The following is a 57,671-nucleotide window of genomic DNA, read 5'->3' as shown; positions in this document are numbered from 1 at the left end:
AACAGCTGGGATAATATAACAGATGAATTTTACTTCAGATTTACAGATTATTGCTTCGATGACCTGAATCACTATGATAATACAGTGGGAAAAACAGTCAGACAGATCAGGGCTTGGCTTGGTTGGTGTAAGGAGAAAGGTATAATATCAGCAGTACCATACAACAGGAAATGGAAGGTCTGGGAGGAAAAGGAAGTTGACAGCCTTGTTTTGTGGCCGGATGAACTAAAGGTGATAGGAAGGCTTCCTGAAGAGAAATTTAATGTAATTAAAAACGGTATAAGAACCCGTGATCTGTTCCTGCTGGGGTGTCTTACGTGTGTGAGGGTATCAGACCTTTTTAAATTAAAGGAAGGGGCCGGTTATGTAGAAAAAAGGGGTACCACTTACTACTTCGGTTATGATCAGGATAAAACAGATGGGAATGCAGGGGTTGAAATTGCACCTATAGGATCGGCTATTATTGAAAAATATAATAACACTGAAGAAGGCTTCCCGATCATACACGATGTTACCTTTAATAAAGATTTAAAGGAGTTTGGCCGGTTTATGAAACGGTATTTCATTAAGAATAAGGCAGAGTTAGAAAAGGAAGGCTTGGTTCTCCAAAACTGGGAAAAACCCTTCAGCAAGCGGAGGAGGAAAAGAGGCGAAGTTGTCACAATTGAAGAAGTAGATCGGGACAAGTTCACCAGTCATTTGATGCGCAGAACTGGTATAACTTCACTTGCTATCGCTGGACTTACTAAAGATGAAATTAAAAAAGTATCAGGTCACAGCACTGATAGTGAACTTGATAAATATATTAAAGTAGCTGATAGATTCAGAAACAAGAATATTTCAAACGCTTGGGCTTCCATTTTAGGTTAAAAGATGAATAGTATAGAACAAAGGATTGCGGAGATTTACCCACATTATAAACTGGCTGATAATGTGACAATCCTGTATGGTAATAGTAAGCCAAGTGAAGAACAACTGGTCCGGATTATTGCCCGGACCTTTTTAGAAATCGGTTCCTTTGATGTGTTTAATAAAATTGGACCAGTGAAGGTTGATTATGATATGCTGATTGACAGGGTTGAACGCTATATTGATTATGTAGTGCTTTGTGAAGCAGTGGAGTACAATTTAGCTGATCCTATCAACCTTTATTCTGTGCAAGCGTTGCTGATAAGGATCAGTCAGTTATTTCAGGAATTAGACGGTTACAGCCGTTTTATTAAGCAGGATGGGTACAAGGGTTATGTGAGGGAAGAAAGGCTTTCAGAGGGTGGCGTAAGAGATTATAACAACCTTTCAGCTGTGCTTATTGATAGCCTTATCAAAGGAATCCAGATCCTGAAGGGGTATGAAGTTAATACTTATTATCAACCAGCCTTTCATATTCCTGAAAAAGGTTGTATTGGTGTAGCTGACCGATTCTTAAAAGTGCTGAAAGATGCTCAGAAGAAGAAGGAAGAAGCGGTCATTAAATCTGAAGTTTATATTGGCTTCGACCAGATAAGGAATGAGCTGAACATTAAAAAGAATGAAACATTTAAACAGTATTTTGATCAGCTGGGGATCCAGATCTATGGTAGTAAAAACAAACCTACTATCACTGAATCTGATTATTTAAAACTGCACGAATTTTGGAAGAACAAGAATAAATAAACTACTATTTAAAAGGTAAAGTAAAGAAAGGGAAGATAGTGGTATACAATCTATGCAATAGAAATAAAAGGAAGTAGTTTAATGTAAATTGTTTTGAGATGAAAAAAATAGATTCTAAATCCTGTTTAAATTTCTTGGACTTATTTCCTGATAGCTGGATTCGGTTAAATAAATATTTTTGCCACTAGAAGCTCTTCGACTGGATGGGATGGGTATTTCCATTTGTGAGGTTACCATTTTTTGTGTCAATCGAACATTTACTGGAATTCAAAGTTTTAGCATTATAAAAGTTAATTACGAGTTTTTAAGAGGATTAATTACTGCGGTAACGAAAGAAAATAATTTCAGTAATCCCGTTCCTGTAATCTTAACTTTCAGTTGGAAGACCTAGTTAATTTATATTTTTATGGAGGAGGAATTAATCTGGTACGGCAAGTCTTCACAGTGGGTCAATTTCGGAATATTCTGTGGGGCAGTTCTATTGATGCCATTATTTGGATTAGGGTTAGTTCTGGCCTTATGGGGGTATCTAGATACCTTCAATCATACTTATGATGTTACAAACCAAAGGATAATTGAAAAAAGAGGTATATTATCCAGAACTACCGATGAATTGGAGCTTTATCGGGTTAAAGATATAAAGCTGGAGCAACCTTTTCTTTTTCGTTTTTTAGGTCTTTCTAATATCATACTGGTAACTACAGACCGTACCCATAGAGTTGTGGCAATAAAAGGAATTCCCAATGGTGGGAAGCTGCGAGAAAAGCTTAGGATTGCAATTGAGGCTCGAAGAGATAAAAAGAGGGTGCGGGAAATAGATATCGAGTAGCTTTTGTGTGTATAGGAGGAAAATTGAATCTTCTTCAGTAAGTTTTCATACCTCATAATTAGAAGTCTATACATTTTTTCTGCAATTGATTATCTCTTCCAGAAGTCGTGAATATTTCTCTTGGTTGTTACCGTAATATTTCACCCTCAAATTATAACCTTTCCGTTTTTAAAAACATTGTCCATCCAATTGATCTGTGGATATGGCTCCTACAATCATTTCCTAGTTATGTTAAGGGAAGGATGTTTTTCTCAATTTCTATTAAGAAGTTGTTACAAAACTTATAGGGTGAACGTATACTACCGTACAAATGAGGGGCCGGCCCACATTTTTAAATAATTATTAATTTTAAATAATTTTAAAAATGACCAAGATTAACTCCTCCGAGCAAAGAATAGGATTAAAGGTGATGCATGTTTTTGTCTACAATCCTTCCCCAGAGATGAATGATTTCAAAAAAGAATTGACTTTGGTTCAAAAAAGAACAGATGTAGAATCACTCATACACAAATACTTCAGGGAAGGCAGTGAGGGATACAAACTTTACAGTTGCAGGATTTCTACCGAGGAAGCAGAGGAATTGAATCAGCAAATCCAATATCAACCTCATCATGTGTTTGATAAGCTGTTAGAAAAAGTATCTGTGACAGTAATCTTTCCAAAGGATAATCTCATTTAAAGTATGGTTTTTTTAATGAGGATAGAGAACCTCTGAGGTTTCAGAGGTTTTTTTTATCCGTGACCCAATGGCCTTTCTAGGTTTTTCATTTACCCGGATATTGTATTAACCGGTACCTGATGATGGTTCTGCTCAATGACATATATAAACGATAATTTTGGTGGGTGTAGTAGGTAGTAGTGGTAGGACTTATTGTAGATTCGCAAGGTGGAAACCTCAATTGCAACTGCTGAAGGAAGTTACTGCAGATACGTTCTAAAAAGTAGGAACAATAGGGAGTAATTTGCTCTGTTCATAAACAGATACTTTAGCTTACACTAAATACTATCTGAAGCTAATTAATAATGAATATTTATAGTAAGTATGTCATTCCTGATAAGGGATGGCATGCGGACACTAGAGTTTATAATCTCCATATAAGTACTGTAGGTAAATGCATTATCTTCTCAAATTTTAAATTAATACAGGAATTCTAATGCTATTATTAATGTTGTGTTAAGCTTAAATTTATTTTATAATTAACTACTAACTATTTATAAATGTGTGATAATTCTTGTGGAATCTATATATCACATCTTTCCATTTAAAAATATCGGAGTAATTACCCGGTATTGGGATCAGGGGTCTTTATAGTTCTTCCCTTGATCCCATTTTAAAGAACTTTAACCAGAACTATGGCAATAATCGAGAATCAGACTATAATCCTTTATTATCAACCTCAGGTAATAGAAGATATTGTTAACCTTTTGGGTTCGGATGCCAGATTTAAGAATTTGCTTAAATCTATTCATCTCAATAAAATAAAGCATTTTCTGTCTTACCTATATCTTAAGCCAATTATTGATAGAAGGTATGAAGACCGATCTGAATACGTCCATGTATCTGCTTCTTTTATGGATACAATGTATACGTGGAAGACATACAACCTTATCCTGAAGGGGCTTCAGAAATATAATATTATTGAGAAATCTCCCAAGAATTATAAGGTTGGAGAGCGTACCAATGCATATCGCATTAATCCTAAATATGCCGGTTATAAGTTTGCCACTATTGAGTGTGATCCTAAATTGGCTAAAAAGCAATTGGATTACCGAAAACTAAAGGCAAGTGAGCAAAATCATCATCCTCAGCAGGTATTAGAAAAGTTAGAAGATATATTCAGAAGTATCACAATTGATTTCAAGGCTGCCCAGCAGCACATATATAATGATCTGATATTTGCCTTAAATCATCCGGAGGTTATAGAAATAAAGAAACATCAATATGTGAAAAAGAACAAATTTAGACCAAAGAAGGAATATACCACTCCAGAATATGAATTTGAAGTAAAGCGGCTACTCAAGGAAGTACGGAGTGTTTGTGGTGAGAATGTTGTTATATCGCATAAAGGAATTTTGCTAGAACACCTGCAAAAGGTCATGTATCAATACCACTTTGACATGATTTCTATAATGCGTATCCACTACGGGGAGTTTACATTCCGTCTTGACTCAACATCTGGTAGAATACATACTAACCTTACCAACCTCAGGTCGGAATTACGTGACTACATAAGGCTGGACGGGCAACCCATTATAGGCCGGGACTTAGTGTCTTCACAACTAGTGTTCCTGTCATGTTTATTAGTTGAAAGGTATTTGGACGAGGTGATGCCAGATGATGTACAGGAGTTTATCCAACTATGTCTGGATGGTGGTATGAAGGGCAAACCAGACATTTATAACTTTATTAAGCAACAGAATAACTTAACAGAAACCCGCAAGGAAGTTAAAATCATATTTTACGAGAAGGTATTATTTAGTAGTACACCTACCCGTAATTACCCCAAAGTTACTAAGGCTTTTATAAAATCATTCCCATCGGTGTGGGCCTTTATCGTGGAGCTAAAGGGTGATGATCATGCAAGATGTGCCGTGGCATTGCAAACCTTGGAAAGCCGTTTGTTTATTGGGGCGGCTGATGAAGTGTTGGAGCATGGGATAAAAGTTCTGACCTTGCACGATGCACTTTACATTCAGGCATCTGCAGAAAATAAGAAGATCGTCGACCGGATTATCCTCAGCAGATTCTGGAGTCAATATAAGATAAAACCAACCATCTCAGAATAAAAAGGAATCCATATGATAGCCAATCAAGTAATCAACAAAAATGGGGTGCAGATAACCACCATAAACATGATAGAGGAAGTATTCTATTTATTAAGTTACAACGCCGGAGGAGGTGTTATATTAAAAATGGAGGTTGCAGAAATTTTAGTTGATTTTGATGCGATTACCATGGAGGATTTTATGGAGGGGCCTGAAAGAGTTTAATTCCAGCATTCAAATTTTGGCCTTTAATATACAGTCTCTCATTCTGGAAACTTAATCCGGGCGAATTTCTGGAGATGGTGTTGTAAGTGCTACATGACCTACCATGCAGATGCTGCAACTGAGAGTGCAATTGGGTATTATGTATAACCTTCGGCCTTTGTACCGACTTAATTAGTGCTTATCAAGCTACATAATCTTCCAGTATATTTTGACAAAATAAAACTCACTTTCTGTTTATTTTTATTTTGTCATATTCAATGTTAAAGTAGCTGTGAATGCTGGTAATGGAATATAAGGTTAAAAGAAAAAAGTCAAACATAAAGTAAAAAGTCGTAATTCTGTAAATGGAGACTAGTGAAAAGATTACTCCATTGAAGAATGTTTCTTTATTTATATCTTCCAAATTGGTGATGAAAGAATATTTAGAAACATCTAAGTCAATAAAGCCAAAAACAGCCCCTATTAGGAGCAGGAAAATATTAAGGAGTGAAATAAGAATTGCATATAGAATAAGTGAAGTGAATTGTTTAAAAAAGTTTTTTTTTTGAATAAGTGCAGCTTTTTCCTTCAATGAATTTAGGGGGGATTCGAAATCTGTTGATCCGAATTTCCCGAAAACTGTCAAGGCTAGGGTTAAAAAGACACCAATGAAAATGGCGTAGATTCCCATAATATATCCAACAGAGTTAGAATCAAGCCCATAATTCCCCAGAATTAGGACCAATATTATAGAAACCGCTACTAAAATTAATTGTACAGAAGAAAAAAAGAATTTGAATTTTTTTTCTTTCCCATTTATATCAATGGTTTGCCAATAATGACCTGCCTTTATCAGTTCAATTACATGGTTTTTAACGCTCAATAATTCCATCTTCTGGCCTTATTTCAATTAATATTTGATTAAGTAAATTAAAGCAAAACTGTTTTAGCTCCTGAAAATCAGGAATTCCATTTTGATCAAGTTGGATTCTGTTTTCTAAATAAATAGTAGGTTTTATATCCAAACCTCTGCTGATATCATAAAAGGCACCTTTTTCGGTATCAGTATTTTCAAGAAAAACCCTTGTATTAAACTCCTCAAGTGATTTTGTATTACTTCCAGTATTAAATTCAGCTCCACGGAGTAAGTTTAGAATTCTGCCCACATAATCTAAAGTAAAATTGTGGCCAGTTGCTGATTTAGCCTCTATTTTTATTGTAAATTCCTCGGTAATTTGATCTGCCGGAGAATTAGAAAGCTCATTCAATAGAACATCAGAGGTAAAAGAAAACTTTTTGACTACACTACCACTTTTATATTGTTCTATTATTTGTTCAGGGCAATAGGAATCAAATTTAATTTTGTAGAACCCTTCGGTTGCTAAAAAATCTCTTAAGAACTTCTGAAAGCTATCCCTGATATGATCTTGTGTATAGCTTTGAACCATAAAAATTCCGATGTTATGATCAAAAGGTAAGTAGAGAAAAAAATAATAGTGATCTAGAATAACACTTTGATTGTCTAAATATTCTTTATCATCTTTTGCACCAATTGCTGACTTCCCTCTCCTCTGGTTATATCTACCGCCTTCAACTATTCCTTCTAATATAAACTGGTTAGAATGGATTTTTATTGGGGACAATTCCGCTCCTTGGTCTGTATCATAAGCTGTGAAAGCTTTTGAGGCCCTTTCGTCCAAAATAAAATCATCTGCATCAATTTCATTGATAAATGCCTCCAGCAGATCTTGAAAAATAGCTGAATTATCCGGCCAATTTGATTCATCAATAGATCCATATAGCTTTGATATTAAGAGGTTCTTAAAAGTTTTGTTATTGTCTGAATCTGTGGGTCTTAGATAGATTTTATAAATGTCTAATTTAGGATTATGGGCTTTCATGCTTGTTATTTTTATACCTCCTTAGAAGAGTTGTGGCTTTTTTGAAGGGAGGATAATGTTGGAAAGAATAAGTTGGAACTTTAATTTTTTTTTGAAATTATGGCTTTGGTTCAATTTTTCCAAAGCATAAAGACATGAGCGTCTCCATTAATTTTAATTTTCTCTTTATATAAGGGCAGTAAAAATGTGGAAGGGTAAGAAAAACGACCAATTAGTTTACTTACTTTTTTCTCATGTTACCCATGGGTGTTTTTCACCGAGGCCAATAAAAAAATCAAGCTGATAATTTGTGGTAGCAATCGTCTGTTTCAGAAGAGAAACTTTATAGGTATTTAAACTTTTAATCAGTGAGAAATACTTGCAAAAAAAGGATGGGCAAATTTAATTGGCTTATCTGCCTTGCCTACTATTGCTATACTATTCTCCACATGATGTTTGTATTGCATACTTAACTTTCTGTAAAACAGAATCATAATGTTCTGATATTTTCACCAATGACTGAGTTATGACTAAGAAACTCATCTTTTGAAATTTAGAGGAAGTAGATAGTAAAAATATGATAAAATTCAGAGATTGCGATTTTCCCAGTCATTTAAAGGCTCAATCAGAATCATTTTAAGCTTTTTACGCAACCAGACCATTGACCTGATCGAAGGACTGATACAAAAAAAGAGCCAGATGATGCTGGCTCACGAGAAATCTTAATTTGATTCTCCTGTCAATATTTAGTTGCCATTCTCCTCTTATTTGTATTTCCACAATTCATATTTTTCCCATTCTTTCTTTGCAGATGTATTACCCGAATCGAATGATTTTTTTATCCAATAAGCTGCTTTCTGCAGGTCTTTTGACCTATTTCGTAAGTAAATCCGTCCAAGCCAATATTGTGCATCAGAATTTCCCTGCTCAGCACTCTTCTTATACCAGTAGATGGCTTTTTCCAAATCCTCTGGAACATCTCTTCCAAAGTGATAGATCCCTCCAAGCTCATACTGGGCATTAATATTCCCCTGTTCAGCACTCCTCTCATACCAATAAATAGCTTTAATTGGATCCTTAAGAATTCCTTTCCCTTCTTTATACATTCCACCAAGACTATTTTGAGCATAGACATTTCCTTGTTCTGCACTCCTTCCAAACCAATATGCTGCCTTTTTGTAATCTTGCGGTATCACCTCACCATTGTAATGATATACTCCAAGATTATTTTGTGCAGCAGCATACCCTTGTTCTGCACTCTTCTTGTACCAAAAAAATGCTTTCTCACTATCCTTTGAAACGCCTTCTCCATTTCCATAGATCCAACCTATTTTAAATTGTGCAGCAGCATTTCCTTGTTCTGCACAATTCTTATACCAGTACATTGCCTTTTTAGTATCTTTTTGCACTCCAAGCCCATGTTCATACAAATTGGCAAGTTCATATTGTGCATCGGCATTTTCTTGTTCAGCACTTTTTTCAAACCAATATGCAGCTTTTTCCAGACTGTACAATTCTTCTGCCTCAAACATTGTCATTATCTCCTCATGTATCAGCCCAAGCTCATATTGTGCTGAAGCATGACCTTGTTCAGCACTTTTTTCAAAAAGGAGGAAAGCTGCCTTTATATCTTTGTCAACTCCCTTTCCCTCTTTATACAGAAGCCCAAGATAATATTGGGCTGCGGATTCCCCCTTCTTGGCATTTTTGTCAAGCAACTCAATTGCCTTTTTATAATCCTGAGAAACTCCATTACCTTCTACATATAAATTGGCAAGGTTAATCTGTCCTTGAGGACATCCTTGTTCAGCACTTTTTCCAAACCAATATGCAGCTTCTTTAAAGTTTTGCGGAATACCTTCTCCTAATTTATATAATATACCGAGACCATTTTGTCCTTCTGGATTCCCTTGTTCAGCACTCTTTTTCAGCCAGTATACTGCTTTTACAAGGTCTTGCGGTACATCTTCTCCAAAGTAAAGCATCCGTCCAAGATGGTATTGTGCTGAATCACTTCCCTTCTCCGCACTTGCAAGAAGAGTTTTGTATTCTTGATCATGATTACATGAAGTGTTAATAATAAAGGATGCAATTAAAAGTAGCTGCACACTATTTCGAATGTTTTTTCTCAACTGCACATCGCAGTTCAATCTTTTAATGAAAAGGCTCATGATTAAAGTTGATAAAGGTGAAGAGAGTAGATATTAAGGGATGTTTGCACCATTCAACTTGAAATATAATTATAACCTGTGGTAATTCAAATAATACTTTGTCTTGGATAGAGAGTTAACTTCCACTACAAGGCGATATTGAATAAGGTAATTCAAATTCTGTAACCTTTTATTCCATACCAATCCAGTCACGTAAGAACGAAGAATATTGGCAAAAAAATGAGCCAGACAAAGCTGGCTCACGAGAATTTTTTACTTGATGCTCCTGCCAAAAATTTCTGACTTTTAAGATAAAGTCTTGGCTCAATTATTTCAACCTAATGCTTTGATGAATCTTCCTTTATCATTTTCAACACTTCTATGCCCTTATCGATGATATGGATAATATCATCTTGCGTTTCAGAGTTCCAAACAGATTCTTCAAGTCCTATTAATCTTTCTGCAAAATCAGTTCCACTGTTATCAATTATTAGCTTAATTAGAACAGTCGATAAAGCTCTTTTGCCTCTTAAATTGGGGGCTTCTACGAAAAAATTATCATACTCTTCCTGTAATGCGTAACCAAAAGGATCGCCACCTTTACTGCAGTTATTAAAAGCAGATCTTGCAAGAGCTTCATATCTTAATGAAGGATCAATATGGTCTGTGTGTATCATTAACTTAACAATCTAAAGCTTCTTAAGTAAAAGAAATCGTTGTGGTGAAAAAATTGTTTCCTTTACTTATATCTCCACAATTCATTTTCATCCCACTGGGTCTTTGCTAATTCTACACCCCCTTCGTAGGCTTTTTCCATTAACTCAGCAGCTCTTTTTAAATCTTTTAGAATGCCTTGCCCATACAAGTACATTACCCCAAGATTATACTGTGCCTTAGCATTTCCCTGTTCCGCACTTTTGCCATACCAATAAGCCGCTTTTTTAAGGTCTCTCAACACTCCATACCCATTATAGCACATTACACCTATACTGTACTGTCCATCCGCATTACCTTGTTCAGCACTCCGCTTATACCAATAAGCCGCTTTTTTAAAATCAATAGGCTTTCCTTGACCTTCAGAATACATTATCCCAAGATAATATTGTGCCATGGCATCCCCTTGTTCAGCACTCAGCTCATACCAATAAGCCGCCTTTTCATCACTTTTAGATATACCCTGTCCTTTTATATACAATAATCCAAGATTATACTGTGCCATGGCATCCCCTTGTTCAGCACTTTTTTGAAACCAGTAAAAAGCTTTTTTATAGCTTTTGATAATCCCATCTCCATTGTAATACATATTCCCAAGGGTGCACTGGGCCTCTCGCTTTCCCTGCAATGCACTTTTTTCTATCCAATGATAAGCTTGCGTGAAATCCTTGTAAACACCGTTACCATTTGCATATTTAATTCCCAATTCAAACTGTGCATTAGCATCTCCCTGTTTTGCTTTCCCCAAAAGAGAATTTAAATCCTGAGCAAATGATGCACTGAAGATAAACATCATCAAGGCTGTCCACAAAATAATTTTCATATGATTTATCAGTCTCACTGGATTTTTTCTTTCCAGAAGAAATTTGTTTGAACGAAAAAAGAAAAGGAATAATAGCCTAACGTATGCTGTCCGTTCGCTTCTGCAATATAAGAACTGATCTATATTAATCCATGAAGTTTACTACAAAAGCATGATGGCTTATTGCAATAAAACGAGAAGTTTCTTTACTGTACCGTAGGATTTATCATCTCGATATTTTTTCCAGTGTCCTTTGTAAAGAAAGCCAGTTAAAAATTCTATGTAAATCAATTGTGGTATTTGGTTGGTTTCTTTCCGAAAGCATTTTGCAGCATTGGATCCAATATTCAATTTAGATTATACCCTATTTAGAATATTATTTCTTATCTTAGATCCTGTATCCAGACCGTTAGATAATATTCACGACCCTAACCCTAAATTGAATATGCAAACAGCTGTTTCTTATGGTAGAGTTTCCACCACAACCCAAAATGTAGATCGCCAGCAAATAAATGTTGAAGAGTTTGCCTTCACCAAGGGCTATGAAATCGAAAAGTTTTTTAGTGATGCTGTTACTGGTAAGACTCACACTTTGGAAAGAAGTGGCTTTCAACAGATGCTCAAGTTTTGTCAAACCCAAAATATCAAGACTCTTTTTGTGTCAGAAATCTCTCGTATATCCCGAAGAGTTTCTCATACCATTTCTACCGTAGAAACACTGGTAGAAGAACATGGTATGACAGTTCATATTCAACACCCAAGCCTACTATCCTTCTCCCCAGATAAAAAAGGGCAGATTGATATCTTGCAAAAATCGATGCTCATGATGCTTAGTTTAGGTGCCGAGATGGAATTAACTTACCAGCAAAGTAGAAGGCTGGAGGGGATCGCCGAAGCAAAAAAGAAGAACAAATACCGAGGAAGGATTAAAGGGTCATCTTATTCAAAGGGCCAGCTTATAGAAAAGCATCCTGACATTGTGAACCTCTTAAATCATTCGGCACTTCCTGACACCAAAATTGCAGAAATAGTAAAAAAAGGGTTGTCTACTGTAAAAAGAGTTAAAAAAGCAGTGAACGGCTAAATAGTAAGTCCCATTTCAGGAACGAATGCTGTGGTCCTCGCTATTCTTCTAATCAATTAACATTAACTAAGGTTTAGGAGGAGGTTTTATTTAAAGTGATACTCTTTTGGCTATCCGAAAACGGAGAGTCTGATTTTTACCTATAATTACTATACTTATTAACGTATGGACATTATCGGAATACTAGGTAGTTTTCGTTATCATTTCAAAATAGTTGTTAAGCTCCGTAATAAAGTGATTTGTATTATTTCTTATTTTTTGAGTTCTCAATAAATAATCTATTCTTCTGAAATCCTAGCTCCTCTTCAATTCGCCGCAGGTCTTTTGGGTTTATTTTATGCAAACGAGTATGTTCCACAACTTTATATCTCATCAACCGAGAGGCAGTTGTCGAAAAACCATCATTATTCAATCTTTCGGAAATTTCATTTATTTTTAAGGACTTGCCATACCACATGCTTATCCCATGATGTACAATAAAAGAAGATGGTGTATTTTCTTTTTTTGATACAGACTCTGATACTCTCATTAAATTGCTTGATCCTAGTGAATGTATTGCTTTAGTAATGAAGCCGTATACTACTCCAAAGTTCAAGTTCCAAAAGATATTCCGTGCTATCTTCTCAATTTTATCAAGGCTAATTTCCTTCCCTTGCTCTTTTTCTAAATCTTTAATAATATGATTAAGCCGTTCGGTTATAAATTTAACAAATTCATCTTCAAACTCCTCTTCTCGAATGATTTCAAAGAAGGAAGATAGTATCCGTAAATGAACTTTTAGGCCCTGTTCAAAAATATATTCTAGCGTTTTTAAGTCAAGAGAACCGGCCCTGTTTTTTATTACAATGCCCATAACTTCCACTGTCTTGATACTCCGTCTAATTTCAGTGGCAATTTCGTTTGATTCTGCACTACCTTCAGGTGATTGGGCTTCTACTGGTGCAGTTTTTCTTATGTCCTCTTCCTCAGCCCTTTCCTTTAATATAACTTTTCTTACTTCATCAGGCGAATCTTTATAGGTAGGTAGTACAGCCTTAATAATTTTTTCTTCGTGTTTGTCGAAGAAAGAAAGTTCAGTAGAATTTAGTGATGCAGGACCATAACTAGAAAATAAAATCTCAGCATTCAGAATTAATTCATCTAACAAATAGTTTGACTTTGAATGATGAGCCATAAAAATAGTTATGTAAGCATTCTCATCTTTATGGAGGTTACCAAGCATCCTACTAATGCTCTGCTGATTTGTATTGATATTTTCTGCATAATATTTAGCTACAAAAAAATAATAGATGTAGATGTAGCAGAAGCTGTAGTGATTTAAGGAATCGTACTTACAGATATTTACAGAACTAAGTGTTGATAAAAGTTTATCGAGAGGGATTGGGAGATTAAAGTTACTATTATAATACAGTATGAATTCTTGAAATTCATCATTTGTCAATTGATCAGAATCTTTCGTATGCATCCTGTATGCTAACTCCGTAAGAAAGTTTAGGTAAATATCGTATTCACTAGTTCTCACTCCTTCTTTTCGAAGATACAGGTAAATGAGTGCCTGATAACAGTGCCCTTGGGATGTTATATCTTGGTCCAGCGGTTTATTAGTCTCCTGAGCGGCTAAAAGAGAAAGGATGAAGAAAGGATAGGATGGCATTATGCCTTTCCCAAATAGCACACCAAGAGAATTTTCAATTAATTCGGTCTTTTCGTCCAAGCTTTGGAAAAGGTGATTTGGATTTATAAGAATATTAGTTGCCTCTTTTACTTGAATCCACTTACGGATAACTTCATCTCTCTCTACTGGAGAAAATTCGCGTATTAAGAATTGGCTATATTCTCTTAAATGGGTTTCATTTTTTATGCTAAGTGAAAAAATATCATCAACTATCAGTACCTGATTTTTAAAAGCTTTGTATTGTTCAACATACTTTTCCTGAGATTTTGCAAAATGAAAATTATCTACAATTGGAACTAAACGATCCGACTCAATTTCATTGTAAGAAGCACCAGAGTATTGTTTTTCAAACGCTTTTTCAAGCTTCGTAATTGGATTTCCTAAATACTTATTCTCATCATCCAAATAAACAGGGACATAATCAAGGGACCTATAAAGCCCAAATAGCACTTTGCACAAAGTAGTTCTGCCAGATTGATTTTCTCCCGCAATTAGAATTTTACCAAATTCTAATATATCATGCTTGAGAAGTTCAGAGTCATACTTTTCACTGTCACCCTCATCATTAGTTTTATCAAGTTTTGGAAAAACAAAGATGTCATTTAGTTCAAGAATTTCTTTATTTGAATGTGATTTGGATAGTATATCGGCACTTTTTAAAAACCCATTAAAGTCCTCGGTCAGTTTTAAATCACGAATTCTTCGAACTCTTTGACATAGTTTTTTTAGCCATGTAACCACATCGAGCCACCCATCGTTTTGATCTTCAAATTTTGTTACAGGCTTCCCATCTGTCGGGGTTGCTAATAAATCACTCAATTCCGCTAATTCTATCCAAGCGCATGAGCTTAAAATAATTGGGACGACCCGGGTGCCTTTAGTCATTCGGAGTTTTAGCGCTTCATCTTTCTCCAAAATACAGGCATTAGAGGCTAAAAAGTTATCTGATATCATTAAACAGATAATGTCTGCATTTTCTAAATTATTATCAATCTCTTCTTGGAAGGAGGCTCCTGCATTTAATTTTCGGTCATACCATGCTTCAATTGTCCCATTACTTTTTAAGGGAGCCAAATGATTGTGAAATTTTGAAACGAGCTGTTCGTCTTTATGTGAATAACTAATAAATAACTTTAACATGGTCTTGAAGTGTCATTTACTCCTGAAGATTTCAGTATTCAGAAATAAGTCATATTTTAAGAAATGAAAGCCCAATTGTGTGTGGGATTTGTTTTGAAACATAGCTTTTTTGTTCTTCTTTTCCAATGAAATATTGGTATTTTGGAATGCGAAGGTGATTTATTGTTGACATGATTATTTGCTCCCAATTCTTTCTAAGGTGGGTTTATTAAACTGAATATACATTACAAGAAAAGCTGAGGGCAAAGTGGAGCAGGTGTGGGTGAAGAATTTCTAATAGAATTGCCAAACTTTAATTAAGACTTGGGAATTATTTGGTACTTATCATTTGATTTCGGTACATATAAAGCACTGTTTCGGTACATATAAATTAAGGTGCATATTTTAGAAAAAGCGTCTCAATTGCCCATAACCAAAGCTTGTGGTTGGATTTCGAAAAACTAGAGCCAATTTTTCTGGAAAATTTTTTACGGGGTGCCTTAAACACAGGGTGCCCCCTTCGTTTTCCGCGTTCTTATGAAAGGCGGGGGAGGGGGGGATACCTCTACACGGGGGAGGGGATGGATGGCTTTTATACGGCAAAGTAGGAGGTTGAAGTAATAATAAAACCTTAGTTTAGTGTCTCATTTATATGGTTACCTCTGGCATAGCTACATGCTTTGCTCATGAAAAAGATCCATGTTAATTCAGTGGTGACAGTTGTGATTTTAAATCGTTCATCAAAAGGGATAAAATAAAAAAGCCCGAAAATTTTCCGGGCTTTCATTTGCTTATTTCTTATTTTACTCCTCATCTATCCCACAGAATATAGAAAACCAGTACTTATTAGTGGCGGGGAAGCGACCGGTGAGTCTAAATATTCTTCAATCGTTTACTGGGTTTTGCATATTTTCATCCTTTTATGTCAGATGCAATTTCTTCAGGCCAAACCACAAACTGCCCATACTGTCCAGATTTTTCAATTCCTCCGTATTCTTTTCCTTTTTTTGTAACAAACCAGTCTTCACCTTTTTTATACATCAACTTATTATCCACTAGCCACGCATTGATCTTTCGACTATTAACTCCTGTTGCATCTGAGAGTTCCTTTGTTGTTTTTGTCGTGGATGAAGAAAAATTATTCTTTGTATCAGGGGGTATTGACGTTGTTATTACTTCCTTCTGGTCGCTTTTTTGAGGAGCTTTAACGTATGAAAAGTCTTCACTATTGTGGATTATAGATTCAATGTCTTTTTCAGCATCCTCGTAAACTGACTTATCTTCTTCGATATCTGTATCTATTAAAATCCCCATTTCTCTATTATTCTGTTGGGAGAATTCATACAAATTCATTGAAGCAATTATCATTTTACTTTCATTTAAATAGCATTTTGCGTGTAGATTTTTTGAAAAATAAAGACGGACATATCTTAATTCTTCAAGATAACTCATTTCAGCTGGAGCAAGCTCCTGTTTGCCAAAAATTATTCTTACTTCTACTTTTTCTCTTTCTTTATCATTCAGCAGTTCTTTAACATGATCGGATAACTTCAAATAAGGGCTAATTATGTAAAGTTTTTTTTTAGCATCTCTTATTAAATTTTCTAACTCTGCTGAAATGCTTGATGTTCTTAAATATTTTGCCATTTAGCTTTTTGATTAATTGTTTACAACGGCTTAAGCAGAAACAGACGCCGTAGAATAGGTTTGCTTGATTGAAGGAGAAAAATAAGTATTTACCTGCATACAATCAAGAGAGACCTATTAGCATCAGGTATTTTATACTGTTATACCCGTGTCCGATAGAAGCTTTAATTTTCATGTAATATTTTATTTCAGAGGCTAAGAATTCTTAAAAGGCTTGTTGGTGAAGCCTATTACTGCGGTAAGGAGGTGATTTGCAAAGATCCGTCGTGGAGGAGGTGGGACCGTATTGGAAGGGCCTGAAGAACTATGGAAAACCCAATCTCAAATCATGTGAACCGCCGTATACGAGACCCCCATTCATGGTGGTATGTGAGGTGCCCCGGTGGACCTAGAAGTTCACCGGCCGTCTTCACGATTAGCCAATGCCTTTATTTTTTTTAAGTCTGTAATCTTTAACCATGGTCTTTTACGATGGAGCATTTTGTGGCAGTTTGAACAAACAAATACAATTTCTCCAATCTTTGTTTTATAACCATTCGGCATTTCAGAAACAGGAATGGTATGATGAGCTTCTATAAAATCTTTTCCTACTTCTCCATACTCTTTTTGAAAATCAAACTCGCAAACTTGGCATGGTACGCGTCCATCATTTTCTTCTTGGTATTTCTTTTTTGCTTGTTCAATTAAAGCTGAATTTCGCTCTCGATTACGGTGAATCCTTTCAACCAATTTGCCTTCCGGAAAACCTTCATTAGTCACTCTATTATTTTCGAAGTCCTCATTTTCGAAATCGAACAGCCAAAATTTCCTTTTCTGATTACTAGGGGTAATCCCCAATTCTTTACAATAGGATATATATTCAGATTCCAAATATGGGTTTTCGGATAGTTTATTTTTAGCAATCTTATCTATAGCCTTGTTAGTTACTCCTCCATTGATAATGTAATAATTAGCCTCATGTTTTTCTAGATTATTTTGAAAATATCCAATGTATCTGCTAGGGGCAAACCTCCACGAATCTTCAATTTTGTAGGAAACAAGACATTTCCCTCTAGTAATTAATTTCTCAACCTCTTCTCTTTCTTGTTCATCACCGTCACACAAATAGTCTTCAAATAGCGTGAGGTTTTCTTTCAATTCATCTATGCTTGAAATTGTCTGTGTCATGTTTTTGGTGGTTCTGGCTAACGGTCATAAAATACCAGCGGCTGAAGTAAAGGAGTAGCTCACTGTTCCCCTACATTCAGATAGTAAAAGGCAGTGAGAATTAATGTCTTATTCTGTTCGTTTTGGCATACCATAAACCTCACCTAGTTTCACGCATATCCCTGCCACTTTTCGAATATACTCCATGGCGCTATCATAGGGCACTGTTCCAGAATACCAAGCTTCTCTAGCCTTTTGAATATTATGTTCAATGGCAGCAATACCATCTCCCAAATGAAACGATTCTCTCAAATCAGGCTTTTCTTTTCTTATAGCTGCCTTGTCTTGGAAGTCCCTTTCTGAGCTGATTGCTTTATAAACCTCTATCCTTGTCTTCTTATATGGCCTAAGATCTATGCTTATTTTAGTTAATGATTCCATAAATTCATTAACTGTGGCTGAGTTGACGCCTTCGCCTTCAGTTCTTAACCATGCCTGATCAAATTCTGCTTGAGTAATTGATTCCAAGTGTTCTTTCAACACCTTATGAAGTGAAGGCTCAACTATAACAGCCCATTTCGAATTAGAACCCCTGTAAATAATATAAGCACTGCCACCGTGAACTTTATGTAAAAGATTCCCCTCTTTAACATAAATCTTTGTGCTATCAAACCTGATATTGAAGTTCAAATTATATCCATTATTAGATTTGTATCTATAATCTGGCCAGTTAAGTAAGGCGCCTTCAGGATATCTTCTTTTCGCCTCTTCAATTAGTGGATGTTCCATGTTTTCTTTTGGATATAGATTGAATTTTAATTTCAGTTTACAATCACTTTAACCTTTTCGGTTGATTTCTACCGGCTTTCAAATTGAAAGTTGCTAAAGAGTGTGTTCTTTGGAGCTTGATTGACTTTTGCCAGCTCTTTATTCATAGTAATTTTTATTTTTTCTCAGTCTCTCTTATTAACAAAGAGAGTATAGTAATCAAGGAGAACAGTGTTAAACCCAGCAAAAGACATCCAATTCCTTTGTTTTCAGCCCAATGGTAGTAGTACAAGGCTAAACAACACCAAAAAATACCTAAGAAGCCCATGGCTTGAGCTCCTGTCAATGAGGATTTAATTTTTTCTAGCCGGTCTCGGTCCTCATGATGTTTCTTTAAACGGTCTTGAGGGTAATTGTATATCTCTAAACTATTGAGCAGTGCAATGGCATCCTTAATTTCAGATTTTAATTCTGAATTGAACTCAATTTTCTCTTGGGGGGGAAGTAATGGTTCACCATACATATCAAAGTAAACAGGTGTACTTTTAATGTGATTTCCTAAGTCATCTTTATCTATCATATTTTAAATGATTGTGTGGAATTCAAAAAACCTGAAGTCAAATCACGTTCAGGGTAAAAGTTACAAAAAAGACAGCACTTTTTAGTTCCGTCATCAGAATTCTGAGACGTAATTATAGCTAACTTGAGAAGCAGCTTTGTTACGCTTGGCACTTCGAATATGAGTCCGCTACTGGTGGGGAGGCATCCGATAACGATTAAATGAAGATAAGCGGAAACTGGCTGTTCGGCTTTACCATGAAAAGTAACACTCCATCGATGCGATATGCGAGATGATGGGCATAACGAAGCTTACGCTTTATAAATATGTTCGGGAAATGTAAAATTATCGAACCTGTAAACTAAAAACTTTTTAATTAATTGCCGTTAAGTAGTTTACCTCAGTTTGAGGCTGTAATAAATCGAGATATTTATGAGAATTGAAGGAGGGTACGTTTTTATGGCTTTACTTATTATCTAAGTGCCCCCTATTTCAGCACTTTTATATTCTTATTGGTTCTCTGAATGTATTGGTTTACAATTTTTGCGAATTCAGAGTTTTGATTACTTACATTGATATACAGAGTGTCTATGACACGAGTTAAGGCCATCAAGACCCATGTCGCTGCATACATTTTTTTCCTTTCCTCATTAGTAATAAAAAGGTTTTGAACATTACTTCCCTTCTCTGTTTCAAGTAAGAACTTTTCGGCTTCCTCTTCTTTGCATTTAGCTTCGAAAAATTGATCTATATCAAAACATGCTACAGACCAAGCTTCAAGTCCCCTACATGATTCGTAGAATATGATCCTTATTTGGTTGGGGTATGGTAAACCCAGTTTGGTTTTATCTAAAACTGTTGCGTTAAAAAAATGGTAACCATGCTCCTCAAGACCTTTCAATTTAGACCATTCTCCTCGTGTATACTTCTGAGTTACCTCAATATTGTTATATTCATTAACTGCAGCTTGCTCTACTGTTTTGTTTTCTCCCGGCCCGTTTTGCAAAGATTCTAATAGTACAAGAATACTTTCGTATTCTAAACAACCGTTAACTTCAGCTTTACTTTTTAAGTAATCGAATAATTCACAGACTTCATTTAAGGGTGGGTTAGGGCGAAAGTCAAAAATTATCTCCCCGGAGTCAGGTGTATCTAAACTTTCAAGGTCAAGATTAATATTATACGCTTTGCTGTAAAAGTTACAGAAATCCGCAATTTGGGGCTTTATTCGATAACTTTTGTTTCTTTTATTTTTTTCAAATGATTCGATTTTTTGACCCCGAATCATCTGCCAATTACAAAGCTCCACATGTCTTATCAACTGGTCTTTTCCCCCATTTGCAATAACTAAACGGGATGTCCCAAAAATTGTGGCCAAGATTTCTTTCTCTAGTCGGTGACAATCCTGAGCTTCATCTATAAATACGATACGATTCTTTTTTCTGCCTCCGACTCTACGGTTTTTAAATTTGGCGAATTCTTTTTTTTCAATTACTCCTTTTTCATTAAAGTAAACCTTACCTGCACCGGTAGCAAGATCTAAGAGTTCACCTTTATTCTGAATGTCAAATTGTTCATAAAATTTATCAGAGTCTTTTATTTGCAGCAAAGTGTTTTCTAGGACTCCATAATAGTCTGCAAGGAAAACTTCATCAGTAGCTATGGAAGTAAGCCTCTTTTCTTTCCAGTTATAGAATTCTCTAGAATAGTTAATTAATGCATTTTTCGAAGAGATTCTCTTTTTGGACAAAAAGTTAATAAAGTCGATCCCTACTTCTTTGGTTCCGTTATCGAATGCAACTTCGTTCTGAAGCAATGATTTTATTTTTTCAAAGTCTGTTTTGTTATTCAGAATAATTCTTGGTGCAACAAAATTATATACCTGTCTTAGACGATTTTTCAGTATTGAAAGAACACCATTTATTCTTTTGTCTGACATTATATGAAGTACCCCTAAGGATTTAGACAACTGATAGAAAAAGCTGTGAAGTGTATCTACAGAGGCCTGTTTTTCTATAGGCTCAGAATTTAAAATTGGCTTAATTACCTGTGCAATATCATACACCAGCACTCGATTATAAGTCAGGAAAAAGGTGTTAAACCCTTGCTTTAAAGCTTGTAAGTTTAATGTTAGCAAATTAGTTGTTTTACCACTCCCTGCCTTGCCTCTTACCATCACCATCTTTTTAGCCATGTGCTGGGAAAGATCAGTTTGTTTTGAAAGTTCTTTACCAATTCTCTCAATCTTCTTTTTTGTTAAATATCCGGTAGCAGAATCTCTACTTGCCTGTTCTGCTACACGAGCAAGGTCCTTCTGAATGTCTTGATAACCAAGAGGATCTTTCCAACCTTTAAAAGAAATAAGGATTTCCTTGTCACTATTCTTTAGCCAATTTGAAATTCCGGTAAAGTCAAAATATCTCCCTACAATGTAGTCATTAAGAACAATAGAAGAATGGCTTTCGATGAATACAAGTGGGTGAATGTAAGCTTCTGCATCAAATCCACAGCGGTTATTAAGGTAGTGCTTGAGGTTAAAGGTCAAAGAAGTAACTTCCTTGGAGAAATCTACTTCATTATTATCTATAAGAAGATTATTCCCTTCTACTTGTGCAAGAAGATCTTTATAATCAGAATTATAAATGACTGGAATAATTAAATTGTGAAGATAAACCCGTCTATCATTTTTATAGAAAGAAATATAGTTTCCATCTTTGTCTTCAATAGCAATAATAACAATGAAGTCAATATCGGTTTCAGAGGTTACCATTACAGGAAAATTGTTCATAATAATAATGGTGGCCTCTGAACAGGTTCTGCCAAAGTTTTGCCTAAAGCTATCCTCTAGTTTTTTATAGTCCAACTTAGGATGTTCTCCATTTATTTTAATTACTTTGATTGGCATGAGTCCAAATTTTTCCTATTACCAAAAGTTAATATTAATTCCTGTCTTTGTTAAGGTACAAAAAATTATTATTTAAACTTAATTTTTTAAGTTTAAGCTGAGGAACTGTTTCTAATTTTTTAGAAGAAAAAAGTAAGGGTAAAAGGAAAAAGTTCAGGGCATTATTGCCCCAGCTTGTTTAAATATTAGAAAATTGTGTTACTGCTAAAATTGCTGTAGGGTGGTCCTTTCTGAGTTGATGCTGACGAATAGGAACTATATATTCACAGGTTTTTGGTGAGGGGCAAAAGTCGAACTTACCTCATAAAGTTGGTACGTGATTGGAGCTCAGTTTAAACTCTATAAGAAGGAAATTAAAAGGTCTTGTTTTGTAAAAAGCTCCTATTAGGTTTTATTTTTCTCATAGTTTACTCTTTTCTCAATGGCATACCATAAATCTCTCCTAGTTTCACGCAGATCCCGGCCACCTTTCGGAGGCACTCCATAGCCTCCTGATGCGGTACCCTCCCAGAATACCAAGCCTCTCTGGCTTTCTGAAGGTTGTGCTCGATGGCAGCGATCCCATCTCCAACATGTAGAGCATGTATCATTTCAGGCCTATCCTCCTTTGTGATCATCATATCTTGAAAATTTCTTTCAGAACTAATGACTTGATAGACATCTACTCTTTTCATTTTATAGGGCCTAAGATCTAAACTCTTTTTAGTTAATGATTCCATAAAATCATTAACAGAAGGATTATTGAAGTCTATGCCCTCGTTTTTTAACCATGCCTGATCGAATTCAGCCCAGTCCAATTACCGGGAGTTGCTGAAGGCTATAAGCAAGCGGCAAGGACTTTATCCGTAAAGGTTAACCTGAAGAATTCCAATCGGAAAAATCCGGTAGTGGCGATCTGCGAAAACGAGACCCATATGCTTGATGGTGTGAGAGAACCACCGGCGGACCTACAAGTTCACCCACCTTCTACACGATTGGGTTTAGTACCTTTTTTAATCAAATTTTTAGCCCATTCCTCAGCATATTTGGAATCGGAAATGATAAATTCTTGTCCTTTAGCGGCAGATTGAAAGTAATCTTGCTTGAAGGAACTTGTGGAGTGGTATGTTATTTTGGCGTCCCTGAATTGAATAGGCAAGTTCCATTTGCTCTTTGAAAGGCCCTCTTTTGTGAGAATTAAATCTCTGTTGAAGAATAAAACGCCAGAACCATTTTGACGTGAATCAAAACTCAGTTTATCGTTTGCTTCAAAAATCCCATTTAACTTCTTTTTAAGGAGCAAAGCGCTTGCATGCGGGTGGTGACTAAATTTATCTCGGATAGAATCTTGATCCCTATGCAGTTCTTTTATCTGGAGATAGCCGTAGATCACATGCAAAGCCGGTGATCCTTTTTTATATTTTAGTTGTCCTTTAATAATATCAACTTCACGAAATGTACCGAAGAACAGAAAAAGGTCATTCTGAGAAACACTATTATTAATAAGGTGACTTAATGCACTATCCGCTTGTCCGAAAAGAGGTATCCAGCTTTCACCCCGATCAATTGCATCTTTTCTAATATCAGGATCTAGGTGACATGTATCATTCTCAGATAAATGCGTACTGGGCTTAAGGCTTTTAATGATGTCAATATAACTAGTGGAGTTATGATATAGCTGACTAAATGAAGTCCTTTCACCTCTCATAGGGATCGGAAGTGATAAAAGAGTTCCATCTGGTAGTATGGGACTTGGTTGTTTACCATATTGATTATCAAATCCTTTTCTACTTAGGATAATCTTCATTTAGTTATTGTATTAAGCCCAACGATTAGCAAACTGGGTGTTGGGCATTTAACATTTAGAAGCACTTCAGCTTCCGCTTGCAGTTTAGTTAATAAATGGCTGTGAAGTTAAATTTGCCAGTGTTTCCCAATAGCCTGTTTGTTGAGTGTGCACCTAGTATACTCATCTGGCACCTAAGATATCAATTTATTCCAGCGGGTACAAGCGGAATTCATCCATGTCCGTTACAGGCAAATTGGTGAGTCATTTTTGGAAGCGGCAGGGACGTTAATCGCGAGAGTAGGCCTAAACGGCAAAGGGCGTCTATGAGGCTATAGAACAACAGGAAAGCATCCCCGCAGGTTAACACCTCTGTAAACAACCGGTACGCTGAGAGGAAAGAGAGGTGCATCGGTGAGTTTTACCACTCATTGGCCGCCTCCAATACGAGTGGGTCTAGTTTTTATCATTTTTTCTAGCTGCTCTTCCTCTAGTACTTTATCATATTTCTCCTTTCGAATCTCATTACTCCTCAAGTCAATTCGAACTCGCTTTACAAACTGCTTAAAATCTTTATTCATCACGGTCAGCTTATTGATAGTATCCCAATCGAGGTTTTCTCTCGTCTCTGCAGGAAACATTATACTACTCGAATTTGGGTCTTCAAGGTCAAGCTGAATAACCCCAACTCCAAAAGAACTTGACAAGCGACTTAATTCAGACAAGAAATCTTGATTTTGCGAAATTTCAGATGCCACTAAGTAACTTTCATTAGCCCAAGATGAGTTAGAAACAGTCTGAAAGAATTTCTCTCTTAAAGTTGAAAGATTTAATTCTCGTTTGAGTTCAAATGATATAAATTTAACAGACGTGTTTCCTACCGCTGAGCTTAATTCCAGTACCTCATTATCCCATTCGTCAATAGGGAATACACAACCCACCATATCCGGGTGCACCCATTCGCCAAAGCTCTTCTTATCCGACTTTGAGTGGTTAATAGTCTTGCAGTGGCAGTTCAAAGAATAAAATCCGAAGTGAGTCAGAAAAGGATGTAGATCTTTTTCTAAATAGTTCTTTGATGGAGTGGTGGTTGAAATCTCAGTTTCCTCCTCCGTTTTTCCCTCTTCATATTCCTTAAAATCAACATTATAATTCTTTCCTTTGAGGTAGAACCTTTTAGGCCTTTTGCCAACCGTCTTAAAGATAGAATCTGGATTGTCTCGAGATATGACATAAAGCCTAGCTCCTAAAGTTGCCCAAGGTGTTCTGCCAGAACTATTAAGCTCTTTGTCCAGTCCCCTTTCAACTGCAAGTGTCCAAATTTCATTTGCAGTCAATGGTTTATCAACTTGCTTTAGTATGTTTTCTGCTAGTCCGTGGAATGTCATTATTTTTCAAAATTTGCCCAACGGTTTTGCAAAACGCAGTTGCCGGGTTCAGTTTAGTTTTTAAGATACGGAAAACTTTGAATTATCCAGTGTACTGTCAGATTAGATGACCGGCAATTGCATATTGGTTGGGTGTGCCCCAGTATGCGCATTTGGCACCTAATTTACCAAATTATTCCAGAGAGTGTCTCTTACCGGCAATTTGGTGAAGCTGGTAAGTAAGCAGCATACCACGAGTGTAGGTCGTGCAGGAGGTGGGACCGCCTTGGAAGGCCTGTAGAGCTTCGGAAAAACAGCGCCATGCCATTAACGAACCGCTCAGTACCAGACCTGAGTAGTGGTAAGAGGTGTACCGGTGGGCATCTAAGTTCATTGGCCGTTTACACGATTATCAGATGACTTCTTTATTCTATTTCATTTGCGACGAAACCTTCTTGATAACCTAAGTCAGGCTTTAAAAAATTAAAAGAAGCACAATCCGTCTTTAGTTGTTGATTTGGTGACCAAAATTCGAATGATTTCCCCCATACACCAAAATCTAAAGTAATTACATCAATATTGTTGTCGGTTAATATTGTCTTAACTAGAGAGTCATTCATGATATTTGAGTTTACATGCTGCTCATTATAAATTGGTTTTAAAAAATGGATTAAGAAGCGTTCTACTAAGCTTATTTTACTTTTGAATTCTTTTGACATGCCAAATTCACTCAACCAAGTATCCATTACTTGGCCTTCCATTTGAAAATAATCTTTATGACCCCCGTAACCGTATTTAAATGTTAAAAAATAGAGCCTTATTTCTTCACCATCTTTTAGTTGGGATACTGCTTTATGGAGCGTTTTGTGAGACTTAATTCTTTTGGACATTTGGAATGACTGCCCAACATAAACCACCTCAGGTTTATTTTTAAATCCTAACTGATTTTCAATATTTATTGCCATTTCTATATTCTCCGGGATGAGCCAAAAATCAATTGCATTACCTGTCTTAGCATGCAGGAAGAAATGGATTTTGTCACTTGATGAATTCTCAGAATCTATCTCGCACTTCCAATAATCATCATCGTCTGACAATAAATCCTCAAAATTCTCTCTTGTCTTAAACAACATTTTAAACATAGGAATAGTATCAAAGAAGGAAATGGTCAAATCGTAATATTCCTTGCCTCCTAAAATAATCGTTGTTTTAAGTGTTCTCTTGTTAATCAGCCTTGTCTTGCCTAAATCAAAGCGATTTTTTTTAACTCTTGTAAACAAGTAAATATTTGAATAAACGAACGGGTCTGTTTCTGATAAAGGGTCAAAAAACTTATCAAAAAAAAGGAGTCTATATGGACAAATAGCCGCAGTTTGAACCTCGTAAAAAATTAAATGTCTCATTTTGTCTTGTTTTGCTTACTTGCATAGTATTAGGTGAGAAAGCCAGCTATCCATTGTTTCACGTATGAAGGAAGTACTTTTTGTTAAGTAACATAGGTCTTTTGGAGTTGAAATCCAACTGACCTCGCAAAGTTTGGTTTTTTGAGGTCCTTTTTGGTCTTTACTGTATTCGACGAGAAGGGCGATACCGCTGTCGAGTCATACAGAACCAAGAATAGCTTTATTCAGCTCTACTTCAACTTACTTGAGTTGAAAAGGCGTGTCTAGGTAGCGTAGAGAACTGTTTTTTGGCTCCTAGCTCAGTTAAGAAAATTTAAAGGAAGAGATGTTGAGGAGGTCCTAATTGAGTCAATAAATCCTCTTAGTGGTACCTATAACAGGTGATTATGGTACCTATAAATTGTGTTGCATATTTTAGATAAAGTTGCTCTAATGCCTCGATTCAATGATTTTGGTCGAGTTTGGGAAATTTGGGGCTTAATTTTTTGGAAAAACTTTTTCACGGAGTACCTTAAACACAGGGTGCCCCCTTCTTTTTCCGTATTTTTATGAAAGGCGGGGGAGGGGGGGATACCGCTTTCCGGGGAGGGGGAGGCCCGGGGCGGAATATCACCACAACATATTGAGGTGCCAGAACATTGTATTTTCTCCACTGTAGCCCGAATTAAGCTGCCTTTTTTCAGGTTCATTACAAAAGAACAGATCGAAGCGGAAATAAGGTTGAAATGTTCTTTTATGAGTGTATCGCACAATTCTTAAACCGGTAAGGTATCTTCTTTCTTGTATTTCTTTTGCGAATTTAGCCACCACAAATTTCCCAAGATTAAAAAACTGTTCAACAGAAAGCTCTTCCAACTGGTGCTCAAGATGGCTTATCTTTAGGTGAGGCATATATTCCTGTAAGTTTATTTCCGACAATTTAATTTGGTTCCCAATAAATTCTGGAGGAAGGCCGAAGTCAAAAAGCTCGTCCTCCTCCTTACCCTCAGTATAAATATCCCAAAGAAAGTCATCATCTTCATAAATATACGGAAACATGAATTGCCGGGCGAGGACGTTCTGGGGCATAGAATTAGGCCCTGAAGGCTGGTGATAACTAAAAGTTTTAAGTGTTTTCTTCATACAATGTGGGAGTTTCCTTCCGCTACTATCATTGTTAAAATTTAATTACATTTAAATGTTAGGAGAATAGGTAGAAATTAATCTTCTCCTGTTGTAATAAATTCTTTGAGGAGTGGCCCTTTATAAGGTTACGACTCCTGCTTTGGGCCAATTTTTACTTTTATCCCATGTGCTGTCTTATTCATTTCAGTTATTTCCATTTGCTGACCATTGTAGTACCCTTTTATTACCCGGATAATTGTGGAGCCTTGTGAAGAAGCATCAGTGATTATATTATTGTTCTGGTCTACCAGTTGAATTAAAACACCCCCACGGTTTAAATAGAATTCCTTATCAAAGATTTTAACCTGAAGTTCATGAAGGTCTACATGGCGAAGATCTGCTTGGTTAAACCTTATTTCAACCGGCTTCTTCATTTTGTACTTCTTGCTAAATTCATCCTTCAGCTTTTCCTGTTGTTCCTTATTGAATGACTCAACCCTTTGCTTTATTGCTTCAGGTGAATGAAGGGTGACAAGTAGTTGGCAATGAGTAGGGGAAACTTCTATTACTTTTGCATCATAATTTGATGGGCTGAATCCATGAATGTCCACTATGTTTTGTGCAGAAAGCAAGTGCTTTTGAAAAACTCTCACGTATTTGTTTGGCACATCACCAATCTTACCATCACCGCCCACTGAACCGGATCCATATATCAGTATTCTATCCATTTCTGGCTTAGTCCACAGTTTTACATAATCACCCTTTTCTACTTCACTAAGGTTTTTCCGGAAAACATGATCAACATTGAAAATCAATGGCTGGTCATAATAGTCTGCAAGTTGTTTCCTTTTCAAGAAGTCGAAGAAGCCCATAAAAAAGTTTTAGTGAGAAGAGTAAATGGATTCCAATATAATAATTTCTTCTGTTAATCCTTTTATTCTGTCCTAATCCCTCTGATGGGTTATTCTGCGTAGGGCGGGAGGGTTAGGCTTCCTACCCAATTTAAGGGAAACCACACGGAAAGTTTTCTGATGTTTTTTGAACAAAATAAACCAAAGCAGGTACAATTTTGATAAGTCTATTCAAATACGAGTAAAAAGGAAACAATACAATGTTTTGAACAGAAGGGGAAATGTTCAGAAGCGTATGATCTTGCTTTTGCTTTAGTTAAAGCTTTACAGGTAAGTTAAAAGCTTCAGGGCAGAGAGGAGCTTTCAGTTGCCGGTAATGCAAATGCCGATCTTTTTATCAGGGGTGGTTTCAGGCTTTCCGTTTAATAGTTGATTCAGATCCGTTTAATCAACCACCGTTGAACAATATGTTTTAAATTAGTTCACCCTCTCTGTTAACTTTATTCCTTCAGAGAAAGGGATGGAAAGAAACTGCCTTTGAATCCTTACAGCTGTTTAAAATGATTAATGCCACAGCTACATAATATACTTTCAAATCCTGAATAAACGATGGGTTCATTTTTTAACAACCGTTTCCAGAGAGCACACCGCTTTTAATGAATTTTAGGGTGAAAGTGTAAGATTTTATACTATTCAATTGTTGTTTTGTCTCCTTTTCCATCTGGTTAATCCACCACTTTAATTAAGAATCAGAAAAACCCTCCATTCCTTCATTTCATAGTAGGGTTCATTTTGTAACAACTGGGGTTGTGGGAATTTAACAACCATAAAATGAAGTAGTTAGTAAATCGAATTTATTGATTTTTTGAGCTGGTTTCCTTCTTCTACATTTGTTTTCTCACTCACAAAGAACAATGAAAAACGAACTACTCAACCAAAGAACAATCAGTAGCAAATAAAATGAAGAAGTTGACTCAGACTTCCGTACTCCTGTAGATGATGAAGAATTTCAGATGGTCTTTAGCTAAAAAGAAGATATAAGTAACATCAATGAACTGCAAAAAGAAATTAAATCCCCTTTAACCTGAAGAACATGATTAAAGCACCAACCCCTACCAAGCAATTCTTCACCTGAATCACCTTGTACTGGCTTTGGACATCATCATTTCAGGGGCCGAGGAACTAAACGTGGAAAATACATTAATCACCGGTAAAGAAAACCAGTTCTGGAGCCTGAAATTGTGGAGTTATAATCCTCTGGGAGAGGAAGTGGTCTAAACCTTCAGATAAAGTTTAAACAGATAAAAGTCATTAAATGGCTAGAAAAGTGACCTAATTTGTTATAAAACTTATATGCTGACCGTATACTATTGAAGTTTTAAACAATTTATTAAATATGAAGGAAAGAGAATTAATTTCGGAAGAAGAAGACATCTACCAAAAGATTGAAGAACTCCAGCGGAAACAGGCTGCACGAATTCTTTTAATGTACCTTATGGATATTTATTTAATAAAGGGAGATGTAACAGAAGAAGCGGCTATTCAACTGGAGGAATACAGCACAAAGGCCAAAAAGTATTTCACTGGCTTTGAGGGAGTTCGAGAATCAGATGAAGATAAGATTCTGATCCCTTACGAAGCGGTAAACCTTATTCTATGGGATTTACACGCTAAGGATGGTGAAAAGTTAGATCGGTTTTTCAAAAAGAAACGAAAATGAACAAAAGAATATTTAACCACAGAAGAGGTAAGGTTCCTCCAGCTGATAAGGAAAGAGGAACCGAAATAAGAGAAGGCACAGCCGGAACAAAATCATTAGCTTCTTAATATTTCGAAAGTAGCAAATTGCTTGAAATGTTTCCGTCAGAAGGTTTATGATGTCCACCTTACAATGAATTGAAGGCTATGAGACCCACTGGAGAAAAGGGACTTCAGAAAGTAAGGGAGTAGGACTAATAGTTAAATGGAACAACTAAAAGAATAAAGAGAACCAGCTGATCAGGCTGGTTTTTTATTTACCGGCTTTCAGGTTCCATATTTACTGATGCAGGGTGTGCGTATATTGGTGACTACCGGAGCCTAGTGGAGGGTGTGCGTATATTTGTAAACTGATTAGGTATCAAACAAGCTACTTTGAGCACATTTTTCGAGCACATAAAATAAAAAACCCGCCTAATTCGTAAATTAAGCGGGTTTTTGTGATCCCATCAGGATTACATACCCACCAATAAACCCATTATATTTGCTTTAAATGAGGTTTAGAAAATAAATTCGTATACAAAATAGGATAAAATCGTATACATTTTTACCTTTGGGAAACATTTGTATTTAACCTCTATGGCCAAATTTTCCACAAAACCTTATCTGCTGAAAGCCCGAACTAATAAAGAAGGCTTGGCACCACTGAACATCCGGTACAATTACGATGGTAAAACCAATGGATTCAGCACCGGCCTTAAAATAAGACCTTCAGATTTTGATGACAAAAAGGGCATGGTTAAAAATTCAGTTAAGAATGCAGCTGAGACAAACAACATCCTGCGGAGCTATCAGACTGTGATCGAAGATTTAGCTGAGAAGCATAATGATCCTACCTATCAGAATATAAAGGAATTGGTGGCTGAACGCTTCATTGAAGTGAAGGTGGAAAGCCAGTATCATACTGAGGGTTGGAAGAAGCAAAAGGCAGAGATTAAGGAAATGGTCACTGAGGATGTGACGAAGGTGATGCTGTATAAGGTAAGGAATCTAGATAAGGAGATTGAAGAAGTACAGCAACGCCTGAATGAATTATTAGCACAAAGGGAAAAGTTTGCTAAGTCTGGTTTCTATGCTACTAATGCGGAAAAAACTCAGTACCTGGACTTGCTGAATAAATTCCCCAGCAAGTTTATACACTCAAAAAAGCGGGGCGTACAAAATATACAATCCTGGGTAAATAATTTGATCGGGTTTCATGAAAAAACTAACACGCCATACAGCTTTAAGATTTTCGATACTGACTTCTATCAGAAATACGCTAAATACCTGATGTATAACAGCGAGCATGATTATTACAACAACACCTTCGGCACAGCTATAAAAAGGCTTCAGAACTTCTTAAACTGGGTGCAGGACGTACATGGGGTAGAAGTAACAAAGCACTATAAGAAATACAAAGTAACTAAGGAAGAAAAGGAAATTGTTTACCTGGATGAAAAGGAATTAAACCTATTGTGGGCTTATCGGGATAAGGTGAAGCCACATGAAGTAAAATTTATTGATTTATGTGTATTTCAGAATCTAACCGGCCTGAGATATTCAGATGTAAACGCTAGTAACTGGAAAATTGAAAACGGTATCATGACCGGTAAGACAATAAAAACGAAAGGGAATTATCTGGTACCCTTGGAGTTAGATAGCCGTATTACTGAGATACTAGAGAAGTATAATTATAATCTGGGTATTGCTGCTGAACAGAAGTATAATGAAAATATTAAGCTCATACTGGAAGCACTTTATGTGAAAAATGATATCCATCAGAAGCCTATTAAAATTGTTAGGTACAAATTGGCTGAAGAGTTCGTTGAGCACCACATGAAACATAAACTAATGACAAGCCATTCAAACAGAAGGGGATTTTGCACCCGAATGTGGCAAGCTGGATATAGCGAACGTGATATTCTTCAAATGCTAGGGAGCAAAACAAATACAGAACTAAGGAAGTATGTAGCAAATACACAAGAAGATATTTTAAGGAAGGTAAGAGAAAAGCAGGCAGCGACTGTTTAATAAAATCGGAATACATGGAACCATTACTTTTATTCAGTATAATTTTTATCTCAGGTTCACTCTATGGGATATATGAGATATGGCGGGGCTATAAAGAGTTGAATGAAAAATAAGTTAATAACCACCTCACAAGGGTGGTTTTTTATTTAGCAAAAGCCTGCAAACTAAGCACTTATAAAAAGGTTTAAAAAAAGATCAATTATTTTTTCACCTACCTCAACCTTATTGCAAATTCTCAGGTCTTATATGTAGAAGGTTCATTCCTTCAACTGAAAAAATAAAATTGAGTAGAAGGCGAAAAAAAGAAAATAGCTGACTATTTATTAATGTGTGGGGTGAGGGTTTTGTCTCTCCCTTGCTTCACACTCTTTTTAAAAACAGAGACACAACATAAGGAACGTAAAGCAAATATGAAAAAAATTGAGACAGACAACCGTATTTTCGAACAGCAACAAAACATTAACCCTCAGCACCGCGATAAGCTTTGAGGAAATAATTAGAAGCATTCAGCAGGAGCATTACAGCCTGCAAATATCCGCTTACAGGGAAGCCAAAACCCTGGAACAGAAAGAACAAATATTATCCTTTATACCAGCTTTTGACCTGGAAGCCCTTCCAGGATTGGTATATGCAGAAACTCAATCTGAAGCCCTGGACTTCTCTTCTATTAGCTGCCTATATGCAGCATGGAAGCACCATTCCGGCACTGGTTACAGCCTACTATTATTAGCAGATAACTTCACAGCAGGAGAAGAAGCGGATGTGGTCAAAGCAATTGCTCAGGACTTTTCTTTCCAGACAACTGAATCAAGTGATACAGTAGTGTTTTCAACTGATCAGGAAGCTTATTACAATCCTGATGCCCTTCCATATTATCACTTCCCTGATTATACCCTTACGGCCACTGAAGCGGTAATGGAGGTGGAACAATCTATTCAGCAGCCTGCAAAAGATAGTAAATACACCTATGTATACGCTCAGGCTGTGAAGCAGATAGAAGCTCAAACCCTGGAATTTGAGGAAGGGGAAGAATTTAAACTGTATGATGAACCACAGCAGGTGATCGAGCAATTCAGGTGCAAAAATATTCCGGTCAAAAAGCAATATGGCGTGGCTAGAATAATAGCACAAAAGAAAATCTTAATCGGTGCAGCAAAAAGTTTGCATGAAGCTTCCATCAGGCTGGATTTTTTGGTGGGTGGTGATACTTTTTCAGTAAACTCTTTAACCGAAAAGCAGCTGACTGAAATATTTAATGAGGAGCTGGAAAAGTTTCATGAAGGGAAGATGCAGGTGCAGACAGTCACCAGGCATGGAAAAGTAAATCCTGCACTTACACGGAATCAGAAGCGGTCAGCATCCGGAAAGCTTTCAGGAGCAGTACGGAAAAAGAAAAGCAATACAAAGCCGCGGATTGAAGAAGCTATTGCAACACTTCAGGCAGAAGGAAAAAAGGCAACTACAAAAGCAATCAGTCAACTTTCAGGAGTGAGTACAGCAACAGTTGACCGGTACCGCAAAGAACAGAAGCTGATGAATCAGGAAGTACAAATGAAAAAAGCAGCATAATGGCAAAGCAATATTACATAGAACATTATCAAGAGAAGCCCAAAAAGAAAAAGAAAAGCAAGACCCAATGGGTAACAGTATTACCACCTGAAGGCTTTTTTGATGGTTCAACAGCTAAAAGGTTAAAAGAATTAAACGACAATAATCAATAAAAACTTACATGAAGGGATGAAAAACAGAAATTCCTGAAAGTCAAGACTATTTATAAATGAGCCTACAAATAAAGGGCTGAAAAGAGATGAACAACAACAATTTAAACAAACACAATGATGAAAGTGGATTTGAACTAATTCACATTAATGAAGAGAATCAGACAGTAAGTGCACGTGCGCTTTACCATTTCTTAGAGCCTGACACAAAGTTCACCATGTGGATGGAAAGAGCGCTGGAATATGGGTTTGAGGAAGGGAATGATTTTATCCCACTTTTGGGAAATAATGGAAAGCGCGGAAGACCGAAAAAAGATTATGCACTTACCCTGGACACCGCAAAAGAAATTGCAATGATTCAGCGAAGTGAAAAAGGAAAGCAAGCCCGGCAATATTTCATAGAAGCAGAAAAGCAGCTTCAGCAAGTGAAGGAAGTAATAAAAGAAGCCCTTCCACAGCAGGAGATTTTTCAGGTTCCCCAAAGTTTTTCAGAAGCCTTAATGCTGGCAGCTAAACAGCAGGAGGTAATTGAACAGAAAGAACAGCAACTTCTTCTTCAGGCACCTAAAGTTCAAACATTTGACCGCGTAATGAGTGCGGAAGGTGAACTAGATATGGGTGTGGTTGCAAAACAGCTGGGAATAGGAAAGAATAAGTTCTTCTTCATGCTTCGTGATCTGAATGTACTTATATCAGGAGGCCCTCAGCACAACACCCCTTATCAGCGGTACGCTCATCACTTTAAAGTAATTACTACTACAAAAACAGGTTATAACGAAGTGATCACAAAAACATTAATGAAACCTTCCGGCCTGGAATGGTTAACGCGGATGATCAATAAAGTCCCTGGGGTAATTGAACAATACAAATAAGAACCATTTAAAATAAAAAATAAACTGAAGGGCCGGTGATGCCGGTACCCTCTTTACAACAATGATAAAATATACAGTAACTAAAAGAATCGGGCTGAAGAATCATCATTTCCAGATCCAGGGGAATAACCTTTTTGAAGTGGTATCAGAAGCTAATAAACTAAGCTTTCCGGATGTTCATTGCTGTGGCCTATGCGGAAGTCAGCACCTGGATTTAATGAGTAGGAAGGCACAGGATAAATATAAGTACACCTTTTTGCGGTGCTGGGATTGTTCCGCTGAATTGACTTTTGGGCAGAAGATGGAAGAACCTGATACCTTTTATTTAAGGAAAAATACTACCGGCCAATATGATTGGCAAAGGCAGGAAAAAAAATAAGTTGATAATCCAGCTTTTTGAAAAGTTGCGACTATTTATAATAAACAAAGAACAATGAGTGAAAAAGAAAACATAATTATAGGAATCATTACCCTTCTGTTAATCGGTGGAATAGGGTGGTTACTTGCTGCAAAGTTTGGAGCAGTGGCATTAATAGCAGCATTACTTATTATAGTAGTGTTTCAGCTAACATCAGTAAACGCAAATCTTACAGAGCAAAACAAAAAGCTGGAAGACGTAAATGAAAAATTAAAGAGAAGATGAAACAGGAGGAAGCAATTAAGATACTAATCCAGGCAGCGGAATTAGCAAATAAAAGGGGAGCATTCAGCCTTACAGAATCAAAACAGGTGGCCTTAGCGGTAGAAGCTTTCCAGGTGCAGGAAGAGCAGCCTGAAGCATAAGAATTAATAAATAAGTACTGAAGGTATTGGTGATGCCGGTACCCTCTTTGAAGGTAATAAGAATGAAGAATAAAAGTAAAAAAGATAAGTACGTGGTGAAGTTACAACGTGCTATTCTGGAAGCCCTTTTTGAAGGCAAATAATAAATAAGTAAGTGAAGCAGGGGATTCTGTTCCCTGCCTCTTTTAAACAAACAATAAATTGAATACTAATATAGATAAGAAGGCTTTCAATGTAGCCTTTCAGGAATACATTAACATATCTGATCAGGCAGAAGCAAACAGGTTTTACAATAAACATATCCATGCTGATCTTTTAACAATCATCAGCAATGCCCTTCATCATTGGGACTTCAGTTGTTCATCATTGGTTTACGAAGATACCGTTGCAGACCTGCTTTTTCACATTCAGTATAAAAAGGAAAAGGGTGTATTGAACCAATATGCAACCGGTAAGAACAACTATTATAATTTAGTCTTTAGCATTATCCTGAATAAGTTCAGGGATATCTGCAAAGGTCTTAAGATTAAGGAACGTAAGCTTAATAAGATGTTGGAACTAGCAGCTGAACACCTGCTTCAAAGTACTGAGGTAGATGAAGAGGAAGAAGTAAAAGAGGGTTTCAGCCTATCATATAACAACACCGTTACGTTCAGCGCGGAGCCTCTTAATAAGAAGATGCAGATGATCAGTAAGAAGCTGATGGATCTTACCCACCTCACCACTGATGACCGGCAGACGGTAGCCGATATTCTGGAAAGTGGTTTTGCAGAAGCTATCACCACAAAGGATCCTGATACTGGCATTCATTATATCAACCTTATTATTCATCCGGAACTGAGGAAGCTGATCGGGAATGTCTGATAAGATCAGGATAAGGAACCACCGCTTTTATTCATCAGCAGCATGGCAGAAGGTGAGGGTGATGAAGTTACAGCATAATCCGCTTTGTGAGGAGTGTGAACGGCAAGGGATCCTTAACCCCGGCAATGAGATTGACCACATTATTAGCATCACCATCAGGTGGGATCTTAGACTTTCATGGGACAACCTTCAGACCTTATGTAAGCCGTGCCACAGCCGGAAGACGATGGAAGAGAATAAAGAAGCAATGAATCCTAAACCGATTGATCAGATGGCACGGAAGCTTAAGGATCTTCTTAAATAAAGCTTGTTTGATTGAATTGTTCATTTTATATTTATTATTTAAACCATACAATATTTTATGAAAAACCTCTTACTCTTATTAACACTCGTTTTACTTTCCCTGCCGGGGATGACCCAGAACCCTGATAAAGTAACAATGAAGAATGGGACTGTTTATGATGTTCGAATAGTAGAAGAAACCGATGAGCACGTTCATTTCTACCTGTTAGATGATAGTACAAAAGAGGTAAAAGAAGTGCGTAAAACCTTCCTGTCAGATGTAGAATATTTTAAGATACCACGGAAGGTGAATCTTATCAATATCATTCACCCAAACCTGAAGGGTGATGAACTATTTAAAAGTGTTGGCATAATGTTAAGGGATGAAGGTTTTGTTTTTGAGAATGTGGATAAGGACTTCTGGACACTTACAACTAAGCCAAAGGATGGGAAGCACAGTATCACCTATTGGTTTAATGTTTCTGTTTCAGGTGATAAAATCATAATGTCAGCTTATGGAGATAACGGCTTGGAGCTAGATTTCGGTAGTGTAAGTATTGCATCTTCTAAAGGTGGGACAAGAGGTGAAAACGCTGGAATGAAGAACAGCTTGATTAACTATCCTTTTGAGATGATGAATACCTTTGCACGTAAGTATGCCCATAAGAACGGTGGGACAATAGAGTACATCCGGGAATAAGAAAGCAATAATAAATAAGTGTAGGGCTACTGGAAACGGTGGCCCTTTTTTTTGTGCCCGTCCCTCTAATCGTTTATTCCAGATGTAGGGGGGAGGGTTAGGCTTTCTATCTATTTTAAGGGAAACCACCTGCCCAGTTTTCTCACATTTTTTTGAAGGAAAAAAGGGGTGGGGGGTACCCCTTGCAAAACTGGATAAATCAAACATGAGCAGCAAAAAAGCAATCGTACAATATTTAGAGGAAAAAGGCACGTATACACCTGCTTATGACTTCCACATAGAATTGCTTTTGCACCAGCTCAAACTTTACCGGCAAGCAAAGAAGCTTCTGAATGAAGAGGGTTTATCTGTGGCTGGTAATGCTGAAGGAACATTTTTAGTCCGGAACCAGCACCTTAAAACCCTCACTGAATGCATTCATAATATCAAAACATTATCCAGATCGTTAGGGCTTTCTGTAGCTGATTCAATCATCTTTAAAGAGTTGAATGGGGATGCTCAGGAAGATGATGGGTTCGATGAACTGGAATGACAGAGAAGCAAAAACAGTTCATTCAGGGGTGTTATACGAAGCTAGAAGGATATGTTAAGGATGTAACTGAAGGTAATATTTTAGTTAACCAGGATGTTTTAAAAGCGGTCCAGAGATACCAACGTGACCGCGATTCTGATAAGTGGCAGTTCCGAACGGATAAGCTGGATAAGTTCTTCCACTTCCTCACTTACATAAGGATTAACCAGGAAGATAATTACGTTCCTTTCCAGCCTGAACCATGGCAGGTATTTTATTTCTCAAACATTTACGGCTTCTATTACAAAGGCACTGACCGTAGGAGATTCACCACCAGCTTCCTGACCATTGCCCGGAAGAACGGGAAGACCACCTTAGCAATGATCCAAAGCCTTTACCACCTTTCCAGGGACGGACAGCAGGATGCGCAGGTGTATGTAGTGAGTGCTAACAGTAGGCTTTCAGGCGTGGGCTTAGATCAGGCAAAAAACATTGTAAGCCATTCACCTGCTTTGAAGAAGCGGATGCGGAACATGCAGTATTCCGTACGCTTCCAGAATAGCAAAACAAACAACTTCCTTAAGGCAAGCACCGGTGATGCTGATTCACTTAATTCCATCCGTCCGGCTGCTATCATCTTTGATGAATCGCATTTGTACCAAGGGCCGGAGCTTATCGACATGGGCAAAAGTGGACAGGTGGGTGTTAATAATCCCTTATGTTCCATCATTACCACCAGGGGGAACAACACAACAGGCTGGTTTCAATTTGATTATGAACAGTATTTAAGGAAGGTCCTGGATCAGGAAGCTGAGGATGAAAGTACTTTCATTCTAATGTACGGGCTGCATTCAGTTGATGAGGTAGGGCAACCAGAATGCTGGATAAAGGCAAACCCGAACCTTGCTAATCCTAAAATTTTAACCCTGGACCAGCTGACTGATGTATATGAACAAAAGCGGTACCGGCTGACAGGTTTAAGGAACTTTGTAATTTTCAATCTGAACCTATGGTGGACTGGTGCGGATGATGGATATATATCAGAAGATGATCTGAATGAAGTCTTTGTTGATGAGATACTTGAAGAGTTGATTGAAGGTGAAGGTTGCTTCATGGGGATTGACCTTTCTTCGCATAAGGATATTTCAGCTATATCTTTAATCTTTCCACCTTCCGACAGGCACGAAGAATATATTATCAAAAACTATAACATTAAAACAAACGGAAAGAGGGTACGGAAGACCGGTATTGATATACAACCATGGATCACTTCAGGTGATGTAATAGAACTGGAATCTGATCTGATTGATTACAACTTCCTGTTTAACCTGATTGATGAACTTACCGATAAATACTATATCCAGAAAATGGGTTTTGACTTCTATAACAGTCATTTATTGATACCCCGGGTAAAGAATGATCTGGCAATTGAGGGTGTGGAGATCAGACAAACACCACAGTATTTTAACATGCCGATGAAGATGCTGGAAAAGCTGGTATATGATAAGGAAGTAATTATTAATAATCAGTGTACGAAGTGGCAGTTCGGGAATGTGGTGGTTTATGAAGACACAAACGGGAATATGAAGCCGGTAAAGAAAAAGAATAAGGATTCAATTGACTCAGTTGTTGCTATTCTAAACGGTATGGCTGCAATGCTGGGTGTGATGGGAGAAGCGCAATTCAGCTATTAAACAAAAAACCCGGCTATTAAACCGGGTTCCTTTTAAAAACTTACCTGTGATAGTTCCCTTCCTACCTCACGGACACCATTCAGAATCTTCTGAACCTGCTTTTCAGATGGTTTCTTTTTGCCGGTCACATACTGACTTAACAAAGTTTTATTCATTCCTACCTTTTTTGATAAGGCAGCTGCATTAATGACGGGATAAAGTTTAAAGAAAGAGGAAAGATCAACTATAAAAACCAGCTGATCCATGGTGAATTCTTTGCCCTTATCTTCATGATAAAAGTTCAGGCCATATAAGACTTCATTCTTAATTTCCTCAATGCTATCACCACCAACGGCAACAGGATATTCTTCAGTATATGCACTATATCCGGTTGATGTTTTTTCAATCACTACATTTACTTTTTCCTTTTTCATATTTTACGATTTAAAGTTTAACGGTTAAGGGTATGAAAAGCAGGACTATTTAAGCCCTGCATCTTTAAGAATTTTGTTACAAGTTCCGGTGGCTACTTCCTGACTACCATGGAAAGCAAAGTTGACCTCACCTTCCTTAATCGGGTGCCTTAAAATTTTATGGCTTCCTTTACCTTCCCGGTAAACGTACCAACCATCCTTTTTTAACTTCTTAAATAATTCGCTGCTTTTCATATTCTAAAGGTATACAAATGTATACTTAGTTCCAAGTGTTTTGGTAAATAAATGTTTACTTTTTATCTAATCGTTTATTGAAGGGAAACCGGAACTGAATGGGCCTATTTGATAAACTCTTTAACAGCACAAAAAACTTTACAGTATATCATCCGAACTTGAATTTTAATGACCAGGTGAATCAGGATTTTGATGTGAACACAGGGATTCTTAGCACCCTTCTTAGCTGCCATAAAATCTTAAGTGAAGCAGTGGCAAAGCTGCCTATTGAGATATACAAAACTACTGATGAAGCTGGTAAGCTGAAGGATAAAGCACATATCCTTTACCGGCTGATACATGACAGCCCTAACAACTATCAAACCAGCACACAATTCTTCAAAACTTTAGAGTACCACCGGAACCACTATGGTGATGCATTTGCAAAGATTCACCGCAAAAACGGTAAGCCTTCCAGCTTTGAAATAATTCACCCTACAGAGATCAAAGGATATAAGCTTCAGGGCGGTCAGCTTTACTTCTACAGGGTAGACCAGGACGGAGTTGAAGAAGTTCTGAATAATGATAATGTACTTCACTTTGCCTTCCTCAGTGAAAACGGGATCATGGGAATCAAACCCACGGAAGCGCTTTATTCTGAACTGAATAATATCTACCAGGGGAAAAGCACCTTAAACAATGCTTACAGGAATAATCTGAATGTAAATAAGGCCATTGAAACCAGTGTCAGCAACTTCGGAGCCAAGGGTGTGGAAGAGTCAATCAGCAAATTAAAGGAAGATTATCAGGGTTCAGTGAATGCTGGTAAGGTTCCGTTCCTTCCAGCTGGCTTCAAAATTGTAACCATCCCTCAGAGCAGCTTTCAGGATGCTCAGGTGTTGGAATCTATGCGCTTCAGCAAAGCAGATATATATGAATTCTATGGGATTCCAGTCCCTGAAAAGAAAGCATTCAATTCAATTGAACAGGAAACACTGAATTTTAAAACAAACACCCTTCAGCCTATTGCACGGATGTACCGGCAGGAACTGGAAAAGAAGCTTTTAACAGATCAGGATATTGCTGAAAGTGTATCAATAGAATTTAACCTTAATGCACTTGTGGAGGTGGACCAGAACACACGGATCAACAACCTTAAAACCCTTCATTCCATGGGTGTGGTCACTGCAAATGCTATCGCTAAACTGGAAGGCTTTGAAACTTTTGAAGGTGGTGATTATCATTATATGCAAATGCAATATCAGCCTTTAGAACTTCAGGGAAAACCAACTGAAGAAAATCAGCCTATCATGGAAGTGTCATCTGAGATTGAAGGGGATGAAATTGAAACCCCTGTGGATGTAGAGGCACAGGCGAAAGCAGCCCTTAAAGGATCAGTTGGTGGTGTGCAGGGAATCTTATCTATTCAGCAACAAGTGTCACAGGGTATTACCTCTTATGAATCAGCGCTTGCAATTCTTGAATTAATCTACGGGATTAATCCAGAAAATGGTAAGAAGATACTAGGGGAAGAGATTAAACAGGAAGAAGAATGAAAGAGAAAAGAATATTAATAGGTGCTGAGTTTAACACCAGGGCTTTAAAAGACGAAGCAGGGAATAAAATTATAGAAGGTTATGCAGCTGTCTTTAACCACAGAAGTAAGCTGCTGTTTGAGAACGGAAAGCTGTTTTATGAGGTGATTGAACGGGGTGCTTTTGATGATGTACTGAAGGCTGAAGATTTAGATGTGGTCTTTACTTATCAGCACAACCGGAACGAACCTTTAAGCAGGCTGAACCGGTCCAAAGGTGTGGAAACATTGACCCTTTCAACTGATGAAAAAGGGCTGTTCTTCAGGGCAATTCTGAATGATACCACCACCGCGAATGATACTTATAAAAGGATTGATTCAGGGGAGGTCTTTGAATGTAGTTTTGTCTTTACAGTGACAAAGGAACATGAACGCTGGGAGCGTGATGAAGAGGGGAATAACATCCGTTACATTAGCAAAATTAATTCCCTTCATGATGTAGCTGCTGTGGTGGATGGTGCTTATTCCAGTACTGATATAGCTGTTGCACAACGGTCTTTTGAAGAGTTTCAGGAGCAGGGACAACCGGTGGTGGAAGAAGTGCCTGACACCTATTTTGATCAGCTGAAGATTGAGATTTTAAAGCTTAGTTAAGAATCGTTTATTCCTGTATAAAAGCAAAAGAAGCATGAATAAAAGAGTAAACGAGCTTAAAGAACAAAGAGCAAATAAAATTAAAGAATTGACTTCCATAACCGAAAAAGCAGAGCAGGAAAAGAGATTCAAAAACCCTGAAGAGCTTGAAAAGTGGGATGCAATTAAGCAGCTGATTGAAGAACTGGATGCTGAAATTTCTACTGTAGAAGAGGAAGAAAGATTCAACCTGACCTTACTGAAAGGCGATATGAAAAAAGAAGTGGAAACAAAAGAACAAAAGGAAGTACGTAAGTACGATATTTCAAAAGCGGTTTCAGGATTCCTGAATGGAAAACTGGAAGGCTTTGAAGCTGAGATGCACCAGGAAGGCGTTAATCAAATGCGTTCCCATGGTCACACAGCATCAGGTTTAGTGATTCCTGAGCAGGTTAAGCGTAGTTTTACAGCTGCCGGTCAGAGTGGTCACATTCAGCAGTTATCTGAATTAAGCGGTGCTGCTGTTGAAGGTGGAATCCTGGAAAAATTAGGGGTAACTGTTTATAATAATGCATCTGCTAATATCGCGTTGAACTTCTCAAAAGGTCTGAATGCAGGAATTTATGAAGAGGGTGTTGCAGTAAGTGAATCTACTTATGCAGAGAAAACAGCCGTACTTTCTGCTAAGAGAATACAGGGTTGGAAGAACTTCAGCCGTTCATATCTGGCACAAACTGCTACAATGCCTGACTTCTTAGCTCAGATGGAAAGAGCAATTGAAAAAGCGGTATCTGAAGACATTATTAAGAAAATTGTTGGAGATTCTTATATGACCTTAACCGGACGTGATGAAGCTGCTGCCGGGGCTGTATTGGTGTGGAAAGATTTAATGAAACTGAAGGCCGGGGTTGAAGTTGATGATATCGTGAACGGTCGCTTTATCGCTGGTAAAGAACTTTACAATGAACTGAAGTCTATCAGTAAGGACACTGGAAGCGGAAGGTTTATCCTGGAAGGTGATGTAATCGATGGTGATCAGGCGGTGAATGGTGGTACAAAGGTTCCATTCGTACCTGCAACAACTGGTACTACTCCAACAGCTGCAAAATATAAACTGATTTACGGTGATTTTAAAGAAGCTTATGCAGCTTACTTCTCAGGTGCAACTGAAATTCTTATGGACCCTTTCACTGCATCTAACTCAGGTAACATTAAAGTCACTTTCCTCAGAATGGGATCAACTGCTGTGAATCCTTACGCTTTCCGTTCAATCCAGAACGTGAACTTGTAATTAAGTAATAAGTAATTTGTTTTTAAAGGGACTGCCGTGATGGTGGTCCTTTTTTTATGTATCGTTTATTAAGGCATGAGAACAAAGGTAATAAGCAGGACTTTTAACCATATCACCCTTCAGGAGATAAAGCACCAGACAAAGGTTTCTGAAGCTTACACGGCTGATGATATTGAATTAAATAACCTTCTGAAGGTAGCCACAGATATGGCCGGGAATTACATTGAAAATGTTATTGCCCTCACCTCTTTTGAAACTAAGACAGGGGAATTCTCAGGTACAAAGATCACTATTAACAGAGGTCACTTTTATGGAATTGACTCTATCACTTATACGGACCGTTACAACCAGACAATTACTGTAACAGCCTTTGAAGTAGAAGCGGAAGATCGTCAGTTCACCATCACTTTTGATAGCTGGATTGATGCCACTGAAATGACTATTAATTTTAAGTGTGGCTTTGATGCTTTAACCATTCCACCGGTAGTAAAGCAAGCGATTTTAATTAAGCTGACGGACTTATATGATATAGAAAGAGCATCATATACATCCGGATCATTCCAGCTGAATAAAGCCTTTGAAAACCTCTTAAATTATCATAAGCGGATAAATATATTCTGATGCTGGCATACAAACTTAAATATAAAATAGAGGTCTGGGAGAAGGTAAAAACTAAAAATTCCATAGGTTCCACCACGGAATCTGAAGTGTTGGTTGCTGCCGTGAGTGCTGATGTACAGACCACCATGGGAAAGGTGGCCACTAATGATGACAGGGTTCTTTTTACCACTGAATCTACCTTCATTATTAGGAATTATCCGCTTGTTACTTACAATCACTTTATCAGGTTCAATGGGGATGATTACAGGATTTTAGGGATACAGCCTTTGCCTGATGGAACCGGCCAGATAATTAAGGGGGTGCGGAATGAGTAAGAAGGAATCAGGTTTTGAACTTGAAGGATTCAGGGAGGTGGATGATATGATGAAGCAGCTACCCATGGAATTCCAGGCAGAGATATTGTACAAGCTTAACCGGAAAGCTGCTAACATAGTGAAGAAGGAAATGCAAGCAAATGCACCTGATTCAGAAGGGGATCATATCCGGGAATCTATCATGATCAAAAGGGACCCTGAAGATATGACTGGGGTAACGGTTGGCGTGACTAGTAAGAAGGGATGGATGGTACGCTTCCTGGAATATGGCACTAAGAAGAGAGAAACCAGAAAAGGGGCTGACAGGGGGGCAATTACACAGCCTGATCCGTTCGTGCGGGAGTCCATTGACAATACCATTGATGAGGTAATACAGATGTTCAATACCAATTATCTGAAGCTGGTAAAAAGGGTGGTTAAGAAGTATAATAAGACATTCAGAAAATAATGATACAACTAACAGAAGAAATATATGCTTTGCTTTCAGGGGTGGGGAACACTCACTTTAATATTATAGACACTGATGTTGATTCGACACAACTTCAGATAGTTTATGAACTGAATGAAGCCGGGAGCAACAATACTTTAGATACTAAGGATTATGCGAATGATGTTGCTTTAATAATTAAGCTTCTGCATCCTGATTCATTATCTTTAATGGGTTATAATGCACAGGTTAAGGACTTGTTTTTGAACCATCCGTGGGAACATTGCCGGGATATTCACTATTCAGGATCGGTTCCCATCTTTCCTGATCCTGATCTGGGAGTGCAGCAAAGCACCTTAAAATTCACCCTTTACAGTGATGGAAGCAAGGCCGGTTTATGGGCGTATATAAAAGCAACTTTAGAAGCATTCAAAGAGCGACTTTCTCAATACTATACTAAGCAGGAAGTTCATGACTATGTTGCTACTAATGCACCGGCTCCTGATCTTACCGGCTACGCTACTGAAACCTATGTGCAGAATGCTGTTCCTGATAACACTGATGGATTAGCAGAAGGTACGACCAACCAATATTTCACAGAAGAACGGTCTGTTCTTAGCAAGCTTTCCGGCTATGTAAAGCAAGCTACCACAAGGGCGATTGCTGCAACTGATAGTGTAAGGATGGCTTTGGGGATATTGGAAAATAAGATTGATTCCCATAATCACGATACTGATTATTCGAGCATTAACCACAGCCATACAGCAGCAGAAATAGGGGCTGAACCTGCTTTTACTACGCTTGATGATAGTAAACTCAGTGGGAATGTAGCGAAGAGGAATGAGGACAATGAATTTCACGGAAGCACATTTGTTCCAAACCCTAATGCAATAACAACCCGGTACCCCGCAAACTGGTCAACTAATGATTACGACAGTTCATTAACACAACAGCCCTTTGGAAATATATGGCATGACCTCTTTGCTTTTACTCGTTTTGTTGATGTTACTTATGAAACATTTGACGGTACCACTTGGACAGCTGCACCAGTTGATAAGTATCTTTTTTCTCAAAAGAACGATGGAAGAATAGAGGTTGTAGATGCAGCTTTAACACGAAAAGCTGGAAGGTGGACTTTTAATGGTTCAGGACAGTTAAATTACTCAAATGGAATGTGGCTGGTAATTGGTCACGCATGGACACCTGCACACGAGCAAGAAGTGACGTTTGAAAGTTCCACTGATGGGATAACATGGGTGGTGAAACATGAATCCATAAACGGTTATTCGGGCGATTTAGGCTTCTATCGCTTGTTTAATTATGGGGAACACTCCTATTACAGGGTAACAATTAAGCATGTTTCGGGGGCTGGAATATCTATAAATCAAATAAGGTTACTATCAGCAAGGCCGGGCGATCAGGGTAAAGGAAGCCAACATGAATTTCCATATAAATGGAATGAAGATTTAAGAATGTTTATAGAGTCAGCACAGTTTAACGGTAGAGTTTTAGTAAATAAATCATTCGACAACGGGCAAGCCCTTCAGGTAAACGGGGCACTTCATCTTTCAACTAATCCCCTTCCTTCAACTCCCGTTGATGGTAACATTGAAACAGATGGAACAAACCTTTATTTCACTGCAAACGGAGTGAGGAAGCAGATACAATTAATTTAAGCGATAAAAATATAACGATGTATAAAATAGTACCCTTTCAAATAGCAGCAGCAGGAACAGCAACGCACTTAAATGTTTCCTGTCTGCCTTTCAATATGAGCGACAAAACCGCTTCCTTCTATTATGAATTAATAGAGCAAAAGCAGGTGGAAACAGAACAAGGATTAAGCACCACAGAAAGCCGGGTATTACTTCAGGGTAATAAGGTAATGCCACAGGAAAAGTATCAGGAATGGGGAGTTGACAATATGTATTGTGTGAACTGGCTATGTGCTGAATTAGGGGTTCAGATAGATGCTTCAGTTTTGATCTAACCACCACTTCAGGAGCCGTTTCCGGAATCGTTTATTGATATGTAAACAGGGAAAAATGGCTAACGAAGTATTAAGCAAAGAATTATTTATAGTGGTGGGCGGTAAGACAGTTGCACGGGCGACTTCTTATTCCTTTGACGTATCACAGGACGTTATTGACACGACCACCATCCATAACACAGGGTACAAAGAAGGTATTGCTGGGGACTTATCATGGAACGTCAGCTGTGATGGTTTAGTAACTAGGGGAACAGTGACGGGGGAATCATCTTATTATGATCTGCTTCAGCACATGAAGACCAACAAACAGCCGGTGGAAGTGATGCTGGAAAGTAAAACAGCAGCTGATGAATATGAAAAAGGACCGGCACTGATCACTTCTATCAGCAAATCAGGTGGAACAGGTGAAGTAGTAACTTATTCAGTAAGCTTTCAGGGAGTTGGGGCACTCACTACAGTAACAGTTCCAACACCTATATAATCAATAATTGATGGTTGAATATCTAAAATATAACAAAGAAAAACTTCCCATTAAGGTGGGATTTTATGCACTTAAACACTTTCAGAAGGAAACCGGTAAGAACATGGCTGATCTGGATGGTGATCTTACCTTCGAAGATATTGAATGTTTGTTTTATCACTCCTATGTAAACGGCTGTAAGGCTGCTGAAGGCTTTACTGTGAAGTATGGACGGGATGATATGGAAACACTTCTGGATGATCTGTATATGGATTTTATTCAGGTGATGCCGAAATTCTTTGCCACTAAAAAAAAGTAAGCGGTGAGGGTTCTGAAGCTGAGGTGGATGAATTCAATCAGCTGATCAATACCGATGTAAATTATCTGGTGGCCTACGTCACTAATTATTGTAATATATCTTTTCATGATGTGCTTCTGATGTCACCATTAGAGGCACATTTTTTTATGTACACTCAGGACCGTATCATCTTTGAGCAGCGGAAGCATGAATATGAAGTAATGAGGCTGCAAACCTTCCACATAAACAGAGCACACCAGGACTTTAAGAAGGGTCACATCAGGAAACCTTCTGACCTTATACCCATGCCCTGGGATAATGACCTTCCTGAATTTGAAATCAATCCAGAGAATTACACTGAAGATGCCTTTGCTGCCTTGGATGTGATGCTTGGGCTGAATTAATCTAATCGTTTATTAAATCGATAAACAAGGGGATATGAATAAAGAAGTGCTGGCTGACCTCACAATGAGATTGAGGGCTGAAACTGCCGAATTTAAGCAAAACATAAAGGAAGCTGGGGACAAGGTCCGTGACTTCAGTGCTAAGGCTATGAATCATTCAAAGAACGTGAAAAAGGGCTTTGGAGAGATGAAGGAAGCAGCCGGTACTATGGTTGGTGGTATTATGGAATCGATGGGCGGTATAGGTGGCCAGTTCGCTGAACTAACAGAAGCCTTTCCGCAAATGCTGGGAGGAATCAAAGGTGTTACCGGAGGTTTAAAGGGGTTCAAATTAGCCTTAGCAGGTACCGGAATCGGTTTGTTGGTGGTGGCTTTGGGTTCACTGGTGGTATACCTTACCCAAACGAAGGAAGGGACGGAGATCATCAACACTGCATTCAATACCATTGGTGCGGTGGTCACTACTTTAATTAAAAGGATTGGTTATGTAGGGGAGGCAATATGGAAGGTATTTTCAGGTGACTTTGAAGGGGCTGCAAATGCCGCAAAACAGGCTTTAGCTGGTATTGGTGAAGAACTAGTGAACAACTATAAAAACGGCAAAGCTTTAGGGGATGCTGAAAACAAGCTGGCAAGGGATAAGATCAAGTTCCTGGCTAAGGAAAAGGAAATGCTGGCAGAGGTTGAGAAGCTTAAAACCGAGTTTGAAAAGGAAGATGTTTATTCAGAAAAGGAACGGCTAGCCTTCATGAACAAAGCCCTTGCACTAGAAAAGAAGAGGGCTGAGGAAAAGAAGGCATTAGCAAAAGAAGAACTGAGGATTCAGAACCAGAAGAATAAAATGGCTGGGGGTGAAGAGAGAATTACTAACGCTGAACTTCAGAAGACTTATGAGCTAAAGGCAGCGGTTGCAGAGGTAGAAGAGGAAACACAGGGTAAAATGGCTGAACTTCTGACCATGCAGCTGGAAATGAATAAAAGCCTTCGGGAACAGGATGCAGCCAGAAAGCAGGAGTTAGCCGATATAAGAGAGATCCAAGCCTTAAGAGCAAAGCCACTGCCGGACAATGTGCAGAGCGTTGGTATATCTGCCGATTTTGGGAGCGTGGATGTTCCTGATCTGGCTGGTACGGTGGATGTAAAGCCAATGACACAGGACTTCACAGAGTTAAAAGCAGTGCTTCAGGAAACAGGAACCAGTTTTGCCGGTCTTCAAACCTTTATGACGGGGCTTAATATGCTTCCTATGTCGGAGCAGGTAGGAGTATTAAAAAGCAAACTTGATGAATTAATTCCCACTTTCAGCAGTATATCAGAGGCTATGACAGCCAGTTTTCAGCAGTTTGGTGATACTCTTTTAAATGCAGCCGTACAAGGTGGTGCAAGCTTAAAAGACCTGGCAGCAACTGCAAAAGAAGCAGCCCATGGAATTATCCGTTCCCTAATTGCTCAGGGTGTGGCAGCATTAGTTAAGGGGGCTTTGGTGAATGCTTCATTTTTGGGGCCGGTAGGTTTAGCACTAGCTGCACCTATGGCAGCAGCTGCCGGATCACTTGCAACAGCTGCTTTCAGTTCAGCAATACCAGCATTTGCAAACGGTGGTACCATGCAGGAACAAGGTCTGGCAATGGTTGGGGAACGTGGTCCTGAGCTTGTAAACCTTCCACAGGGGGCGAATGTAACAAGAGCTAACAAAACTGAACAGCTGCTGAGTCAGGCAAATAACATTCATGTGACAATTGAGAGTATAACCAGGGGTGAAGACCTGCATCATATAGTTAAGGAAGTACAGAGAAGACAGGGTAATAATTTCTAATGGCATACGGGGTAAAATACAGAGCAGAATATAAAAACACCAATGGTGATACAATTACCATTAATATTAAGCGGAACGGGTGGACGGGAGCCGTGACAGTAATTGAAAACATTAAGGATTTTGCTGTTATAAAATACCGCCCTTCTGAAGATGAAGTGGTGGTTGGTTCTGAACTTTCCTTCAGTTTCCTTACAAAAGATAAAGCACCTTTTCAGGAACTGCTGACAGCTGAATACAAAGATTTTCAGGTGGAATTTCAGGTGAATCTTCTGAAGCAGTGGGAAGGCTGGCTGATTATTGACAACATCACTACCAGTTATTTTGATTCAGTCTTTACCTTTAGTCTAAGCTTTACTGATGCGCTGGCTACTTTGGACCGGTTCACCATCACCAATGATGCCGGTGGTGAGATATCAGGGGTTAATTCCCTTCTGTGGTATGTGAAAAACAGCATAAAGTTTAATGAACTGCCTTTGAGTTTCGGGATCATCCTGAATACTAAGGAAGTGAATACCATGACTTTAAGCACTGATAATGCACTGTTTAAAGGGCAGCTTCCAGCCGATAGGTTCAAAGAAGTAAAGGATGGGAAGAAGGAAATCTTCAATGCTAAACAGGTGCTGAACTATGTGCTGAAAGACTTTAACTGTCAGATTTATCAGGCAGCTGGAAGGTACTGGATAGTGAATAATTTAGAGGTGGGTTCAACCATTTATTACCATAATTTCAGCGACCTTTTGCAGACCGGTACGGCCACTAATATGGTGGGTTCAGATATTACAGGGAAAAGGTTCGACCGTTCCAATGAGCTTACAAAAAAGAGGCCGTTAAAAACTGCATCCACTACCTACAGGAATAAACATATCCCTTCAAACCTTATTCCAAACGGTGACTTCTCCACCACGGATGTTACCTTTTATAATGAAGGGGATGATCCGCTGACAGTCAACAGTCAGAACATATCCGTTCAGGGTGGTGAACTGGAATTATTCACTTCCGGTAACAACTTAGCTCAAACCTCTTTTTTTACTGATGATATTGCTATTGAAAGAAAGACAGATGGTGACCTTATAGAAGTTCAGTTTGACTTTTATTTAAAGAACATCATTTATGCCGTGGCCGGAACCACCAGTGATGGAACTGCCGGACAGTTTGACAGGCAACCGAGCTTAGAAGTACATCTGAAGAGGCCGGACGGGACCACAACAATGAAGGGCTTTAATAACCTACTGACCACCACCAAAGCAACCTTTAAAGAGTCATTCCAGAACACCGGCTCAGGAACTAACTATGTTGTTACCTTTAAAGTAATGGCAGGGCTGGAAGGGGAATTCAATGAAGTTACCTTCCGGATTGATAACTTTTCAGTGATACCTGTTATTCCTGAATCAGAGGGTTCAAATGTTTCTTATGACAGGTTCTTTTCAGTAACTAATACCGCAAATTCTGCCATTGATAAAGCAGAAGATGAAATCCTTATTGGTGATGGAATCCAGCTGAATGATGTAGGGAATATAAGAGTTGGTTCCGTGCTGACAAACAAGTGGAACAGCTTCGGAAAGACTGAAGGCACCAGCTTACAATATTTGTATCTGATCAATAAACTGAGGCTGAACCAGAAGTTCCGGAATAATATCCGCTTAAGGGTGATAGATGATTCCTTTCAGCAGATAGGCTTTAACCAACATATCCGGTTTGATGGTAAGACTTATATAATATCTGAATATACTCTTCAGTACGGGAGTACTCACAATGCTTATGATTTTACCCTTTTAGAGCTTCCTGAAACAGATATTACCACTCAAACAGGGATGGTTCAGCTGAATACTTCAGGAGGTAATAAACCGGCTCAAAATAATTCAGTCACTTATGATGAAACTGATCCCACAGTTCCGGATGTCGTGAAGGCAATAACAGCCACAGACATAAGCAACTGGAACGGGAAGAGCCGGACACTAGAAGAAACATTAACAGCCGGTAACACCACCACCAAAAGTCTAATTTTAAAGAATGCAACCGGCCAACAGTATGAATTAAAAGTAAGTGATGCCGGTCACTTGGTTTTTAGCGGTGGAGTGGACCAAAATGTCCATTTTAGCGGTGATGCAGTAGCATTTAGTAGTGCAGCACCACCAGTTGCAAGCTGGTTTGATAACCTACAGAAAGCAAGTACAACAGTATACGGGGTGATTAAAGTAGGCAACGGGTTAAGTATTACAGCAGATGGTATTTTAAGTGCTAATGCCCAACAATATACCCTACCTACTGCAAGTGCTACAGTGTTGGGTGGTGTTAAAATAGGTTCGGGAATAAATATTACTACTGATGGAACCATATCAGCAGACATTCCATCTGGTGTTTGGACTACTTCAAACTTAAAAGTTGATAATCTGATAGAAGCAGCAACAGGATATTCCTACGTTGAAAATACAGACCTGAATAATTTAAAATCGGGTTTTCAATATGCAAATTCAAATGCATTAAATAAGCCTTATAATGGCAATATTTTTACAAACCGACTAGAAGCGAACTACGGAGCGCAAATATTTTTAAGTAATTCAGGGCATGATTTTAAAGTGCGTGGTTTAGAGGGTGGTGCATGGTCAGGATGGAATACCGTTTGGCATTCTGGAAATTTAAATGTTTCGAATGGCACTAATAATGCTCTTAATATTAATAGTTTAACAGGTTCTATGTTAATAGGTGCATTAAATGCATCATGGTGTCATTTTCAGACAGACAGACCTGCTTTCCATTTCAATAAAAACGTTCATGTACAGGGTGAAATATACGCAGGTTCATCATATAATGATATTGTATGGCACTCAGGGCAAACGGGAATTAGTAATAATGCAAAGATATATCCATCATCTACTAATAGAAGAAGTACAGGAATGTACGGGGTGTATGATCCTTACAAAATAGGTCATGTGTGGAGTATGGGGACAGCCTATAAAATTGCTGATGATGGTTCTACTTTCGGGAATTTGTATGGTATTGCATATAAACACACATATAATACAACGGGCGGTGACATGGCTGGGAGTCATCAAATAGTATTTTGTGGTAATGGTATTGCAGGTGCATCAATAGGTTTTTCAACTGGTAATATATGGGCAAGAAATACAATTACAGCAGGGGGAGACATTACAGCATATTCAGACATTACAGCATATTCAGATGGAAGAATAAAAACGGATGTTTCCACCATTAAAAATGCTTCTGAGATAGTAAAAAATCTACGTGGTGTAAGGTATAAAAGAACAGATATTGAAGATAAGGAACGTGTACACGTTGGGGTAATTGCTCAGGAGGTAAATGAAGTGCTTCCAGAGGTGGTTAATTATAACGAAGAAACAGACCGTTATTCAGTTAATTACGGTGCTATGGCCGGTCTGTTTATTGAGGCAATCAAAGAGTTAGAAACAAAGATTGAAGAACTGGAAAGGAGAAATAAATAATGGCAACATATCCAACACCGTACGGAACACCTAAAATTACTCAACAAAACTGCACACATAGAGAAATATATTTTGAATTATACGGTGCAGAAAGAACGGGTTCTACTTCTCAAAAAGCTTTAATAGATGAAGGAAGGAGAATAAGACCATACCTGATGGACAGTACTGGTTACCATTTAGGGCAGTTCGTGGGCTTTAAAAAGAATCTCTCTTATTTCTCCCTTAATACTACCTTAACCAGTGTGGATGTATACAGAAACAGTTCTTTAATTCAGGATAATTTAACTGATTCGATGATCTGGTATGATTACGAAAGTAACCCTAATGGCTACACAATACAGATAAGGAAAGCAGATGGAACATTATTTACTGCTGGTGATAATTATAATTTAACAGTAGATAGGGTAAACGCTGATACTCCAACAGCTAACAGTGAGCAGATACTTAGTATATTAGATTATGCCTCTCAGAGTTTTACCCTTAAAAATGATAGTTTAGATACTACTAATTACAGTTACAATATTTCGCTGATGTTGGGTGATGCTGTTTTTGGTGATTGTATTGGTTCATCCAAAGTGAACGGCTCACTGAAAACCACTTATAACGGGACATTTACCCTATCAAGTGCGGAGGCTGTTCTTTTCTCTACAGATGCAAATGAAACGATGTATCTGGAAGGTGGATTAACATCTGGTGCAAAGGTAGAACTTTACACCCGGACCAAAGGAACTTCTAACGCTTGGGCTTTAACTAAAACAATTACCAGCTATGCAGGTGAAGCACTGGTTAATGATTTTAATGTGAATGATTATAAAGTGATTGTCGGTGGGGGTACTTTATAAGCTGTCGTTTATTAAGTAAAACTATGGTATATATTTTATTGACAGTACTCTTTGCCGGAATCACTTTCCTGCTTTACAAGAGATTAACAGCACCTGAAAGAAAGAAGGGTTCAGGTGGGTCACCGGCTTATGAAGACAGAATCAAAGAGGACGGAAGGAAAGATCATCTGCAAGGGGAATGAAGAAGTTATTAAGCACCTGGAAGGAATCTTTTCAGGGGGTGGATGGGAAGCTTTCCAGCAGGAAACTTTCAGCCTTCCTTCACTATGTCCTGATGACAGTAAGCACCTTTGTCCTTTGGTATAAGACAGCTGAAGGAATGGTACTTCTTTACTGTTTATTGGCGCATGGTGGCTTTGCATTGTTATTGCTGGGGATAGTTACCATTCAGCACATAGTAAGTCTTTTGAAAGCGAATAAAGGGGTATGAGTACAAAGGACATAAGCAGCTTCCAGAAAAATATAATTGGCTGGATAGGTATAAGTATTACCCTGATAGCTGGGTTAATTTCCATGCACTCGCGCATAAGTGAAAACTCACTGAGGATTCAGAAGAACGAACAAGTAATTGAAGCACTTCAGAAGGATAACCGGAAAATTTTTGAACTTATGAACCAGATGCGCCTGGAGAACCTTCAAAACTTCACTGATATCAAACTTCAGTTAAAAGATAAGGCAGATAAGAAAGACTGAACTGAAAAATGAAGTTAACACCTGAAGGAATAGAATTGATTAAGGAGCATGAAAGCTTACGTTTAAGGGCTTATTTGTGCCCTGGGGAAGTCTGGACCATAGGGTACGGAAACACCTATTACAGGGACGGAAAGCAGGTAAGGAAAGGGGATGTTATCAGTAGGCAGGAAGCGGAAGAACTATTTGATTATGTAGTGAATGAATTTGCTACTGAGGTAAAGGAATTAATTCAGGTGCCTCTTACAGATAACCAGTTCAGTGCTTTGGTTTCCTTCAGCTATAATATAGGAATAGGAGCCTTCAGCAACAGCACCCTTCTGAAGAAGCTGAATGCAGGTAATAATTATGCAGCTGGAAAGGAGTTCCGGAGGTGGGTGTATGATAAAGGGGAAGTACTACCTGGATTAGTGAAAAGGAGAAAAGAGGAAGAGGCTTTGTTTTTCAGTTACACCCCTTTGAAGGTTCCGGACTGCCTTCCTGATTAATAAAAAACATTCACTTATGTTGACACTCAGTAAAGCATAAGCCTGAAGGTAATTTCATTTGAAGGTTCCCAGCTGCTTACTCCTTCCCTTAAAAAGAAAAAAAAGATTCAGAAATGTTATTCATCAGTAGAGCTTCCCACTGGAAGAAGTTCATTTGAAGGTTATCATCTGCTGACACTTTTCACTCATAAAAATCTATCATTTATAAGTAACAGAAAAAGTCTATCATGAACGATAAGTATATAATATATTACTGTTCGTGATAGAGTCTTAATTTATGGGTTTACTTCTTCTTCAGCTGTTTTCCTTCCAATTGTTCCACTGAGACTTAAACCTTCCTGAGAGTCAACATAAATGAATGTTTTTTATTTAGGGGTTGGGGTAATGGGTTCAGCTGAGAGGGAAAAAGAATACCTTCAGTAAGCGGAAAACAAAGGAGAGCACCAGCCCGATAATCAGCACCCACACCAGAAAGCTGAAGTGGTCAGATAGTTTTTCAAAGAAACCTTTTTCTTCTTCCACCACCACCTTCCTGTCATTCGTGATGATAGTAGTGGTATCAGCTACAATAATTTCCTTTTCAATAGCCGGTACCTGAACAGAAGCATGAAGTTCCCTTCCCTTCAGCTGGTGGGTGATGCTGATCCCTGTCTTCTTATCTACATGTGTAACAGGGTGGCCGTTCATTAATTCTTCCAGGTGCAAGGTATCAAAGGCTGTTCTTTCACCTATAGAAAGCTTATATGACCGCTGTCTGACGCTGACTTCCTTCAGTTGGGTACTTACATCACTTATTGGTTTTGATACCTTACATCCGCTAAAAATGATTGCTGAGAGGGTAATTAATATTAGTTGCTTCATACCTGAATAAACGGTTCATCAATTTTTATATCCAAGTGGTGCTTTAAACTAATCTAAAGGAAAGGTAAAACTGAAATTCCGGTAAGTGAGGGAAGAAAAGGGTACTTTTTAAAGTAGTTTAATTCGGTTAGTGTATTATTGGTAAAGTTATAAATGAAGGGGTGTGTAAATATATTATATGCCTGTTTGGTGGCGATAAAGTTCAATTATTAACTTACCTGATATTGCTTCCCTTCCAGCTTCCCGGTACCTTTGGGTTGAAAGTTGAGAACATAAAACTTTTCAGAAGAACCTTGTGACCTTTTTGAATGAATTAAGTCTTTATGAGCTCAGTTTAAAAATCATAAACCAAAAACAACAAAGTTACTTATGAGAAGAGAAAAATTGAAACAAATAGGGGGTGCCTATCATGCAATAGGTGCATATGGGAATCAAAAATTCGCTGAAGCTCTTTTACACTATTTAGAACAAACATATTATGTAAGCGGAAAGGCACTTATCGGGGGTATGATTATACTTGATGATTACTTGCTAAAGGACCTTGACTTTTTTCTTCAATTCCAGGGTGTAAGAGTGGAAAAAGAAATTGATGAGATATTAGTTATCCCTTATTCAGCTGTTAACCAAATGCTTATAAAGTTAGATTTGAATTGAAAGGTTAAATTTATCCCAACCGGCCTGGACTCTTAACAGGGTTCGGGCTTTCTTTTTTGCTGTCGTTTATTCCGGTATATGGCAAAGAAGAGAATCAATTCAAAAAATAAAGGCAGTGCTTACGAGAGAAAAATTATAAATGAACTGAAGGAATGGTTTCCGGATGCTGTAAGCTCCAGAAGTGAAAGCAGAAGTCTGGATAATCAGAAGGTGGATGTTTGCTATACAGACCCTCTCCAAGTCCAATGTAAAGCCGTTGAAAAAAGTCTTGATGTACATTCAATACTGAATTCCATGCCGGTGAACGGAATGATGAACCTAGTTTTCCATAAGCGGAACAATCAGGGGTGTATAGTAGCGATGAAGAAAGAAGATTTTTATCAGCTGTTAGAAGGTATGATGCACACTAAAACCAAGAAATAAGTTACCGGTCCAGGAGTTCGCGGCTTTTATAGTTGCATTATTCTAATATGTAACTCACTAAAAATGTATACGAAAAGGGGGAAATCGTATACGAAAAACAGCCAAAAATCGTATACAAAAAATAAAAAACCCCCTTAGCGTAATGTTAAGAGGGTTTTGTTCGTATACTTCGTGATCCCATCAGGACTCGAACCTGAAACCTACTGCTTAGAAGGCAGTTGCTCTATCCAGTTGAGCTATGAGACCAATTTT

Annotated in this window: 59 protein-coding genes and 1 tRNA gene (1 of these 60 running past the window's edge); 38 read left to right on the top strand and 22 right to left on the bottom strand. The window is 37.9% G+C overall.

Going from position 1 to position 57,671, the window contains the following annotated elements:
- The 6 genes from F752_RS0116025 to F752_RS0116000 all read left to right on the top strand — a co-directional run.
- Nucleotides 1-870 carry the 3' portion of a phage integrase SAM-like domain-containing protein gene (locus F752_RS0116025; RefSeq protein WP_017732762.1) on the top strand. It extends 519 nt beyond the left edge of the window, so the window shows 870 of its 1,389 coding nt (coding positions 520-1,389); its start codon lies beyond the left edge, outside the window; its stop codon occupies nt 868-870.
- Nucleotides 871-873: 3 nt separating this feature from the next.
- The gene (locus tag F752_RS0116020) at nt 874-1,653 is read left to right on the top strand and encodes a hypothetical protein (protein ID WP_017732761.1); all 780 of its coding nucleotides are present in this window, start codon (nt 874-876) and stop codon (nt 1,651-1,653) included.
- Nucleotides 1,654-2,059: 406 nt separating this feature from the next.
- Nucleotides 2,060-2,482: a PH domain-containing protein gene (locus tag F752_RS0116015; RefSeq protein WP_017732760.1), complete on the top strand. Its 423-nt coding sequence runs from the start codon at nt 2,060-2,062 to the stop codon at nt 2,480-2,482.
- A gap of 364 nt (nt 2,483-2,846) precedes the next feature.
- Entirely contained in the window at nt 2,847-3,161 is a 315-nt protein-coding gene (locus tag F752_RS0116010; RefSeq protein WP_017732759.1) for a hypothetical protein, read from the top strand.
- 674 nt (nt 3,162-3,835) lie between these two features.
- Nucleotides 3,836-5,269, top strand: a complete 1,434-nt coding sequence (locus tag F752_RS0116005; protein ID WP_017732758.1) for a hypothetical protein — start codon at nt 3,836-3,838, stop codon at nt 5,267-5,269.
- A gap of 12 nt (nt 5,270-5,281) precedes the next feature.
- On the top strand, nt 5,282-5,473 hold the full coding sequence (locus F752_RS0116000) for a hypothetical protein (RefSeq protein WP_017732757.1): 192 nt from the start codon (nt 5,282-5,284) through the stop codon (nt 5,471-5,473).
- Nucleotides 5,474-5,696: 223 nt separating this feature from the next.
- Here F752_RS0116000 and F752_RS0115995 read toward each other — a convergent pair whose 3' ends face one another.
- The 5 genes from F752_RS0115995 to F752_RS0115975 all read right to left on the bottom strand — a co-directional run bounded on the left by F752_RS0115995 (nt 5,697) and on the right by F752_RS0115975 (nt 11,019).
- Nucleotides 5,697-6,344: a hypothetical protein gene (locus F752_RS0115995; protein WP_017732756.1), complete on the bottom strand. Its 648-nt coding sequence runs from the start codon at nt 6,342-6,344 to the stop codon at nt 5,697-5,699.
- On the bottom strand, nt 6,325-7,353 hold the full coding sequence (locus tag F752_RS0115990) for a hypothetical protein (protein ID WP_017732755.1): 1,029 nt from the start codon (nt 7,351-7,353) through the stop codon (nt 6,325-6,327). The genes F752_RS0115995 and F752_RS0115990 overlap by 20 nt, the downstream gene beginning before the upstream one ends.
- A 743-nt stretch (nt 7,354-8,096) precedes the next feature.
- On the bottom strand, nt 8,097-9,503 hold the full coding sequence (locus F752_RS0115985; RefSeq protein WP_017732754.1) for a tetratricopeptide repeat protein: 1,407 nt from the start codon (nt 9,501-9,503) through the stop codon (nt 8,097-8,099).
- Between the two features lie 317 nt (nt 9,504-9,820).
- Entirely contained in the window at nt 9,821-10,159 is a 339-nt protein-coding gene (locus tag F752_RS0115980; RefSeq protein WP_017732753.1) for a hypothetical protein, read from the bottom strand.
- A gap of 62 nt (nt 10,160-10,221) precedes the next feature.
- The gene (locus tag F752_RS0115975; protein ID WP_017732752.1) at nt 10,222-11,019 is read right to left on the bottom strand and encodes a tetratricopeptide repeat protein; all 798 of its coding nucleotides are present in this window, start codon (nt 11,017-11,019) and stop codon (nt 10,222-10,224) included.
- A 424-nt stretch (nt 11,020-11,443) separates the two neighbouring features.
- Between F752_RS0115975 and F752_RS0115970 the strand changes: the two genes are divergently transcribed.
- Complete coding sequence (locus tag F752_RS0115970; RefSeq protein ID WP_152425167.1) at nt 11,444-12,082, top strand: recombinase family protein; 639 nt, start codon at nt 11,444-11,446, stop codon at nt 12,080-12,082.
- Between the two features lie 244 nt (nt 12,083-12,326).
- Here the strand turns inward: F752_RS0115970 and F752_RS0115965 are convergent, their stop codons facing one another.
- The 13 genes from F752_RS0115965 to F752_RS0115905 all read right to left on the bottom strand — a co-directional run bounded on the left by F752_RS0115965 (nt 12,327) and on the right by F752_RS0115905 (nt 28,412).
- The gene (locus F752_RS0115965) at nt 12,327-14,897 is read right to left on the bottom strand and encodes a TIR domain-containing protein (RefSeq protein ID WP_017732750.1); all 2,571 of its coding nucleotides are present in this window, start codon (nt 14,895-14,897) and stop codon (nt 12,327-12,329) included.
- Between the two features lie 891 nt (nt 14,898-15,788).
- A complete protein-coding gene (locus tag F752_RS0115960; protein ID WP_017732749.1) occupies nt 15,789-16,523 on the bottom strand; it encodes a phospholipase D family protein in 735 nt (244 codons plus the stop codon).
- A gap of 396 nt (nt 16,524-16,919) precedes the next feature.
- Nucleotides 16,920-17,690, bottom strand: a complete 771-nt coding sequence (locus F752_RS0115955; protein ID WP_017732748.1) for an HNH endonuclease — start codon at nt 17,688-17,690, stop codon at nt 16,920-16,922.
- Between the two features lie 108 nt (nt 17,691-17,798).
- Complete coding sequence (locus F752_RS0115950) at nt 17,799-18,458, bottom strand: hypothetical protein (protein ID WP_017732747.1); 660 nt, start codon at nt 18,456-18,458, stop codon at nt 17,799-17,801.
- A gap of 154 nt (nt 18,459-18,612) precedes the next feature.
- Nucleotides 18,613-19,017 carry a hypothetical protein gene (locus tag F752_RS0115945; protein WP_017732746.1) on the bottom strand — a complete coding sequence of 135 codons (405 nt, stop codon included), beginning with the start codon at nt 19,015-19,017 and terminating at the stop codon, nt 18,613-18,615.
- A 466-nt stretch (nt 19,018-19,483) separates the two neighbouring features.
- On the bottom strand, nt 19,484-21,901 hold the full coding sequence (locus F752_RS26085) for a UvrD-helicase domain-containing protein (RefSeq protein WP_017732745.1): 2,418 nt from the start codon (nt 21,899-21,901) through the stop codon (nt 19,484-19,486).
- A gap of 407 nt (nt 21,902-22,308) precedes the next feature.
- The gene (locus tag F752_RS0115935) at nt 22,309-22,698 is read right to left on the bottom strand and encodes a hypothetical protein (protein ID WP_017732744.1); all 390 of its coding nucleotides are present in this window, start codon (nt 22,696-22,698) and stop codon (nt 22,309-22,311) included.
- A 158-nt stretch (nt 22,699-22,856) separates the two neighbouring features.
- Entirely contained in the window at nt 22,857-23,687 is an 831-nt protein-coding gene (locus F752_RS0115930) for an Nmad3 family putative nucleotide modification protein (protein ID WP_017732743.1), read from the bottom strand.
- 407 nt (nt 23,688-24,094) lie between these two features.
- Nucleotides 24,095-25,054, bottom strand: a complete 960-nt coding sequence (locus F752_RS0115925) for an HTH domain-containing protein (RefSeq protein WP_017732742.1) — start codon at nt 25,052-25,054, stop codon at nt 24,095-24,097.
- Between the two features lie 172 nt (nt 25,055-25,226).
- Nucleotides 25,227-25,427 carry a hypothetical protein gene (locus tag F752_RS0115920; protein WP_017732741.1) on the bottom strand — a complete coding sequence of 67 codons (201 nt, stop codon included), beginning with the start codon at nt 25,425-25,427 and terminating at the stop codon, nt 25,227-25,229.
- Between the two features lie 31 nt (nt 25,428-25,458).
- Entirely contained in the window at nt 25,459-26,436 is a 978-nt protein-coding gene (locus tag F752_RS0115915) for a hypothetical protein (protein ID WP_017732740.1), read from the bottom strand.
- A 609-nt stretch (nt 26,437-27,045) separates the two neighbouring features.
- On the bottom strand, nt 27,046-27,504 hold the full coding sequence (locus F752_RS0115910; protein ID WP_160164124.1) for a hypothetical protein: 459 nt from the start codon (nt 27,502-27,504) through the stop codon (nt 27,046-27,048).
- Between the two features lie 182 nt (nt 27,505-27,686).
- A complete protein-coding gene (locus F752_RS0115905; RefSeq protein WP_017732738.1) occupies nt 27,687-28,412 on the bottom strand; it encodes a hypothetical protein in 726 nt (241 codons plus the stop codon).
- Between the two features lie 1,375 nt (nt 28,413-29,787).
- Here F752_RS0115905 and F752_RS0115895 point away from each other — a divergent pair.
- The 12 genes from F752_RS0115895 (at nt 29,788) to F752_RS0115825 (ending at nt 39,586) form a co-directional block, all read left to right on the top strand.
- Nucleotides 29,788-30,111: a hypothetical protein gene (locus tag F752_RS0115895; RefSeq protein WP_017732737.1), complete on the top strand. Its 324-nt coding sequence runs from the start codon at nt 29,788-29,790 to the stop codon at nt 30,109-30,111.
- 617 nt (nt 30,112-30,728) lie between these two features.
- Complete coding sequence (locus F752_RS0115885; RefSeq protein WP_017732735.1) at nt 30,729-32,162, top strand: tyrosine-type recombinase/integrase; 1,434 nt, start codon at nt 30,729-30,731, stop codon at nt 32,160-32,162.
- A gap of 420 nt (nt 32,163-32,582) precedes the next feature.
- Complete coding sequence (locus tag F752_RS0115880) at nt 32,583-33,731, top strand: hypothetical protein (RefSeq protein WP_017732734.1); 1,149 nt, start codon at nt 32,583-32,585, stop codon at nt 33,729-33,731.
- Nucleotides 33,731-33,883 (top strand): hypothetical protein, encoded by a 153-nt coding sequence (locus F752_RS26280; RefSeq protein WP_017732733.1) that lies wholly within the window; start codon nt 33,731-33,733, stop codon nt 33,881-33,883. The genes F752_RS0115880 and F752_RS26280 overlap by 1 nt, the downstream gene beginning before the upstream one ends.
- 86 nt (nt 33,884-33,969) lie before the next feature.
- The gene (locus F752_RS24375) at nt 33,970-34,752 is read left to right on the top strand and encodes an antA/AntB antirepressor family protein (protein ID WP_017732732.1); all 783 of its coding nucleotides are present in this window, start codon (nt 33,970-33,972) and stop codon (nt 34,750-34,752) included.
- 433 nt (nt 34,753-35,185) lie between these two features.
- The gene (locus F752_RS0115860; RefSeq protein ID WP_017732730.1) at nt 35,186-35,395 is read left to right on the top strand and encodes a hypothetical protein; all 210 of its coding nucleotides are present in this window, start codon (nt 35,186-35,188) and stop codon (nt 35,393-35,395) included.
- The gene (locus tag F752_RS26275; RefSeq protein ID WP_017732729.1) at nt 35,392-35,535 is read left to right on the top strand and encodes a hypothetical protein; all 144 of its coding nucleotides are present in this window, start codon (nt 35,392-35,394) and stop codon (nt 35,533-35,535) included. Before F752_RS0115860 ends, F752_RS26275 begins: the two co-directional genes overlap by 4 nt.
- A gap of 201 nt (nt 35,536-35,736) precedes the next feature.
- The gene (locus tag F752_RS0115845) at nt 35,737-36,399 is read left to right on the top strand and encodes a hypothetical protein (protein ID WP_017732727.1); all 663 of its coding nucleotides are present in this window, start codon (nt 35,737-35,739) and stop codon (nt 36,397-36,399) included.
- Nucleotides 36,392-36,703: an HNH endonuclease gene (locus F752_RS24370; protein WP_017732726.1), complete on the top strand. Its 312-nt coding sequence runs from the start codon at nt 36,392-36,394 to the stop codon at nt 36,701-36,703. The genes F752_RS0115845 and F752_RS24370 overlap by 8 nt, the downstream gene beginning before the upstream one ends.
- 57 nt (nt 36,704-36,760) lie before the next feature.
- Nucleotides 36,761-37,381 carry a hypothetical protein gene (locus F752_RS0115835; RefSeq protein ID WP_017732725.1) on the top strand — a complete coding sequence of 207 codons (621 nt, stop codon included), beginning with the start codon at nt 36,761-36,763 and terminating at the stop codon, nt 37,379-37,381.
- 205 nt (nt 37,382-37,586) lie between these two features.
- Nucleotides 37,587-37,913, top strand: a complete 327-nt coding sequence (locus F752_RS0115830; protein ID WP_017732724.1) for a P27 family phage terminase small subunit — start codon at nt 37,587-37,589, stop codon at nt 37,911-37,913.
- Nucleotides 37,910-39,586 carry a terminase large subunit gene (locus F752_RS0115825; protein WP_017732723.1) on the top strand — a complete coding sequence of 559 codons (1,677 nt, stop codon included), beginning with the start codon at nt 37,910-37,912 and terminating at the stop codon, nt 39,584-39,586. Before F752_RS0115830 ends, F752_RS0115825 begins: the two co-directional genes overlap by 4 nt.
- Before the next feature lie 32 nt (nt 39,587-39,618).
- Here the strand turns inward: F752_RS0115825 and F752_RS0115820 are convergent, their stop codons facing one another.
- Together F752_RS0115820 and F752_RS27010 are read right to left on the bottom strand one after the other, a co-directional pair.
- Entirely contained in the window at nt 39,619-39,999 is a 381-nt protein-coding gene (locus F752_RS0115820; RefSeq protein ID WP_017732722.1) for a helix-turn-helix domain-containing protein, read from the bottom strand.
- Between the two features lie 45 nt (nt 40,000-40,044).
- Nucleotides 40,045-40,233 carry a type II toxin-antitoxin system HicA family toxin gene (locus tag F752_RS27010; RefSeq protein WP_017732721.1) on the bottom strand — a complete coding sequence of 63 codons (189 nt, stop codon included), beginning with the start codon at nt 40,231-40,233 and terminating at the stop codon, nt 40,045-40,047.
- A 98-nt stretch (nt 40,234-40,331) separates the two neighbouring features.
- On the opposite strand from F752_RS27010, the gene F752_RS0115810 reads away from it, so the two are divergent.
- From F752_RS0115810 to F752_RS0115725, 17 genes are all read left to right on the top strand, one after another.
- Complete coding sequence (locus F752_RS0115810) at nt 40,332-41,768, top strand: phage portal protein (RefSeq protein ID WP_017732720.1); 1,437 nt, start codon at nt 40,332-40,334, stop codon at nt 41,766-41,768.
- Nucleotides 41,765-42,400, top strand: coding sequence for an HK97 family phage prohead protease (locus tag F752_RS0115805; protein ID WP_017732719.1), 636 nt, complete (start codon nt 41,765-41,767; stop codon nt 42,398-42,400). Before F752_RS0115810 ends, F752_RS0115805 begins: the two co-directional genes overlap by 4 nt.
- Nucleotides 42,401-42,434: 34 nt before the next feature.
- Entirely contained in the window at nt 42,435-43,670 is a 1,236-nt protein-coding gene (locus F752_RS0115800) for a phage major capsid protein (RefSeq protein WP_017732718.1), read from the top strand.
- Nucleotides 43,671-43,745: 75 nt separating this feature from the next.
- A complete protein-coding gene (locus F752_RS0115795) occupies nt 43,746-44,291 on the top strand; it encodes a head-tail connector protein (protein ID WP_017732717.1) in 546 nt (181 codons plus the stop codon).
- Entirely contained in the window at nt 44,291-44,605 is a 315-nt protein-coding gene (locus F752_RS0115790) for a phage head completion protein (RefSeq protein WP_017732716.1), read from the top strand. The genes F752_RS0115795 and F752_RS0115790 overlap by 1 nt, the downstream gene beginning before the upstream one ends.
- Nucleotides 44,598-45,053: an HK97-gp10 family putative phage morphogenesis protein gene (locus tag F752_RS0115785; protein WP_017732715.1), complete on the top strand. Its 456-nt coding sequence runs from the start codon at nt 44,598-44,600 to the stop codon at nt 45,051-45,053. The genes F752_RS0115790 and F752_RS0115785 overlap by 8 nt, the downstream gene beginning before the upstream one ends.
- Entirely contained in the window at nt 45,053-46,708 is a 1,656-nt protein-coding gene (locus F752_RS0115780; RefSeq protein ID WP_017732714.1) for a hypothetical protein, read from the top strand. Before F752_RS0115785 ends, F752_RS0115780 begins: the two co-directional genes overlap by 1 nt.
- A gap of 17 nt (nt 46,709-46,725) precedes the next feature.
- Nucleotides 46,726-47,022, top strand: a complete 297-nt coding sequence (locus F752_RS0115775) for a hypothetical protein (protein WP_017732713.1) — start codon at nt 46,726-46,728, stop codon at nt 47,020-47,022.
- 55 nt (nt 47,023-47,077) lie between these two features.
- Nucleotides 47,078-47,503, top strand: coding sequence for a phage tail tube protein (locus tag F752_RS0115770; protein ID WP_017732712.1), 426 nt, complete (start codon nt 47,078-47,080; stop codon nt 47,501-47,503).
- Nucleotides 47,504-47,606: 103 nt separating this feature from the next.
- A complete protein-coding gene (locus tag F752_RS0115765) occupies nt 47,607-47,801 on the top strand; it encodes a hypothetical protein (RefSeq protein ID WP_152425166.1) in 195 nt (64 codons plus the stop codon).
- A gap of 23 nt (nt 47,802-47,824) precedes the next feature.
- On the top strand, nt 47,825-48,184 hold the full coding sequence (locus tag F752_RS0115760) for a hypothetical protein (RefSeq protein ID WP_017732710.1): 360 nt from the start codon (nt 47,825-47,827) through the stop codon (nt 48,182-48,184).
- Nucleotides 48,185-48,332: 148 nt separating this feature from the next.
- On the top strand, nt 48,333-50,000 hold the full coding sequence (locus F752_RS0115755; RefSeq protein ID WP_160164122.1) for a hypothetical protein: 1,668 nt from the start codon (nt 48,333-48,335) through the stop codon (nt 49,998-50,000).
- Nucleotides 50,000-53,461, top strand: a complete 3,462-nt coding sequence (locus tag F752_RS0115750) for a pyocin knob domain-containing S74 family peptidase (RefSeq protein WP_017732708.1) — start codon at nt 50,000-50,002, stop codon at nt 53,459-53,461. Before F752_RS0115755 ends, F752_RS0115750 begins: the two co-directional genes overlap by 1 nt.
- Complete coding sequence (locus tag F752_RS0115745) at nt 53,461-54,303, top strand: hypothetical protein (protein ID WP_152425165.1); 843 nt, start codon at nt 53,461-53,463, stop codon at nt 54,301-54,303. The genes F752_RS0115750 and F752_RS0115745 overlap by 1 nt, the downstream gene beginning before the upstream one ends.
- Before the next feature lie 178 nt (nt 54,304-54,481).
- On the top strand, nt 54,482-54,733 hold the full coding sequence (locus tag F752_RS0115735) for a hypothetical protein (RefSeq protein ID WP_017732705.1): 252 nt from the start codon (nt 54,482-54,484) through the stop codon (nt 54,731-54,733).
- Nucleotides 54,730-54,996, top strand: a complete 267-nt coding sequence (locus F752_RS0115730) for a hypothetical protein (protein ID WP_017732704.1) — start codon at nt 54,730-54,732, stop codon at nt 54,994-54,996. The genes F752_RS0115735 and F752_RS0115730 overlap by 4 nt, the downstream gene beginning before the upstream one ends.
- Nucleotides 54,997-55,004: 8 nt before the next feature.
- Nucleotides 55,005-55,481 (top strand): lysozyme, encoded by a 477-nt coding sequence (locus F752_RS0115725; RefSeq protein ID WP_017732703.1) that lies wholly within the window; start codon nt 55,005-55,007, stop codon nt 55,479-55,481.
- Between the two features lie 390 nt (nt 55,482-55,871).
- On the opposite strand, the gene F752_RS0115720 is transcribed toward F752_RS0115725, so the two are convergent.
- Entirely contained in the window at nt 55,872-56,342 is a 471-nt protein-coding gene (locus F752_RS0115720; RefSeq protein WP_017732702.1) for a hypothetical protein, read from the bottom strand.
- A gap of 369 nt (nt 56,343-56,711) precedes the next feature.
- On the opposite strand from F752_RS0115720, the gene F752_RS0115710 reads away from it, so the two are divergent.
- Together F752_RS0115710 and F752_RS0115705 are read left to right on the top strand one after the other, a co-directional pair.
- Entirely contained in the window at nt 56,712-56,996 is a 285-nt protein-coding gene (locus F752_RS0115710) for a hypothetical protein (protein WP_017732700.1), read from the top strand.
- Between the two features lie 78 nt (nt 56,997-57,074).
- Nucleotides 57,075-57,419 carry a hypothetical protein gene (locus F752_RS0115705; RefSeq protein WP_017732699.1) on the top strand — a complete coding sequence of 115 codons (345 nt, stop codon included), beginning with the start codon at nt 57,075-57,077 and terminating at the stop codon, nt 57,417-57,419.
- Between the two features lie 172 nt (nt 57,420-57,591).
- On the opposite strand, the gene F752_RS0115700 is transcribed toward F752_RS0115705, so the two are convergent.
- Nucleotides 57,592-57,665, bottom strand: a tRNA-Arg gene (locus F752_RS0115700).
- Nucleotides 57,666-57,671: the final 6 nt, after the last annotated feature.

The organism is Nafulsella turpanensis ZLM-10 (assembly GCF_000346615.1).
Classification (GTDB): Bacteria; Bacteroidota; Bacteroidia; order Cytophagales; family Cyclobacteriaceae; genus Nafulsella; species Nafulsella turpanensis.
This window is presented reverse-complemented; position numbering and strand designations above follow the sequence as displayed.

What these genes read in the sequence shown, in the direction of transcription:
- F752_RS0116020 (WP_017732761.1), top strand. Translation starts at nt 874, where the DNA reads ATGAATAGTATAGAACAAAGGATTGCGGAGATTTACCCACATTATAAA.
- F752_RS0116015 (WP_017732760.1), top strand. Translation starts at nt 2,060, where the DNA reads ATGGAGGAGGAATTAATCTGGTACGGCAAGTCTTCACAGTGGGTCAAT.
- F752_RS0116010 (WP_017732759.1), top strand. Translation starts at nt 2,847, where the DNA reads ATGACCAAGATTAACTCCTCCGAGCAAAGAATAGGATTAAAGGTGATG.
- F752_RS0116005 (WP_017732758.1), top strand. Translation starts at nt 3,836, where the DNA reads ATGGCAATAATCGAGAATCAGACTATAATCCTTTATTATCAACCTCAG.
- F752_RS0116000 (WP_017732757.1), top strand. Translation starts at nt 5,282, where the DNA reads ATGATAGCCAATCAAGTAATCAACAAAAATGGGGTGCAGATAACCACC.
- F752_RS0115995 (WP_017732756.1), bottom strand. Translation starts at nt 6,344, where the DNA reads ATGGAATTATTGAGCGTTAAAAACCATGTAATTGAACTGATAAAGGCA.
- F752_RS0115990 (WP_017732755.1), bottom strand. Translation starts at nt 7,353, where the DNA reads ATGAAAGCCCATAATCCTAAATTAGACATTTATAAAATCTATCTAAGA.
- F752_RS0115985 (WP_017732754.1), bottom strand. Translation starts at nt 9,503, where the DNA reads ATGAGCCTTTTCATTAAAAGATTGAACTGCGATGTGCAGTTGAGAAAA.
- F752_RS0115980 (WP_017732753.1), bottom strand. Translation starts at nt 10,159, where the DNA reads ATGATACACACAGACCATATTGATCCTTCATTAAGATATGAAGCTCTT.
- F752_RS0115975 (WP_017732752.1), bottom strand. Translation starts at nt 11,019, where the DNA reads ATGAAAATTATTTTGTGGACAGCCTTGATGATGTTTATCTTCAGTGCA.
- F752_RS0115970 (WP_152425167.1), top strand. Translation starts at nt 11,444, where the DNA reads ATGCAAACAGCTGTTTCTTATGGTAGAGTTTCCACCACAACCCAAAAT.
- F752_RS0115965 (WP_017732750.1), bottom strand. Translation starts at nt 14,897, where the DNA reads ATGTTAAAGTTATTTATTAGTTATTCACATAAAGACGAACAGCTCGTT.
- F752_RS0115960 (WP_017732749.1), bottom strand. Translation starts at nt 16,523, where the DNA reads ATGGCAAAATATTTAAGAACATCAAGCATTTCAGCAGAGTTAGAAAAT.
- F752_RS0115955 (WP_017732748.1), bottom strand. Translation starts at nt 17,690, where the DNA reads ATGACACAGACAATTTCAAGCATAGATGAATTGAAAGAAAACCTCACG.
- F752_RS0115950 (WP_017732747.1), bottom strand. Translation starts at nt 18,458, where the DNA reads ATGGAACATCCACTAATTGAAGAGGCGAAAAGAAGATATCCTGAAGGC.
- F752_RS0115945 (WP_017732746.1), bottom strand. Translation starts at nt 19,017, where the DNA reads ATGATAGATAAAGATGACTTAGGAAATCACATTAAAAGTACACCTGTT.
- F752_RS26085 (WP_017732745.1), bottom strand. Translation starts at nt 21,901, where the DNA reads ATGCCAATCAAAGTAATTAAAATAAATGGAGAACATCCTAAGTTGGAC.
- F752_RS0115930 (WP_017732743.1), bottom strand. Translation starts at nt 23,687, where the DNA reads ATGAAGATTATCCTAAGTAGAAAAGGATTTGATAATCAATATGGTAAA.
- F752_RS0115925 (WP_017732742.1), bottom strand. Translation starts at nt 25,054, where the DNA reads ATGACATTCCACGGACTAGCAGAAAACATACTAAAGCAAGTTGATAAA.
- F752_RS0115920 (WP_017732741.1), bottom strand. Translation starts at nt 25,427, where the DNA reads ATGAACTTAGATGCCCACCGGTACACCTCTTACCACTACTCAGGTCTG.
- F752_RS0115915 (WP_017732740.1), bottom strand. Translation starts at nt 26,436, where the DNA reads ATGAGACATTTAATTTTTTACGAGGTTCAAACTGCGGCTATTTGTCCA.
- F752_RS0115910 (WP_160164124.1), bottom strand. Translation starts at nt 27,504, where the DNA reads ATGCCCCAGAACGTCCTCGCCCGGCAATTCATGTTTCCGTATATTTAT.
- F752_RS0115905 (WP_017732738.1), bottom strand. Translation starts at nt 28,412, where the DNA reads ATGGGCTTCTTCGACTTCTTGAAAAGGAAACAACTTGCAGACTATTAT.
- F752_RS0115895 (WP_017732737.1), top strand. Translation starts at nt 29,788, where the DNA reads ATGAAGGAAAGAGAATTAATTTCGGAAGAAGAAGACATCTACCAAAAG.
- F752_RS0115885 (WP_017732735.1), top strand. Translation starts at nt 30,729, where the DNA reads ATGGCCAAATTTTCCACAAAACCTTATCTGCTGAAAGCCCGAACTAAT.
- F752_RS26280 (WP_017732733.1), top strand. Translation starts at nt 33,731, where the DNA reads ATGGCAAAGCAATATTACATAGAACATTATCAAGAGAAGCCCAAAAAG.
- F752_RS24375 (WP_017732732.1), top strand. Translation starts at nt 33,970, where the DNA reads ATGAACAACAACAATTTAAACAAACACAATGATGAAAGTGGATTTGAA.
- F752_RS0115860 (WP_017732730.1), top strand. Translation starts at nt 35,186, where the DNA reads ATGAGTGAAAAAGAAAACATAATTATAGGAATCATTACCCTTCTGTTA.
- F752_RS26275 (WP_017732729.1), top strand. Translation starts at nt 35,392, where the DNA reads ATGAAACAGGAGGAAGCAATTAAGATACTAATCCAGGCAGCGGAATTA.
- F752_RS24370 (WP_017732726.1), top strand. Translation starts at nt 36,392, where the DNA reads ATGTCTGATAAGATCAGGATAAGGAACCACCGCTTTTATTCATCAGCA.
- F752_RS0115835 (WP_017732725.1), top strand. Translation starts at nt 36,761, where the DNA reads ATGAAAAACCTCTTACTCTTATTAACACTCGTTTTACTTTCCCTGCCG.
- F752_RS0115830 (WP_017732724.1), top strand. Translation starts at nt 37,587, where the DNA reads ATGAGCAGCAAAAAAGCAATCGTACAATATTTAGAGGAAAAAGGCACG.
- F752_RS0115825 (WP_017732723.1), top strand. Translation starts at nt 37,910, where the DNA reads ATGACAGAGAAGCAAAAACAGTTCATTCAGGGGTGTTATACGAAGCTA.
- F752_RS0115820 (WP_017732722.1), bottom strand. Translation starts at nt 39,999, where the DNA reads ATGAAAAAGGAAAAAGTAAATGTAGTGATTGAAAAAACATCAACCGGA.
- F752_RS27010 (WP_017732721.1), bottom strand. Translation starts at nt 40,233, where the DNA reads ATGAAAAGCAGCGAATTATTTAAGAAGTTAAAAAAGGATGGTTGGTAC.
- F752_RS0115810 (WP_017732720.1), top strand. Translation starts at nt 40,332, where the DNA reads ATGGGCCTATTTGATAAACTCTTTAACAGCACAAAAAACTTTACAGTA.
- F752_RS0115805 (WP_017732719.1), top strand. Translation starts at nt 41,765, where the DNA reads ATGAAAGAGAAAAGAATATTAATAGGTGCTGAGTTTAACACCAGGGCT.
- F752_RS0115800 (WP_017732718.1), top strand. Translation starts at nt 42,435, where the DNA reads ATGAATAAAAGAGTAAACGAGCTTAAAGAACAAAGAGCAAATAAAATT.
- F752_RS0115795 (WP_017732717.1), top strand. Translation starts at nt 43,746, where the DNA reads ATGAGAACAAAGGTAATAAGCAGGACTTTTAACCATATCACCCTTCAG.
- F752_RS0115790 (WP_017732716.1), top strand. Translation starts at nt 44,291, where the DNA reads ATGCTGGCATACAAACTTAAATATAAAATAGAGGTCTGGGAGAAGGTA.
- F752_RS0115785 (WP_017732715.1), top strand. Translation starts at nt 44,598, where the DNA reads ATGAGTAAGAAGGAATCAGGTTTTGAACTTGAAGGATTCAGGGAGGTG.
- F752_RS0115780 (WP_017732714.1), top strand. Translation starts at nt 45,053, where the DNA reads ATGATACAACTAACAGAAGAAATATATGCTTTGCTTTCAGGGGTGGGG.
- F752_RS0115775 (WP_017732713.1), top strand. Translation starts at nt 46,726, where the DNA reads ATGTATAAAATAGTACCCTTTCAAATAGCAGCAGCAGGAACAGCAACG.
- F752_RS0115770 (WP_017732712.1), top strand. Translation starts at nt 47,078, where the DNA reads ATGGCTAACGAAGTATTAAGCAAAGAATTATTTATAGTGGTGGGCGGT.
- F752_RS0115765 (WP_152425166.1), top strand. Translation starts at nt 47,607, where the DNA reads ATGGCTGATCTGGATGGTGATCTTACCTTCGAAGATATTGAATGTTTG.
- F752_RS0115755 (WP_160164122.1), top strand. Translation starts at nt 48,333, where the DNA reads ATGAATCATTCAAAGAACGTGAAAAAGGGCTTTGGAGAGATGAAGGAA.
- F752_RS0115750 (WP_017732708.1), top strand. Translation starts at nt 50,000, where the DNA reads ATGGCATACGGGGTAAAATACAGAGCAGAATATAAAAACACCAATGGT.
- F752_RS0115745 (WP_152425165.1), top strand. Translation starts at nt 53,461, where the DNA reads ATGGCAACATATCCAACACCGTACGGAACACCTAAAATTACTCAACAA.
- F752_RS0115735 (WP_017732705.1), top strand. Translation starts at nt 54,482, where the DNA reads ATGAAGAAGTTATTAAGCACCTGGAAGGAATCTTTTCAGGGGGTGGAT.
- F752_RS0115730 (WP_017732704.1), top strand. Translation starts at nt 54,730, where the DNA reads ATGAGTACAAAGGACATAAGCAGCTTCCAGAAAAATATAATTGGCTGG.
- F752_RS0115725 (WP_017732703.1), top strand. Translation starts at nt 55,005, where the DNA reads ATGAAGTTAACACCTGAAGGAATAGAATTGATTAAGGAGCATGAAAGC.
- F752_RS0115720 (WP_017732702.1), bottom strand. Translation starts at nt 56,342, where the DNA reads ATGAAGCAACTAATATTAATTACCCTCTCAGCAATCATTTTTAGCGGA.
- F752_RS0115710 (WP_017732700.1), top strand. Translation starts at nt 56,712, where the DNA reads ATGAGAAGAGAAAAATTGAAACAAATAGGGGGTGCCTATCATGCAATA.
- F752_RS0115705 (WP_017732699.1), top strand. Translation starts at nt 57,075, where the DNA reads ATGGCAAAGAAGAGAATCAATTCAAAAAATAAAGGCAGTGCTTACGAG.